This window comes from Vibrio sp. ECSMB14106 (assembly GCF_000972265.1).
Classification (GTDB): Bacteria; Pseudomonadota; Gammaproteobacteria; order Enterobacterales; family Vibrionaceae; genus Vibrio; species Vibrio kanaloae.
The window spans coordinates 55,683-107,504 of sequence record NZ_LAUM01000015.1; the positions used below are offsets into that span (position 1 = coordinate 55,683).

Consider the following 51,822-nt stretch of genomic DNA (forward strand, 5'->3'; position numbering starts at 1 on the left):
TATTAGCGAGTGTCGCACTTCGCAGTTGAATTCGGGACTAAGTTACTTAAAATACAGCTTTCATTCAACGAGCGACTAAACATGCAGTCCAAAAAACAGAATCTAATTAGCAAAGCGTTGAAGCTCAGTATTATTGGGTACGGTTGTGTATTGCTGTTTTGTTCTCTACTTATCCTTTCTTACTTTCTTGAGGTGGAATGGATTTATCGTCCTGTCGCCAATGGCCCCGCGACTCATCCCTTGACCACTATAATACTCCTAGTGTTATCACTTACTGGTATTTTAATAAGAACATTGACTAAATGGGCTGGATTTCTATTAGTATTTGCTGGTGTTTGTTTGGTTACACGCCTTCAGCAAGAGTTGACGGGAAATAACATTATCGATGAAGTACTTAGCCTGAATAATACTTTTTCCCACTTACTAAACGTGCCTTCACCCATGAAAATGGGTAGTAACACCACATATATGCTTAGCTCCATCTTCATTGCATTGGTTTTCATGTTAAAGAAACGGTTTTGCTACCTCACACAAGTGATAGCAATTTTCTCCATTTTTTTACCACTACTATCGGCGGTCGGATACCTTTATAACGTTGATAATTTTCATGGCCAAATGTCACCAACAACGACTGTATTAGGAATGGTGCTGAGTATTTCAACCATATGCTTAGAGTCTAACAAAGGCATTGTACACGCATTGCTTGCTCCTACTTTTGGTGCCCGTATTGTTCGTTGGCAATTGATTGTAGGTGGGGGGATGTTCTTAGTTGGTGGGTACACCATCAATCATATACAAGAACAAGAAAAGGCGATTGCTCTATATGTCGTTTCAGTATGTTTTTGTTTCATTCTCATTATGTTAGTAAGTGCGGTGTCATATGAGCGGTATGACAAGCAACGGAGAACATTGGCTTTGTTGCTTAAATCGATGGAACTAAATCAAGAAGCTACGATCTGATCGGCTACACCCATTAATCGTCGTAGCCTCATGCCTAAACCTCGTTACAAAACAACTAACTGGACGCAGTACAACAAAGCCTTAATAAACCGTGGTTCTCTGACCTTTTGGATTGATGAGGAAGCGATAGCCGAGTGGAAGCAAAACAAACAAGGCAAGCGCGGCAGACCTCGCCAATTCAGCGACTTAGCCATTACTACTGCACTGATGGTGAAACGCATATTCTCTATGCCGTTGAGAGCACTGCAAGGATTTCTAGACTCGGTATTTAAGCTGGCTAACATCCCGCTAGTTTGTCCCCACTACACCTGTATAAGCCGTCGAGCTAAGGAAGTTGAGGTTTCATTTAAAACTAAAACCAGAGGTGCGATACAACACCTAGCCATTGATGCCACTGGCCTCAAGGTTTATGGCGAAGGCGAATGGAAGGTCAAGAAGCATGGTACTGACGGGAAGCGTAGGGTTTGGCGTAAGCTGCATATCGCAGTAGATACTAGCACCCACGAAATAGTCGCAGCAGAGCTGAGCTTATCTAACGTAACCGATGCCGAAGTACTTCCCAACTTGCTTAAGCAGACACGCCGTAAAATCATTGAGATATCAGGCGATGGTGCTTATGACACAAGGAATTGCCATGATGCCATACGGCTCAAGCGAGCTGTTCCGCTCATTCCGCCACGAGAAGGGGCAGCCTTCTGGGAACGAGGACATCCTCGCAACTTAGCAGTGGGTTGCCAGAAGCTCTACGGCTCTAACAAGAAATGGAAAAAGCGGTATGGTTATCATAAGCGCTCGCTCTCAGAGACAGCAATGTATCGGGTAAAACAGTTGTTAGGTGGGAAATTAAGCCTGAGGGACTACAACGCTCAAGTTGGTGAGACTTACGCTATGATCAAAGCGCTGAACAAGCTTACAGGGCTAGGTATGCCTGAAACTCAGTATGTTGTTTAAGAACTGAACAACATGGGGCTACCATGTCTTCTCATCGAATTAAGCAACAAAGCCGGTGAGTAATGAAACTGCCACTCAGACTAGGAATTTATACGTTGACCCCTCGTTTTGTGTACGTCAGAACTCTGATAAAGTCGTCATGTTAAAAATGAGCTCGTTAATGCGAGAAGTGATACTCAAGCTTACTGAAAGCACAGGTTCCCTCGCAAAAGAACGAGCACATAATTTAGGCTTGGTCGCCCTTGATGAACTTGAATCATTGGAAGCATTGGAGCTCTATATTCCATCAGGACATGACCCTCGCCTGCAACGGTTGATCAGTCTTATTGTTAATCAGCCTGACCAATCTCTGTTACTTGAACAGCTGGCAAATCAAGTAGGGGCAAGTGTTCGTACTATCGAAAGGTTGTTTAAGGCAGAAACGGGACTCACATTCCGTCAATGGCGTAGCCGCTTTCGTTTGATGAGTTCACTGGACAAGATTTCTCAGGGGTATAACACAACCTTGGTTGCGCATGAGTTGGGTTATAGCAGTGTGAGCAGCTTTCTCTCTTCTTTTAAAAAATTGTTTGGTTGTACACCGAAGGAATATGCTCAGAGGTAATTATTTTATTACGAAACCCTGAGTTGGTTTTCAACGACTATAGGAATAGGACCTCGTTTATTCGTCAACTGCAATATAAAATCTATGCAATTATTTTTTCCATTATCTGTAGTAATTTGTGATTTGCTAATTTAAACAAAAACTCTAGCAAGGTTTTGTCCAAAAATGAGTTTCGCTCAGTTGATTTGAACTGTTGATTTGAACACACTGAAAGGTGTGAATCTTAGAAGCGGAAATTTTCACCTTTCTATGGTTTTTTCGCCAAATTACCCAAAAATGTGAAAATAGTGAGAAAAGCATTGTTAAGTTGGCTCTCTCATACTAATTTGAAGAATTAAATCGTAAGGGTGCCAGAAGAGGAAAACGCTCAAACCTCATGGATTTAATCTAACAGGTTCAGCGAATATTTCAAACAAGAAAAAAGCGCTCCCTATCGGGAACGCCTTTAATGTGTATACAGCTGGTCTTTTTAATAACCTGGGGCACCTGTATCTGGAAGGATGGAGTCTCCCGCATCTTTTCTTGTTTTATCAAGATCAGACCCCTTCAATCTCTCCTCAGCTCGCTCTTGAGCATTGAGTCGAGTTCCATCAACATCAAACGCACTACCTGATCCTGTAAGACGATCTAATGTCATACCAGCGGGATCATCGAAGTGACCATTAGCTCTCAACAAAGCTAGCCATTCATCTAAGTTCACCTGTGTCCAGTCAATCTCAGCTAAACGCTCCAATGGAATCCCCTCACACTGAGGAGCTTTTGCAGGACCAAAGCTCATTCCTAATTGAGGTCTTACTTGCTCCTGAATGATTCGTGATAGTGGAGAGCTAAAGCAGCAGTATGCTTCGCGTTTTTCAATACATGCTCCTAACACTTTTGATTTGCAATATGAACCAACCTTAGTGCAGCTGTTCAATGCTCTTTTTGCATTTAATTCAAACTCTTCCTCTTCACACTTCCACACTATTTGAATGATCATCATGGCTACAACATAAGCTGTATACGCGGCCATAATACCGCTTAGTACACTCGCAGCCTGTTGCCCTACCATTTGCTCCATCATACCTTCTGATGCACCAGCTGGCACACCAGCGCTTCCTGATGCAGATGCATTCCCTAGAGCTTTACTGGTTATTTTCGTAATTTCATCTTTTAGAGCTTGAATTGCCTCTTTTGCCAAATCAGTGATAGGTTTTGTAAAGTTATCAATAGCACCTGTAATGTTCTCTATATATGAGGTGAACGGTTTGGTTATTTCGGTCCAACCACTAATCGCTGGATCGCGGATGGCTTGATAAGCACCTTTAATTGCACTACCGTTCTCCAGAGACATAATGGCACCATCCAGTTTAGGTACTGACATCATGAGAGTCAGATAGTCCCCCATAGATAGGCCACTTGGTTTCTCACAACAATCCTGAGCTCCCCCAACAGCTTTTTTACATTCACCTGGATCGCCACCAAAAGCCTTACAAATAACGTTTTCTGTACCTGTTGGGTTATCGTTACCATCAGTACCAGTACACGCCATATCTTGTGTCATAAACTGAGCAGCATTCAGCAATGCAGCAGCTCTGGCAAAATCGGTACTTTGTGTTTTATTAACATCTAAACACTCGTCACCCATGCATTTTATTGGCCCACCACATGTAAAGTTTGTTTCTTTGTCTAAAGTCGGCACATCAACATCTGTACCACAATCAAAAGTGTCCTCTTGAACATAACAAACACCAGAATCTCCCTTTGCTCCATCGACACATTGAGAGCTAATGAATCCGCATTGTGGGTTCTCTTCAAGAGCTTGGCATGAATTTACGTTCCCGCCTTCATTTTCTGGACAATGCTCTACACCCTGGGGATCGGTCCAACATTCCATTTGCCCTTTATTAAAATCGTAATCAGCTTTAACTCTCACTTTTTCACAAAGTTTTGGGATTCCTGGCAAAGGAGATTCACTCAACATATCTTCGCAAACTCGATAGCCATTCTTGACTACGCATCCGGTTCCTTGAACGTCTGTGGGTTGTTGTATGCAGGTAAACTCACCTGACGCAAAACCATCTTTAATTCCTACTGCCGCATCCAAGCAGCTCTGAGGGGTCCAAGTATCTTTGAATACAGCTTTAGACCTATCATATTTTATTTTTATGCGGCCATAGCCTTCACCTTTACCTGCCACTGATACCCGGATTTTAAAACTAATAACGTCACCAGCTTTTGCATTTTTAAAATGAGATGTTACGTCAATATTTGGGTTTCTTTGCCAACTAGTACTCAACTCACAAGCACCAGCTGTTTCCGGAGGGAAGTTACTATTTGGCCCTTGCCAAACTTTCTTTTCTGCACCTGGAGGACCAACAAGAACTTGCATGTAGTCATCCCATTTAGCATATTCTAATGTTGCTGAAATTATTGCATCAGGGTTATCAACCCTAACCTGTGTTGACTCTTCATAGACAGAGCACCAACCTGACCAATAGTTATCACCAACTTTACCGATCCAGAGTTGAATACAGTCATCGCCGCACGGCTTAATGTTAAATGGGCCTGAATGGTATTTGATAATTTCTGCATCGTACTCATGTAGCACTTCGCAGTCGGCGCTTTTATCAGTTATGCGCTCGCAGGTTCTGTAGTCCGGAATATGAGCTTTTATAGTGTTATTGTTTATGATAGTCTCAGCAGAACAATCTCCAAAACCTTCTGATATCACATCAATATCTTCATAGGTTTTCTTGCTGAGATTCATCAAGGGGTCATTACTGAAATCAGGTTTTGATTGATTTGTGGCATCCAAGAGAACCTTGTAGGCAGCACCTGATATGGTGGGGTTCCCACTATTAGCATCACTCCACAGAGAGCTTTTTGCATTACCACCAATAGAATCCATGCCGTTGTTATCGTTATAGACACCTTCTAGTTCACCTATGTTTGGGTTTCCATCTGGAAAGTAATAACTTGAAGGGTCACTATTGGAGCTGCTTGTGCCAGGAAACAAATCATTTACATTTATAGTTCCACCACCATTTTGAAATTGACCATTTTCAAGTGTTGGAAAGCTAATATTTCCGTTGTTAACTCCTCCTGGAGCGGACTTGAAAGAAGACACTAAATCATTTGCTAAAACTTGCGCTTCTCGTCCAGCCTCACTAGCACTATTGCCGTTAGCATAGGCATGTATAGGCAAGAAAGGGGTTGTCACTATTAGCAAAGAAGCGACAGCCCTCATCAACCTTGTATAATTTCTCATTACTCTATTCCTGTAACCCGTTCTTATTACCCCTCAACATATACCGCCATGATAGTCGCCCGACCGCTTTTCTTTAGACTGTGGAACTGTCCATTTTGGACAACACTGGGTTCCTTTACCTACGCAGTTCATGCCCTCCATATAAAGAAAAAGCCCCATAATTGGGGCTAGTTATTAGTGATTTTTTCTGGAGCTTTAGTTATTACAGCAATCATTCCAGCGCCATATCGTGTAAATAGGATCTTGACCTATCGCCGGAATTGTTTTCCCTATACCCCACGTTAACGTTGACTCTCCGATAACATGCGAAGAATTTGTTTCTGCAACTGGATGCAATAAAGTGAATTTGTATTGTGTTTTGGGTAATGTTGGGCTTATGACACCGTTACACATCGCGTCAGAACCCATAGTCTTCCATGACAAACCTCGACGATGCAAAGCTGTTAGAACACGGGTTGCAAGTAGACTACTGTCTTTGATCACCCCTTTCCCACCATTTTGGTTTCCACTTAAAGGATAAATTGATCCCCAACTACCTGCACACCAGAACAACTGCTTGAGAGGCTTGCCAATACTCGCAGCCGCTGCATCAGCTGTACATGCTGCCGCTGCTATAGGGTTTGCTACAGCAGCAGCTTCGGGATTAGTAAAAAATGCAAGTTCATCAGAATTCCAAGTAGGGTCTAACTCGGACAGATACATAATATCTAAATCAGAGTAACCATCAGCATTGCAGGTCTTCTTCACGAACAATTCCAACATTGTCATAAGAGGAAAGGCGTAAAAGTGATAATGCATAAATGATCCATCACCACCGTCCATCGTACCTTCTCCATGATGTCCCTGGAACGTTCTATCGAAGGGGAATCTAGTTCCATTAAGCACAGAAGAACACCCAGGAACTCGTTGAAATTCAACCAAACGAGCAGGCTCCCACATTGATGTAGTTACACCTGGTCGTGGTATCCCATTGTTATCTTGGCAAGCACACAAAGGACTCCCAACCGCATCAGACGGATATGAGCCACCACCACCACTAATTGTTGCACCAGCCACTCGAATTGGAAATATGCATGACCAACAGATATCAGTAAAAAGCTTAGGGCCAATGACTTCTGCATTCTGGCATCCTGGATCAGCTTTAGCAGCCCCAGCCAAGGTAAATAGGGTCACTACTAAAATTGTTTTCAATATTTTATTCATGACATAACTCCAGCTCTGATTGGCTCAGATACTTGTGCTTGTTTTAATGATTGGTTCACTTCAAAGTCGAACGTAATGGGCTTACCATGCAAAAAACCTTGCTGCCACTCTAATCCCAGAAGTTTTGCTACTTCTGATTGAGCGACACTTTCAACTCGTTCTGCAATCGGTGTTATGTTGTTAAGACGACAATACTGAACCGCCGCGTTACCTGCCAAACCCTTCAACTGTCCTATTTCAACTTTGCAAAATTGCCAAGAGTAAGATGTTAGGCGACTAACTGATGAATGATCTTCTCCAAAGTCATCCATTGCTAAGGCAACATTAAACTGACTAAGTAAGGGCCATGCGTTATCTAACTGTTCTGGTGTTACCTTTTCCGTGATTTTAATAACTACTTGGAATGAGGCTTTATCTGTAAGCTCTTTCAACAATTTGAACCACTTCATTCGTATGTCTGAAAAGCTCAATGTCTGTGGCGATACGTTAATAAATATACTGGGGTAAAGCCTTTCGATAACAGGGACAAGGTGAATCAGAGATTTCATTATCTCCAAATCCACCATCCCCCAGTTAATAGGTGTTTTGTGGTCTGCTGGGCCATAGACTTGACCTTGATGGTGCCATCTAGAGAGTACTTCCGCTCCAACAGTATTGCTACCATTTGAGGTAATCGTCTGGAACGCAGGGATCAGGTTCATTCCACAGCCTCCTTAACATCAAATTCCCTTACCAAAAAGTTATTCCCTTGAGCCGTAATCACTGTTGGTGTGTACTCGACTTGGAAGCGATTAACTACATCCGGCGTAAGCAGATAAACAGGAGCGTCAACAGTGTCTGTAACATGTTTATATGAATCCCAACCACTATCGCGCTCAAACTGAGTAGCAATATATGTGACTCTTTGAACCCCACGTTCTTGCTGCACTTTAGGGACAAGTTCAGTCAACAGTTCCATTTGCTTTTTATCTAAAGGGTCAAAAATGATAACGGCCTGAGTAAACTGACGAGTCCCCGGCTTACACTCTTCGCCGTGAGCGCAAAGTGGATTTATAACCTCACCTTTACGAGCAAACACAACTCCCTCAGCGGTACTTATGTCCTTCGATAGGTATATGCTTGGGTCAAGCAATCGCTCTCGATATCGTGGTGCCCGTGGTCTTTCGTTGAACTGCTGGTTATGCCAAAACCGCTTTACTGCCTGATCTTTCTTTTCTTCCCAGTCAATACCCGCTAGTTGAGCTTTAGCTCTCTCGATAAAGTCTTGCTCCGCAATTTCAACTGCTGGGCCTCGAACTCCGAAGTCGCCAGACTCACCAGCATCCACCTCTTTTCTTATCCACTCCAGCGTCGATAAACCTGTAACTTTTGCGAGTTCTTTGGGATCGTGTCCAGGCTTAGTTTCTTCTTCAAGCACGACTATCGTTGGTACTGACGTGACATTATGTTTTTGGAACAAAACAGAGTTGATAACGACATTAGGCACTGGCTCCATTTGCTCTGCTAATTTTTGAACAGCTTTGATGCCATCACCAATGCTCATACCATCCGGAATTCCACGGAAAACCACTACCACATCATCTTCACCTGATGCCGTATCAAGTACATCTTTCAGCCCTTCTTTTCCCAATGAGTAAGATGCAAAAATAAGAGTTGAGTGCCCTGTATAGACATTTTTTTCGGCCTGCCTCTCCGCCATTGCTTTCAGCGTGGGGTCTGATTCTTGTAGTTGTTGGAAAAACTGACGCGCCTCTACCTGAGCTTGATCTAAATTTGTATTCTTCGCCCAATCAGGAAGCTCTTCCATTTGTCGAGCCTTCTCTGCCAACTCCCTTCCTTGCTCGATAATAGCCATATCCTCGCTAGTTAGAGGGCTATTACTAGCAACAACAGAACTTGAAATGAGGGCCGCAACTAATACAGATAATTTAGAAGAGCGGATATGCGCGGCCAATGATTTGCTCATCTTCTACAGCTCCCCAATAGCGTGAATCAAAACTCGATATACTTTCCCCGAGAAACCAATAATGTTTCTCTGGAAGAACACCTTTCCCAAAGAAATGACTAGCAGGAACATTCAACTTATTAGCCAGTTGTAACCCCACTTGTTTAACCTCTCCGTTCACTACAACTTCCCAGTTTTTATTGACTTCAACAGTATCGCCTGGCATCCCGGAAAGGACTTTTAACATCCTTGTTCCATCATCATAAAGTGGCTCCATACCCTTTGCAGAAAAGGCGTAAATAGCATCTCTATGGAGTTCTTTATCTTTTAGGTCGATAAGGTAGACAGAATGGTTAGGTAAACACCGCTCTAATTGCGGGTCATAACCGATTCGGTAACGTCCCGCAAAGGACGTCCCAGCAACCCAAAGAAGAGCAAGTACAATTGCAGCCTTTAAAGCAAATCGCTTCCACGATTCTTTTCTGACAATAAGCTTCATTCCAGTATTACCTCCGAAGGTAAATAAATATCCTCTGGAGCACCTAAAGTAGCGGCACCATCAATAATCAAGTACCCCGCTTCTTTGAGTTTGAATATTGCGTTGTTTGTTTTAATCATCAATTGTTCGATCTCGGCTTCATCAGCTCCGGATGGGTATGAGCTCGCTATCTTCGTGAAATCCACAACAACCACTGGAGGTGTTAACGCTAATCGGTCATGAAGCGCAGAGGTTTCTTTGACCATGAAGTAATAAGAACCACCGAATCCACCAGCTGCACCTAACAAAGCCGCAATTAAAATTGATTTAAAGTTCATTATCCTTTCCTTTCTAGTTATGCGGCCATGCCACGTTGATGCATTACTTGACGTATTGCGTCAGTGATATTTAAGCCCTGATCTACATACTTATTGATATCTCGGATGTCATCTGGGTCTGTTGAATAAAGCAGTTTTTGGAAATCACCCACGACCAAACGGCCAACACCAATGCCAGCTTTTGATTTAATGAAGATTTCTGAATAAGCACCTAGAATGGTGTGGACAGTTTTTAGTGTGTGGAAACCACCTTCGGAAAGAGACAGACGACCACTGCGTTTTACGGATTCTACTGACTCTTCTGTCTGACCAAGTAGGTACATGGATGCTGAGTTCTCAGCAATAGCGCGACCCACAGGGTTTTCATACAGGTCGTTGATCGACTGAGTACAAATACCGATACTTCCACCGTACTTCCTTGCCTTACGGTATTGGTGTTCCATAAATGTACTAACTTCACCCTCTTTAAGCAGATCCCATGCTTCATCAATGATGACGACTTTCTTACGGTTACGTTCACCGAGGAACATTTCCTGCTGAATCTGATAAATCATTTGCAGCAAAACAACCTGACGTAAATGTTTGCGGCCTTGTAACTCATCAAGCTCCAGGACTGTAAAACGGTTTTGGAAGTTAACGTTATTCGAACCAGAGAAGTAGCTACCGTAACTACCCTTTGATGTGAATGCATATAGCTGTTGACCAACATCCTTAATCCGCTGCTCATCTGACTCGCGGCATCGCTCAGCAATATGGTCCACTGTCATTTCACGACCTTTTTCATCCCAAAGTTCGTTCATGATCTGCTTTAGACCCGCAAGCTGGAATTCATCGAGCAAACCTTTCTCTGATGCCATTGCTTTGACAATAGAGACAACACCATCCTCTTCTTCTTTCCAGTTCGTGATCAGTTCAAATGGGTTCAAACAAATGTTGGAGCCTTCGGCGAAATGCACAAAGTCCCCTTTCAGCAGTTCACACAGGTCTTTGTATGACTTACCTGCGTCTATAACCCAAACTTGAGCCCCCTCAGACAAGTAACTGAATATCAATTCGTTGGTAAGGAAACTTTTACCCGATCCAGATTCCGCTGCGACCACTAAGTTTTTGTTCGTGTCGCTATCATGCAAAGACAAGCTCATTAGCTGTCCGTTACGAGAAATCAATGCAGAGTGGAAAGTACCAGTCCCTTTCCACTCGCCAAATACCGGTAATAGAACTGATGCCTGCTCAGTGGTCATGGTTTTATAACGAAACAGATCTTTTACGGCTTTTCGGTCGGTACAGAATGGCAAGCAATTGATAAACATTGGTAACGAGATAAATTTGTCTTCCATCATCTCGAAGCGGTTCTCGCGCCAGATGTTACGCGCCGCTGTTGCTGCTGCTTGAGCGCGTTCAGCTGTAGGAGCAAAAAGCACCAATGAATAACTTACACGGACAGGTTTTGAGCCTTCTTTTAATGACTCATACAAAACATCAAAGTCATTCTTCTTGTCTGCAAGTACTGGAACAAATTTCAGCATAGGCCCGTATGCTTGGTTTACTGTAAACTGACGTTTTCTTTCAAGTGCATTCTTGGTGTTTTCAACCTCAGGGAAAAACAGGTTTGTCACGACCATGTAGTTTTCACGAATAGCTGAGTTGCCCCCACTAAGATCCCCAACAAAGGTTATTGCATCACCGAAATAGAAAGAGTCGGGCATTTTCTTCGCAGACATAACCTTAACGTGATAATCGCCTAAACGTAGACCGCTCTTATCAACTTCCAAGTCTGTGCCGTAATCAAAAATTTGCTCACAAATGGGCTTGTCGGTTTCCCAATCGCAACCATCTGTTCGCCATGATGCCTCAGGCCCCCAATTGAGCATGGTATTCATTGTTCTGATGTAACCGAGAGCAGTTAGGGGGACAGGGTGAACACCAATCGTTCTTAGTGACGACTCAACTTTAGTCCGTAGGTTTGCCAGAGAGTCTAGTTCTTCCTGAGACGGTTCATTGGCATGTTTGATGGGCACTTTTACGGTGACGAATAGTTTTAGGTCGTGGATTAGACCAAGATCAAATGTTCCTTTTCTACATTTTGCAACCATTCTTTCGGTCGTATGTTTTTGCAGGAACTCCATTCGCTGCTCGATTGAAGAGGTCAACAAATCATCTCTGTAACCATCACGTAACCCCATCATTCGATACATTTCATGGTTTAAGTCAGGAGATCGAAACAAGATAAACTGCATGGTGGTTTTGGCCGGGTATTCCTGGTTCATAAAACCATTAACACGCTCTTGAATCTTTTCGTCAGCCCCGCACAGAGGATGGCAGTAGAAACCAAAGCCAATACTTTTGTCATCCATCAAGAAGGTATAATCATCTTCTGAGTACGCTAGCACGGGTACAATCCCAGCAGCTCTTAAATGCTCTGGGATAAGCTTTTCTTGGAGCTTTTTTCTTATCGTAATAATGTTCATTTATCACTCTCCAGCCATGTTTTCAGGTCCATATTCTGTGGTCGGCCAGCATTAACTCGCCCATCAGGTGCAATCAAATAAGGAACACCTCGAATATTTAGTAACTGTGCGGTAAGCAGAGTGAGATCATGACGTTTACTGCTGCATGATGTTGGGTATGAGCCAAGCTTTCTTTGGCTAAGCGCTTCAAACGCTTTATCTTGGTCAGTTATGCAAGACAGAGCGCGAGCTAAACGGTTTGACTTATCACCAAGAATAGGTATCACGACAAACTTAAACGTGTATTCGTCTTTGAGAGCTTTCGCCTCTTCCATTAGCTGGTGGCAGGCACCACACTGAGGGTCAACAAAGACCACTACTTCTTTTGGGCCAGTCCCAAGTTTTGCCACATTCATCGCATCTATATCGACATTCATGTCACGTAGCCTAAATCGGTCAGCGACATCGCGCATTTCTGTCAACGTACTGAGAGGCTTCTTTTGCCAGAGATCGTAGATTTGTCCTGAAATAACAAAGCGTCCATTCTCTGACAAAAACACGATTTGACCGTCACTTTCTACTGCATTGATGCCATAAATTGGCAACTCAACCATTCCAGTAATCTTTGCCTCTGCTTTCTGCACATCAGCAGCAGTAAAATCTTTCGCTGTTGCTACAGTACTAAGCAGCATGAGCACTGGTGCTATTGCTTGTTTCAACATACCTATCCTTTAACCGTCAGTTACTTTTTCATCAGTTGGCAGTTTATTCGGGATATGGATACAAGCCTGCATCTGTAGTTGCCCTGTTTGGTCAATTAGAGCGGAGAGACAAAAAAGCCCGGCGAGTGCCGGGCTTGGTTTAGATAGTCATAATTTTATTGAAGAGTCACAGGATCACTGCGACCACCAGCATCATCTATACCAGTCAAAGTAACTTCTGGCATTGCATCATAGCTGCGTTTGCTGATCGTCAATCTTCGTGATGAAGAGGCAACAGATTCACCATTAAGCGTCCATTCAAATCCTTTCACGCGACCATCGACATCATCACATGAGGCATAAACAAGCCATGCGAATGTGCTTTCTCTATGATCAATAGAACAAACCGGAGCTTGGTTTTCGATAACTTTTATCTTCAACTCTTTCTCCACTTCTTTGCCCATATCAGACTTAATCCGGAAGTTAATTGTGTGCTCTCCCGCTTCAAGCGTCATTCGTCCATAACGGCCAGTGTCCTCAAGAGACTTTCCATTAACGGTGTACTGCATCACATTAATTCGGTCTCTTGGGTGTCCACCTTCAATATATGGACGAACCAGAACATCCAGAGGCTCACGATCCAACTTATTCGAGCCTGAGTATTCCAACTCTACCTTATAGCTTTCAGCTTGACCTATCGTTATCGCTAACTGAGCTTCTGCTTCGTTACCACGAGCATCGCGCACAATGACCTTCACAAGGTGCTCGCCCGGCTCTGTGATTTCAAAAGAGCGAGACGTGTCTCGTTGATCTTTAAGCTTTGCACCTTCCGGTAAGCTCCATTCGTAGGTAGGCTCTTCAAGCTTGCCTCGGAATCCAACAGGACGGACAGAAGCGCTAACAATAGCTGGTGCTACATCTGCATTTGCTCTGTAGCTGAGTGCAAACTCAGGCCAGACATATTGCCATACGCGAGCTTTGTATACCGTTTCCGATGTAGAAGACTCTTTGTAACCGTCGATCCATGCTGTGTATTTGATTTCAACACGAGCTTGATCCAAGTCTGCTTGATTTGGAACGTACTCAGCAGTGTTGCCTTCAATAATGGTTCCATCAGGAAGCGTGAAGAAACCTTTAACTTCGGCATCCAAATCTCGATAAGGCAGTCGAGTATCTGCGGTTAGTTTGTAAGTAAAGTCTTTCTCTACTAAACGAGGTCCATCAATACGAATACGCGGAGCTTTAACAGCTTTAAACTCTACGGTTTTCTTGGCCTGGCTATACGCATACGCATCATCTTCTGGAGCCATCGTCGAACGTACACGAGCAATTAACTTAACTCGTTGTGGTTCTTCTCTGGTTAGCGTGATACGTGGAGCCGCAGTAGTGTAAGTCTTACCACCATCTTCTGACCACTCAATCACAGTTTTACTTACATCAAATGCGTTCTCGCCATCCATAATGGTCGCTGAGTATTCAGAAGAACTACCCACCAAGAGCGTATCTGGACCAGGAACATCAACTTCAAGCGCTTCATACGAAACAATTTCTACATTTTCAGTGTACTTTTCTAAGCCCGAGTTTACGTTTACAACTTTAGCTCGAACTAGATATTTACCAACACCGAAACTCTCTACGAAACTGTACTTTCTACGTTCTTCTGTAGCATGTTCAGTCCACGTCTGACCATCATCGTTACTCACTTCCCAGTAAACATCTCCAACTGAGCGGTAATCAAGTCTATCAACAATACCTAACTTAAATGCTGCATTGAAAGGAGCTGCACCGGATAAGCGACGAGTTGTAACCTCACCATCAATTTTGTTACCACGAAGAACCGTAGCAAAAATTGGGCTTGGAGATGCCTCGATACGTTCATATCCTTCAACTGGGCTAACAAGCTTCGCTTCTGCGGTAAATCGAATGTAGCTAGAGTCTACTTTCGACATTTCAACTGCTATTTCAGCTGAACCGTTTTCTGCATCCACCCATTCTGACATTGGTTCAATCTCTCCTGGAGAGATCTGACGAGACAGACGAACCTTCCACTGTCCCATAGTTGCTTCATCATATTCGTCGTTCCCACGGTACAAATCGCGTATATCGACTTTTACGTTCAGCGTTTGGATATCGAGAACAGTATTACCATCCATTGACAGCATTGGACGAATACCTTTGCTTGGCATTGCAATCAGTCGATATTCTTTAGTGCTCTTAATTTCAGGTACTTTTTCATATGAAGAGTCAACTTGGTAGGTTACTTCTTCCCACAGTTTGCGGTCATCTGTTCGAATACGACGATTCACCTTCATCGCTGTACCCATACCGGATGAATGCACTTCTGACTCAAGTGTTTCATTGTTCCTAGAGATAGAAACCCTCAAGTCTGATGGCTTCGCATTCACTTGGACATCACCGAAATAATCACCAGTCATAGGAACGATGTAGATGTTGTCCTTGAAGTGATAATCGGTCATCAGATCAACTTGGGGAACCGCTGGGTCAACAACCTCGATGTTAAAGGTCTCATCCGCTAACGCTACACGAGCTCCACTACGAGAGAAAATGCTAACACGCCAACTTAAAGGAACCGTTGCTTTTTCTGCCAATGAACCAATTAGTGTGGGTGTGTCGTATCGAGTATCTTGTAGCAGCCCTTCTGGAACTTCTTTCCACTCAAATAAGCAGCTTCTGTGCGCCGCTTCGGATACACGTCCACTCTCATCTTGCTTGGCTTTTTCAGCATCCATCGTCAGGATACAGCTTGGACCTGAGGTTTGTCGTAACTGAACATTTAAGTTCTGGATAACACGGTCTACTTGAGCAATATCTGACTCTGGTAAGTAAGTTACTGAACCCAAAGCAGAGACCACATTTAGCTTTCTGTTACCGCCGCCGATTTTTACCTTATCTTCGCCGTTAAACAGATATACACCATAAGTGACATCCTGTTCACCGATCTGCAATGCTTGACCAGATATACCAGCAACTCGATTACTGTTTACCACTTCGGCTTCATCTGGAATCTGCTCCCACTCAACAAAACACACAGGGTCTTTGATAGGATCTGATGATTGAGCTTCTTGCAGGTTCGTCGAATAGCGACATGGTACTCCTGAGTCGGCAGAGACTTGGACATTGAAGTTGTCGATGACTTGTCGAACTTCCCAAGTATTGGCCGTTAAGCTTTCACTCGCTTTCCATGTTTTGATATTGGCTACCAAAACTGGAGAGTTAGGCGCTGTCGTCATAACCAAAAGGCTTGCTGTGCCAGCATCTGCACCATCAACAGCTCGAACTGGAATACTTAATCGTCCTCCAGTAGAAGCAAAGCTATGGTTTTTCATAATGTCAGCTGTTTGGCCTGGTTCAACTCGAATACCGTTTACCACCAAAGGAATTTGAGCATCACTTCGCAATGTCACCATAACGTCGTATGAGCCAGTTACGACCGAACCATCACTTAACGTTAGAGGTTCAGTTTCGATGATGTTCTTACCGTCTGCATAGGTAAACTCATACGGAACTGCCGGAATAGCCATATTGCCGTTAAATCCGCCTGAAAGCGTAATTTCACGAGGTTTATACTCGAACTCAACTTCTTGTTCTACCGTATTATCCTGACTATCCTGAGCTCTCACCGTTAAAGCATAGCTTTCACCTTCCTGCAAGGACGGGAACATCACAGGGTATTCCAACCTAAACCGTCCTTTTGACTCTTCACGCCATGAAAGCTGAACAGATTCATTTGCTGGCCCCCCAGTTAACGACATAGAAGTGATACTAGGATTTGTATCAATGTTGTCTTCTAGCGTTACTACAATTTGGTCCAAACTCTGAATTTGCTTACCATTCCCTGTGTCATAACTAACACCTAACGTAGGAGGCGTTCTATCAGATGAAAATGGAAATAATGGTACTTTAGTTAGAGGACCATGACGCTCTTGAGCTACAGCGTATAAGTTAAATGCTCCCTCAGGTAAAGTTTTTAAGTCCCATTCGTAGGTATAATTAGAGCCATTATCGACATAGCCTACTCGATTTACTGATAGACGGTTTCCATCTTGATCTTCTATCCAAGAGTCCGCTAACCTTAATCGGTCAAAATACGAACCTCTTCCCGGCTGGTTGATGTAAACATCTAGCTTCTTAGAGTTTTCATCATAGCTATGAGTCAAACTTGGATAGTGCTGATCATTCCAGTTAACTTCTGCCCATTTTGGATTTGACTTCAACGTATTTTCTTCATTTCTAACAATAGCATTTGCATGAAGATATCCCGTTGTTCCCTTAGCTAAGGTATAGCTCCAGTCAATGGTACAGCTAGTTTGCCCAGCAGGAATTTCACATGTCCCGTTGTGAGACGCTACCTGTTTGTAAGGTCTCGGTGATACATTAATTTTTACCCCAGATATAGAAATCGGCAACTCATGATTTTTTACATCATAGCGGTAAAAAGAACTCCAACCTTTATCGCTGTAATTATACTCAACGCTGGCTAAGTTAGGACTTTCAGCGACTCCTTGGGCCAATTTAAGGTTGTATGAAACACCACCACCACCACCATACTCACCAAAGTTAACCCAACGCCAGTAGTTACCATTTGTGTTACCAAATGGAGCCGAAGCAATTATGTATACATAATTTTCATCCTCACCAGCTTTTATGTTGTCCCCCAAACCATTGGTCATTCGAATACCACCCTCATGGTATTCATGCCAATTATCTCTATCTACACGAAAAGCAACACGTATAGGGTTGGTTTTAACCTCCATTCCAGGCTCGTATGGAACAAAACCTTCCAACCCAGGGCCTATCGAACTATTAGAGTCTGGGTCATATACCCCAAACAATGAGCTCGGTGCCCCCGCATAGTTATCGAATCGAACTGTCTGACGGTTTGTTTCAGTTGTGTTACCAGCCTGATCGGTAACTTCAAACCAAATGGTGAAATCTTCATCCAGATTAGAAGAAGGAAAGATAGACTCATATGGAATCCTGGCTTGCTTTGAGGCTGCATCGAAACCAATCACTGAATCACGGTATATACTGCCATCTGCTCGACGTAATTTGAAACGGATTTCTTGGATACCACTTTCATCTTCTACTTCCTTGAGGATAAAAGCTGAATTACCACTGCCTTCTCTACCTAGTTTCCAGACATCACCCGAAATAACAGTTCCGTATCCTCCACCATTGGAGGCATAACTACTGTATTCGGGTGCTGTAATATCAACGTTTATCGGATAAGTATCCGACTGGACTGACTCTCCATCAGCAGAGAGAATTTCTGCCTTGAATGAGTACTCTCCCTCTCCTGGAGCGGCTAGTGATAACTCCGCACCATAGTAGGATTTTCCATTAACTGTAATACGGTCTGTGCCTCCAAGCAGGTGACTCGTAGCCGAATTCACCACTGAACCGTCTGGCCTTACGATAGAGATTTTAACCTTACGGTCGATCCCTGCACTCAACGCGAACTTTATGTTCCCTGTTGGGTTGGCGTAAACGGTGCTTGGAGATAATGTGCGTTCTGCACCATCAGGTGTATTAAAGCTGTATTCTAACAATTCCGCTTGAGCTAATGGCGCAGCAATTGCGGCCATCGCACCAAGCAAGACTGGTAGCCTTAGCTTGAACTTATTCATAATGTTTTCTCCAATAGCTATTGAATAGGGTTACAAGAACCCAATACAGGAGGTTACTGGAGTAATCGGCTATACACAGACTGTGTAACTGCCCAATTTGAGCGTTTTTAAAGCGTTTTTCTGGGAGGGAGATCACTTGGCATTTTCTGACGACTGGAACCAAAAATGCCAAGTTTAAAAGGAGGGATTAAAGTGAGTATTGAGACCTTATAGCCCTAAGCCGTTACTGATCTGAATAGCTGCTGGAGCAATTTTTTCAGCTGACTCTAATGTAGCGGTCATAATCGCTTCTACAACCGTAGGGCTGTTGTATAGACCAACACCACCACCGATGCCCATTGCGAATGCCATGATACTTTGACGTGCGATACCACCAACGATACCTACCAAAATCATTGAACCAGCAATAATGCGGCCCAGTGTACCTTGAGTCCAGTCGGTGATGGTGGTCCAAATATCATCGAACTCTGTACCACCAGTACCAGCGTGAGCTTGATTCGCAAACATAAGCCCAACGATCATTACTAAACCGACGTAGAAAAGAAGATTGGCTTTATTGTTAGCCTTATTTGTAATTTCCATGATTGTTTTCCTGATTTTCAGTCTTAAAAAAGGCAGTTGAGATATTCAACTGCCCGTTATATCAAGTACTTACAAAGTACTATTAGGTATGAAATCACATACCTAATCCGTTGCTTAGTTGAATTGCAACTGGGGCAACTTTGTCAGCAGTTTCAAGAGTTGCTGTCATGATAGATTCAACAACGGTAGGGCTGTTGTACAAGCCGACACCGCCGCCGATACCCATCGCAAATGCCATCAAGCTTTGACGAGCGATGCCACCAACGATGCCTACCAAGATCATTGCACCTGCGATGATTCGGCCAAGCGTACCTTGAGTCCAGTCAGTAATGGTGGTCCAGATATCATCAAATTCTGTACCGCCTGTACCAGCGTGGGCTTGATTGGCAAACATAAAACTGATCACCAGAGCCAACGCCACCCAGAACAAAAGGTTGACTTTATTGTTTGATGTGGATGTGACGTTCATTTTGCTAAGTTCTCCTATTTAGTTTCTGAATTAGCTTTGGGTTTTATCGTTTGCAAGGGTTTGAGCATAGGTACATCTTGTTGAGTCCCTTCCCCAATTACCCACTTGCGCGGTTCTATTTCGGTGTAAACGTACCCAGTCACAATCAAGTCACCATTGGTATCCTCCCAAGGGGCTACCCATATGCGCATGACCTGTGCTGGAGTACGAATAGGCACCGGACGATTCGGGAGGCGCGGTGTGACGTAATTGTCTATCACTGAATCTCCCGTCGATGATGAGTTGGCTATCTCTCCTGAAACAGAAACAGGCTCTTCTCCAGGCTTTACTGAGCGTGGGATATTGCCATCGTTTGTCGCCGCATAGACATCTCGCGCTGACATACACTGAACACCATCAGGAATACCTGAACAGCTATACTCATCACTGCCGATTGAGGTACAGCCTGATAGCAATAAAGCGCTGCCCAAAATCATCGACACTGTAGATTTTATGGGCTTAACCATTGGAAAGCCCCCTGTGAAACTGCCCTTTCTGGTCGGCTTTTGTGTTTTTTTCGTCATTATTTTGTCCCCTGCGATTTAAGTTTTAGTTGCTGTCCCTTGGTGATAATTACGTCAATTTGACGACCTGCATCGACCTCTATTACAGGGAACATTCCCTCAGCCATATCAAGATAAAACTGAGCAACCTTCTCCATCGCACTTGATGCGCCTTTTGATATACCACTCTGCAAAGTGTTTTCATTGAACACTTGTTGATATACAGGTGTGTCTGTTGGATTAGTGTTGATAACTGGAACTGGGTTTGTATCAAGCGCTTGAGCAAAGCCACTCAAGAAACCTGCCGTCAAAGATTTGGCTATCATTGCACCTTGTTTAGATACTAAGCGGCCACGTACACCAGCTTTTCCATCTTCACCAACTGCATATCCGTCCAAGCGAGACTCAATTACGCCACCGTCTTCACGAACACAGGAAATAACCTCGCCTCGTAGATATGCCCTTTCTGAGCTCAGATCACCGTAACCGGATACAATCAAGAAACACTCACGAACATCAGCTCTGAATCGGTTAGGTAAAATAGCTTCCTTCTGGAGGCGAATTGTTGCTGGGAAAGGGTCTTTTCTTGCTCCCTTTGCGGTAGGAGCATCCATACCAGTGATCGTTACACCAGTTAGAATTGAACCCGCTGGTAAGTAGATAGAGTTGTCTTTGTCCTCCTGCTCTTCTGCCGCTTTCTCTTCTGCTTCGTTGTACTCTGTGTAGTTAACAATTCGAATACCCGGTTGAGCGGTAGGTTTACCTGATCTATCCGATTCCTTACCCGTTGGTTTGCTGTGAGAGTTAGCTGGTAGTGGTGCTTTCTTAAAGAACTCATTAGGGTCCTTGTAATCAAGCTTTTCGGTAGAGGTGTATCCAGCTTGTTGAGCGCCCTGTTCCTCTGTCGAACCAGTTTCAGCGCCACCAGCTGTTGGCTTCCCTGAACGCTTTTCAGCGTCTTTCTGGGCTCTCTCTAAATCTCGCGCTAAGTTTCTATTTTCTTGAGAAAGCTCCTTAACATCGCGCTTTAACTTATCAAGCTCTTTGCCAATATCTACTGACGCACCAGCTTTTGATTTTGTGTCTTCCAACTCACGCTTTACTCTGTCCAGCTCACGACGTAACTGCTCTTGTTCAGCCTTTGTTGTTTTAAGATTGCCAACCAACGCATCCATACCCGCTTCACGAGTACCTTTGTCAGTTAATACGTGACGGATGGTTTCTTTACGACTTTTATTGCTGGAGTCACTTGTGCCTTCATCAGAAAAAAGACTCACAGCCACAAACAGAACGAAAACACCACCAGCAACAGCAACCCAGCGTTTTTTGTTTGGATCGAGCTCATTCCACCAGTTCATATTAATCATCGTTTACATTCCTCCGCTCAACAGTGAAGGACGACGAGTAGCCGATTCGGTTTTCTCGCGCTGTTTTACTGCCACGTACACTTCTGTTTTCTGACCTGGAGCAAGAACCTTATGGGGCCATGAAGTCACACCAGCAACGCTCCAGTTTCCGCAAGATTGCTCTTTGAACTCAAGAGGTTCACTTGTGACGTTTCGAGCAATACCTACAAATACCGTCAAATGATGCCCCATCATCATTTGTCCATTAGCAAAATTGACTGAAATACCAGGTTGCGCACACTGAGGTAATTGAACATTGCTTGGAGTTCGATTCATGGAGTAGCCATTAGGGATTTCACCAAGAGCCAGTTTTCTGAATACTGTTCGAAGTGTTTCGATATATGGCTGACTTTGCTCCCAGCTTTTAGCTTTGTTGTTTGCAAACATGCCAGGTATTAAGCTGTTATTGTCGAGCTTCAAAAACACTTCACGAGGTGGGATTCTTTGAGGAACCATTGTTAAACTCAGCGCACGAGCTTCTGAGCCCTTTTCTGTAATGAACATGGTTACTGGGTATTCTTTGGCCGTAGCCACATAGATAACATTCTCTTTGATGCATATTTCCCCACATTCACCTTTATTTTGCCCCGGCTGTAAGGATGTTGACGTCACTTCCGGCTTACCAAATGGAGTAACGATTCGGTTGGGATGACCGATAGCAATAGGGATGATCTGATTAACCCCAGGCTCCATAACCAGTTGTGAGTTTTCAGTGTAACCACCAGCCAAATTCGAGCTATTGGCCTGAGTCGTTGTAGCTCTTTGTTTTGCTACTGAATCAGGGATTACGGGGGCTGGAACGTTGTTCTTCATAACACTGACAGGAACAACTGGTATTTCATCATCTGATGCATTCACTGCACTTGAAACACCAAGCGCAATTGAAAGCGCCAAAACAATCGAATTAACCTTCATTACGCTTTCTCCGGCTCTCTTCTTTACGTTCTAATTTGTCTAAAACACTCTTCGTTCGAGGGCGACCTTCATACGTGGTCATATAATCAAGGACAGGCATATAGTTCGAAACGCGGAGCTCAAACTCGTATGTTCTGTCTGTACGTTGCTCTTTTGCGTCAAAAGCAGCCCCCTTAACAAAGGAGTGCCCATACACAAAAACCTTGTCAGTCGTTTCTTCGTATTCGACGAAACGAGGTTCGAATCGCATAGTGATTCGGTCTGCTTGAATCTCTTGCGCTTGGATTTCAAGTGCATCAATAAACTCTTGATAAATAGTCGGTGCTAGAATTGGCTCCATACGTTCTTTGATGAAGTTAACGTTGCCGGGAGTTACGTTACCCATCAGCGTTCCAAGAGCCCATCCCCACGCCTCTTTGTATGACTGAGAGGCATTTTTTTGTGATACCCAAGCTTCTTCATTCAAAGTCCAAGGCTGAACGGTCACAATGGTCTCTTTGCTAAACAACTTCACAGCTAGCAGCAAGACGGTGAAGATCAGACCGAGGACGAAGACTCGCCCCCATTTATTTTCAGCCTGAGTGCCCTCCCAGGTTTTTAAATACACCTTTAAATTCAAGGGAAATACCTCCGGATAAATGGGTTTTTCAAAGATTTTGCTTTTGTTGCGATGAATCCCCCCCAATACAGCATGTGAAGCATGTAGCCATCAGGGTGGTTATCACGAAATCGACGATATAAATTGGTCACGGCCAAGCCGATTAAGAAAAAAATCAAGGCTTTGCCCATCATCACTCCGATGACAAGGCCAAGAAGCATAGGAGCCAGCTCATCTGCACTCCAGAGCAGCATGTGCGGCGGTTCGTCTATACGACGTGGGATTTTGACGGGCTTCATTCCATATCTCTTCCAATTTCCAATGTCGCCAATTCTGGAAGATTTTTTCAACAAACACGCCACGGGCTAACGCCCTTTTTGGGCAACTTGGGCGAAAAGTGGTCTTATAAAGAGAGAAACGGCATAAAGCCGTTTTAGAGCAGGTAATGTGAAAGGTTAAAACAAGCGAACAAGATCGCCATACTGAATACCAAAAAAGAAACCTATGGCAAAGATTAACTGCCAAAGGATAATTTGCCCTACGCCCCATGATGCTCCAGAGCGTTCAGAGCTATTTGCTGTATGCGTATGAGAAGACATATAACCTCCAACTGATTGCTATTTAATTTTTCTTTATTCTCACCTGATCTCGTGCTCATTTCACAGCGCTGTATTTGTCCATTTGGGAAGCATTAAGACTTTCACATGTGAAAGTGAGTGACACAAAAAAGCGGCCAACGAATGGCCGCCTTTGAAATGAAATGTAACTTATCCGTTTTGCGCTTGCTTCTTCTGCTCTTGGTATGCCGCTTTCATCGCGCTTTGGGTCTGTTCTACCCACTTCATTCCATCGTTACAGTCCACATTGTCAGCGGCAGACTGAAAGCTAAGAGGTTTTCCATCTGGGTTCATGTTCCCCATAGCCAGAAGAAATGCATAGAGAGGATGGGTTTTCGTTACATTCTGAATATTTTCTATGGTTATCGGTTGATCGCACTTCTCTTCGAGTGTCTGAACCATAAACTCCGAAACTTCGGCGCAACTTTCACACATCAGTTCGAAGGTCTCAAAGAAAGTTTCCACTTCCTCCGTATAGGGTTTATCTGTCTTCGCCACTGCTGGACCTGCAAGCATGAATGCGGCAATGATTGTTAGCGCAGTCTTTTTCATATTGAATATCCTTTGGTTAAACTCGTTTTTGTAAATTGCCGAATGCAAGTCCCAACAACACACAACAGAGCATCATCACAGCGGGGATCACAATTGGATTTAGAGCTATGGGAGCAAAAAAGGTAATAAACAGCCCCATGCTTAGGAAGAACGTTCCTCGAATGCTATATCGGTGGACAACAGGGCTCGCATAGTCAAAGTTGGTTCGTTTGATCTTCCAACTCATCAAACCGTCATAAACCGCCGGGATGAACAAGATGAGCAGATACGGTGCCCAGGAGGACAAAAGTGCTAACCGCGTGTAGAACTGGTAAATTACATTGGTAAAGGCTTCAATTCGCCCCTCCACCCAAACGAACCATGCTTGGCCCATATTCTCCATTCCTTTCGACTTTCTACGTTCCTCTTCTGTTGGAATTAACGTGTGATACATAGCAGCATAAAAGCCAGAATCAAGCACACTAGTTTTGTACCAGTCCCCAGCTGTATCACTAATCCACTGTCTAGCTTCATAGCCTAAGTTCTGCTCCACCAGCTCTGATTCACGCTGAATTGTTTTATCTGTCCAATCACCAGGTACTAGCAAAAGAATCACCAAAACTTCAATGACTAGCAACCAAGCGACCAGCCACAACGGCTTCTTCATAATTGGTTCTCCTTAATACTGTTTTTACACTTTCGCTAGCGACTAACTGATACAAAGCCTTGCGAAGTTTGCATTCATTCTGATGTTGATGTGGAACAATGAATAATTCACCTTTATGGTCTGCAAGCCAGTGAGAAAAAGGCTCACCTTTCTCCACAGACCACTTGTTACCTAGTGAATCTTCAATCTCAATTTCTAGCGCTTTGGCTGTTTCAGTGATGATGGTTTCCAAGAAAACCCCTAGTCTTACCGGGTCCTCGTACTTACGTTTGTTCGCATGGAACACTACACCGCTATATTTATCTAATGCCTCTTCCAAAATCGGATAAATCACTGGCTCCTTATCCGATTTGATCCCATCAGTGATGAAACAACATAGTTGCTCAATCACATCATTGGTTGCAGGCCAATCAAAAAACAGCAGTGCCAGTGTGTGTGCATTTTTTCGATCACGCTTTCGGATCACGCTTAGTACTTTCTTGTGCGGATTCACATCAACCACTCTAGTAACCTCATAATTTTTATACTTATTCGCACTCATATTTCGCCATTAAGATGTCAAGATAGGTAGCCGTCCCTTGACTATCTTCCCCCCAGAGATTTTGGCTATGTACTCAAGGTTGGGCAGCATCCCCAGGAGTTGCGTAGAGAACAATTCAGCTTCTTCTTCCATAAGCCGTTCCCCTTGGTTGCCCCCATGCATAATCGGCTGCTCACCGTCCGTATTTTGGCCCTGCGTTCTCATGACGTAGTTCAAACGTGTTTTCGGTAAGTTGTCTGTAATGAACTTTTGTGTTTCAGGATCAATTACACGCAATGAGAATGTGTTGTTAATGTTTCCCAGAACCTGTAGTGCTTTATCTTTACTCCCCATCCGAGCGGCAAAGTCAGCGAATGTTTGTGTTGCAACAAATAGTCGAAGTTTCGCGCCACGACCTTTGTTGAGAAGCTGAATGAATGGGTCATTGATCACCTCTGCGGCTTCGTCCACAAAGATATTGACGGGCTTATTGTTGACACCAAAGTTGTATCTATCACCAGCAACAGCTGTTAAGTCAGATAAGAAAAGAGAGCCGATTGCAGAACCAACCATACTGTCGGTCAAACTATCCAGACCAATGTATGCAACCATGCCATTGTTTATTATTTTGGCTGAGTCACTTATTGGCCTGGTATCATCGACATCGCTTGAATCGGGAGACAGCATCTTTCCTAAATCACCCGAGGTAAGCATGTTCATGATAGGAAGCAGTGAAGCAACCATTTTCCCGAAGTGTGCCGAGTCATGTTGGAACATCGACAATAAGCCTTCCAAATCTGAGTGAGGGAACTCTGGTTGAATAACATCTTGGTAGAACTTCATCATGGCAAAGGCTTGCTTTTCTCTATTGCCATTTTTCACTTTTTCCAAATATGGTGCTGCTTTTGATTCCCAGTCTTCCATAACTCGTGCTGAATAAGCCTGTACGGCTTTGATAACCAGACCTGCGGCACCACCTTCCAAAAATCGTTTCAACAGAACAATGCTAGGACGTTCATAAGTCAGTACAAGACCTTGAGCGATATTGTTCAGTGCTTGCCAACCAAATGATTTGAATGGATCTGCACCTGCCTCCGAAGGTATCAACGCGGCCAAACGGCTCGCAATCTCCGTCACACGGCTAAAGTTACGTAAAGGGTCCAATCGCACGGATTCATCTGGGAACGCAGGGTGAAAGGAAACAAATCGCTCTGGATGGCCCATAGCTTCGCAAGCTCTCCTTGCATTGTCCCTCATTTCTTTATCACCCTTAGGGTCGATAATGATCACTGCTTCATTGCGCAAGACAGCTTGCGTGATCATAATGTCGAACATACGAGTCTTGCCTGAACCTGTTGTACCTACAATAAGCGTGTGGCCTTCTGTATGCTTCAACGGTTGCATCAACTTCTCTTCTTTTGGTTCAACACCGTGAATCCATGTTTGCCCCATTGGATCTTCTTTCTTTTTGCCTTTAAGGACGCGAACCGTCTTCTTGATTAAAGGCTCTTGAGCAGTAAAGGTGTGCCAGTCACGTTTGATGATTTCAAATACACGCTGAGCATGACGCTTTTCCCATACAAAACCATGACCAAGCCACATATCATCTTCTGAGCCAGCCATCATTTTTTCTAGCTCTTTTAAAGAGATAAATTCCAGTTCACGACCAAATAGATGCTTCTGGAGACGATGTAACATCATGGCTTTTGGGATTCGGGACATTGCCATAACACCACAAATACCAGTCATCCAATAAAACGGTTCCGGAGGCATTGACTCTGCCATTTGATTAACCGTCAAGGCCACACCGCTGGCAGCTGCCCACCCTAGCGCTGCACGACCTTCAAAATTTGGCCTCCACGGCATTTCATACCCAAGTGGGTCATAATCCATGCTCATCTATCTTTACTCCACCTCTAACCTTAAATTCCCCTGGCGAATAGTCATTCTTGGGCGTCGTTGCCCACTAGCGAGTAATGCTCTCAGCATAGATTTGCTAAGATTCGTACACTCACCAGTTACTTTCTCCAGAGCCTTATCGCTTGTTACCAAACACCCATCCTCCTTAATGACCGGACCGACTAACCATCGTCCTTTTTGGTTTTTTATCATTTCTTTCAGAAGCCTAATGGCCTCCTCTGCATCAATGTCAGACTGAGGAGGTAAAAAGTCCTCATCACTAATTTCTTTCGCCTTCTGAGGCTTTTTAGGTTCCTCGTCTTCTAGATCTATTTGCCCGACCACTTTTGTCATTGGCAGTTCTAAATCAGAATCGAAATCCAGACTCACTGGCCGCGTTTCTTTTGGTGGTTTATTTACCGTTGTCTTTGGTTTTTGGCGCTTAGGTAAACGTGACACATTTTGCTTTTCCTCATTAGAAGCACTGTTTTCACTCTCATTTTTGTGCTGTTCGGTTTGAGTTTTAGCTGCTGTGCCCTTCTTACCTTGTGCCGTTTGTTGTGCGATTCTTTTATTCTCAGATGAGCGGCCACCTGTTTGCTCTCCGGGCAGTAATGCTGAAATATCCATTGCAGGTTTAGGCTTTTTCGGCGTAGATTGGTTGGTTTTCTGGCTCTTAACTTTCTTTTCTGAGTGTGCCTTTTCAGCTTTCTTGCCAGATTGGCGTTTATCATTTAGCGCACTAACTTCACGAATTGGGTCAAAGTCTTTCTCAGCTTGTTCTATCGCAGCTTTGATAACATCTGAGATATCAGAAGAAAGTAACAACCCTTTAATGCCACTAAAATCATGAACCTTCCGGTTTGGATGAACTGGGTCAGGCACGATAGCGCCAGCGTCAAATAACGTGTTCAAGACTTCGGCTGGAGCCCCAAGCGCTCGGGCACCTTCTGGATAAAGGATCACTGCTTTTTTCTTCATAAAGCAAAGCACTTCACCTAATGTTTTGTGTCCATCCAGCACAGGAATAATGGCTTCTTTTAAAATACTTTCTGCCGCGCCGTATCCACTTAGAACATTCTCCAAATGACCACGCACATCAACATCACTCGATTTATCCTGCTGGCTGAAAGAATATGTCTCTGCATCTTGGAAATGTTCTGTTGGAACAAACTCTTCACGCTCTTCCATCTCATGGGAGTAGTCATAGGCATCCAAAGGGACAGCATCTATTGGTGCAAACATATCCTCTGGCGGCATTGGTGGGGCATCAAATATTGCGCTCGGTTCAGGGCCAAAAAACTCATTCGGTGACAAGGATGCTGCCGTGTTTGCGGATGCTTTAGGCTGACGCTTCTTGCCCGAGCGAATGTTGTCTATGCCGGGTAAAGATGTGTCTTCTTCGCTTTGTTCTGTTGGAACATTTGGCGTTTCAGCTTTGTCTTTTTGTGTTGTATCAGGCTCGGTATTGAGCCCAAATGCATCGAATGGAAAATCGCAAACTCCTAATGCCCCACCAGCATCTTTCAGCCCTTTCAATGGATCGTCTAATGCTAATGGTGCTGCGGTTTGAGCGATTTCTTGTGCTGATGGTTCTTTTGGGGCATCAGCTTTATCGTCATTCTTGCTTGTTTTGGTATCGGTGGAAGTGCCACCTTTCGGTTCCGATGATTGAGAGTCCGTTGAGGGCGGTGCTGCCATAAAATCTGGAATTTCGAATCCATCATCAAGAGAACCAATAGGCTCTGGTGTAGCGGTGAGCGAATCAGAGTTCTCATCTCCATCTTCCGGTGCATCGTCATCAAGCTCACTGGCATCAAGTTCCTGTTCGTCCTCATCGCCAATAACTTCACCCGCGATGGCCGCAGGCGGTTCAGTGGTAAAAACCAACTCCGACGATTCAAGACGCAGCATCTGCATTTTGATTTTCCCTGTGACTTCTTCCCCTTCTTGAGGTAATTCAGGGATAACTTCCCAATAACGATAGAAAACATCTTTGCCATGCTCTGGTAATACGTTTTTCAGAGCAAAACCACGCTCAATTAAAATATCAGCCAAGGTATCTGGATCACGAGGAATGCCAGGAATTTTATCTTCCGTTAACAAGTCATAAATATCACTGGCTCCCTGCTTCCATGTAATGAACACACCCTGATGTAAATGCCACACCTTCGCGCCAGGCTCATTGACTTTCCATTTGCCCGTTTTAACCAATCGACGTAAAGCATCAAATACATAACGCTCAACAGGAACACCGTAAGCAAACTCATCGACATCTAGGCGATTCTGTTTGAGGTCACGAGAAACACTTTCACCATCAGCTTTAAGCATTAACTTTGTTACCGGGTCATTGATTCTAAGACCTGATATTGCCTGTAGCATGGATTCAACAATGTCTTTACCGGGATCAGCTAGAAACTCCAAAGCCTCTGGAGTCAAAATTCGTTCGACGGTCAGCAGCGAAAATTGCTCGTGCCGTTTGTGTTCTCTATCTCTCCAACGAAGAAAATAACGACTCACATTATGGCGCTTAGCCCAGTCAACCAGAGTTTCTGAATATGGGTTCCACGTTTTACTACCATCGCTGTTTGTGATCACAACATCAGACAATGGCTTACCAACGTCATGCAATAACCCTGAGAAACAACATGCCAAACGCCATCGCGGCTCATTGTTTCTTCGTTCACGAGGGGAGCCTGAAATTGAGAAAATAACTGACTCAGATGCCTGTGTCGCCCAAAAGGCAACCTCCAGCCCATGACGAAACAATCCACCAGCTCCCCGATGATGATGAGCTTCGGATGCTGGTAATAAATGAACAAACGCCGCGTAACGGCCAATTACAGGCATGACTAAACGGTCGTACTCTTCTTGAGTAAAACCTAAAGTGCTCCTGATTTTTTGAATAAGTTCGTTCTGTGTCTGCAACACTTTATCGACTGGGGCCATTGGTAGCCCTTTGGCAAACGGCGGGTATCGAGGTATCTCTTCGTCAGCTAAATCCCTAACCTGGGAAGCTACTACATCTACTTTTTTCTCACCGCGCCCACCAAATAATTTTTTAAAGGCACTACTTATCATCTGGTTCTTATTTACCTGCGCTTTTTCCGTGCGTATATGCTCGCAGACCCTTTTGTCTTCTCATATCTCCCCTCCTGTCCATTTTGGGCAGTTTGAGGCGTCAGAGATGATTGAGTGACCAGATAAAATACACAGCATCATTATTTGGTATCAGGAGAGTTGTATGGAAAGAACATTGCCCGATGCTGCCTATTTGGCACTTGATGCTTTAAAGCGCCAAGCACAGGCAGTAACCGCTAACAACATGCAGGGAGACAAAGAGGCTTTGCATCAGGCTCAGTCTGACATGTCTCTTGTTAATAACTGGACAACAGTCATTACTCGTAAGCTTTTAAGCAACAGTGATGGCCGGACAATCGACACCATTGATGAACAATGGTTGGAGCAACAATTCAATGGGTAAGCAGATGATTAAAAAGCAATTAGTAGTACTTGTAGGGTTAGCTATTTTGGCTGGGTGTTCCTCAACCAAAGATATCCCACCAACAAACGCAGAATTGCACCAACGCTACGGCATTCCTCAGCAGCCGACAGATCAATGGATTCAAGAGAACCTTCCTATCTACGAAGCGAAGGCTGACAAACTGCTTGCGTCTGATGATGATGTCGATGCCTATTACTTCCTTTTGAATATTGCTGAAAATCGTGGCAGTGCTGATATCGAAGCACATAAGAAGCAAGATCGTGTAGATCGTGGTCTCAATGTTTCTTATGAAGATTTAGGACTGGGTGGAGCAGCATTTCGCAAACCCGATTACATCCATGTATTAGGTCCAACAAGTAGTCTCGGCGCGAATAATGAAAGCGCATTGATAAAACAGCAGAAGGATAAAAATGGTTCCAACATGGAAGATGCCATTTCCGCATACAAAAAACTTTCTTCTGGTGTGAAAGGCAAAGGGTACTCCTTATACGAACTATCACGCTGGGAGCGTTTCTGTGATAGCGGTAATGGCATGGATGAACGCGATTGGCAGTTCATCGAGAAAGAAAAAGGCGAAACAGGCAGTATCCCAAGCGATCTGGTTGGTCAGTGCAATCCGCCACAACACACTTACCAAGATTATCTCACCGCTTGGACGCAATTTTGCACATCACAAAAAATGACGAATGAACAGCGCAAGATCGTTCGCAGTTCTACTCGCCCATTTACAGTGGTAAACCCATGCAAAGCCATAAAGTAACCACCAGCTCATCACATACTCAGTTGACGGAAGAAGAGCTTCTCGTTCTTCAAGCTAAAGCTGAGCTCTTTGATGAGCTGAACATCATGCTGGTTGAGGCCGGACAAAGTGGCACTCCGGAAGAAGCAGCAGTCGTTATCTCTGCCAACCTAGCTTTTATTGCTGGCACAGAGAAATCCCCCTTAATAGCCGATGCCTCCGAAAACTGGAAACAGCTGACCAACCTTTCTACGCAGCAAAACGGTATTCAAGACATCGCGCTCAAACCAAAGGAGTGCGCTTAAATGGATCTGTACATTTGTGAGAAGCCATCCCAAGCAAAAGACCTCGCAGCTGTGATGGGAGTAACTCAGCACGGCGACGGTTTTATTCATGATGGAAGTGGCCGGGCAATAACCTGGGCTCTTGGTCATCTATTAGAACTCTATATGCCCGATGACTATGACGAGAAATATAAAGCATGGTCCCTTGAAACACTGCCTATTTCTCCTGAATCATGGCGTAGCAAGGTGAGGCGTAGCTCTTCCAAGCAATATAAAGTGATCGAGCAGCTGGTGAAAAAAGCCAGCACAGTTTATATCTCGACTGACTATGACAGAGAAGGCGAAGCGATCGCTCGTTCCCTACTCGATAGATTCCGATACCAAGGCCCCGTAAAACGAGTTTGTTTAACTGCTCTTGATGAAAGCAGTATCAGAAAAGCACTTCGAAACATCAAAGATGGCAAGGAGACGATACCCCTTTATTACGCATCCCTATCTCGCCAGCGAGCTGACTGGGTAGTGGGTATGAACATGTCTCGCTGTTATACAGTACTTGCAAGAGAGGTTGGCTTCGGGCAAACGCTCCATATAGGACGAGTAATCACCCCCACGGTCGCCCTTGTGTGCCAGCGAGACAGTGAAATAGCCAACTTCAAACCATCACCGTTCTGGACGATGGACGTCGGTGTATCTGTTCAAAACGGTCAATTCCTTGCTCACTGGGTGCCGCCAGAAGAGTGCTCTGACGATCAAGGGCGATGTACAAACAAAGCCTATGCAGAGCAAGTAGCCGCTCAAGTAAAAGGAGCGCAAGCACTTATAAGTAAGGCTGAAACAAAAGCTGGCAAGGAATCAGCCCCTCTTCCATTTGATTTGACTAGTTTACAGCAATACGCGGCCAAACGTTGGGGGTACAGTGCGCAAGAAACACTTGATGCAGCACAAGCTTTGTACGAAAAGCACAAAGCAACCACCTACCCCCGTACAGATTGCAGATACCTGCCAGAATCACAGAAAGAGGATATCCCCGATATTCTTCAAGCTCTGATTCTTTCGGATCAGCGTGTTTCAGGGCTGGTGGCTGGAGCAGACCAATCGAGATCATCAAGAGCGTTCAATGACAAAAAAATCACCGCTCACCATGCCATCATTCCAACTCCGGCCAAAACCAACATAAGTGCCATGAGCGAAAAAGAGTTCAATCTGTACGATGCAATTCGTCGTTTCTACATCGCCCAGTTCTACAGTCCTTTTGAATTCAACAAAACTACAATTGATGTTCAATGCGGCAATCATTCGTTCACGGCCAACGGCAAAACACATTTACGTCAAGGTTGGAAAGTACTATTCAACAATGATGCAGAATCATCCCCTCAAGATGAAGGCGATGATCTTGATGGACCAAAAGAGCAAGAGAAATTACCGAAAGTTAGCCAGGGTGAACCAGCCTTGATCAATGATTCGGTAATCACTGACAAAATGACTCGGCCATCACCTCATTTCACCGAAGCCACACTACTAAGCGCGATGGAAAACATTGCTCGCTTTGTCACAGAAGAAAAGTTTAAGCAAGTCCTAAAAGACACCGCTGGCCTCGGCACCCCAGCTACCCGTGCAGGCATTATTCAGGGTGCGGTCGATAAAGGGTACTTGCAGAGAAAGAAAAAGCTCCTTATCGCCACGGATAAAGCTCACGCACTTATTGCTGTCGTACCAGCAGCGATCAAAAGCCCAGGCATGACGGCGGCTTGGGAACAGGAACTGGAGAAGATAGCGACAGGGAACGGAAACATGTCCGTCTTTATGCAGCAAGTCTCAGGTTGGATTGTTCAAATGATCCAACAACTCAAGCAGAATGCTCCAACCCTAACTCAACCAGAAGGCATCTTAGCTAAGGCTTTCAAAAATGCGGAAGGTCCTACTCATGATTGTTTCAATTGTGGTGGTAAGTTGAAGCGACTAAAAGGGAAAAATGGCTTTTTTTGGGGGTGTCAGAACGAGACATGTAAAAAGACTTTTCCTGACAATCGTGGGAAACCAGAAAAGCGTATTGCTGCTGAGGATTGTCCTGATTGTCCTGACTGTGGCAAGCCAATGCGCCTACGTAAAGGCAAGGCTCCAGGTAAAAAGCGAGCTAGCTCTTTTTGGGGTTGTACTGGGTATCCTGATTGTAAATCGACGATGCCATACTCTCGGAAGAAAAAATCTCTGGAAGAGTTATTTGACTAACGTCTCGGGGCTTAGGCCCCGGTATATAACTGATAATCAAATAGGCTCACTGACACTAGAACATCCATTAAACAGAGTGATATTTAGCATTTTAAATTTTTAAGGGTCCATTATGTATCATAACCGAGAACACGCCAAAGCTGCTTTCAAACACCACACCCTGTATCTTAATCTAGGCTGGATGGATAATGATAGGCAAAGAGTGATTAATAGCCTTTATTTATATAGCTTAGCTAAATTCAAACAGGAAAAGTGTAGAGAAATAACCACTCCAACGACAGATTTCATGAATAGCGTAGATAGATACAAAAAACCAAGAATCGACAACAATTTCCCTGTGAACGCACTATCAAATAAGAGTTCTTTAGGGGTCGCTGTAGCACTGCCATTGTACAAACAATGTAAAGTAAAACGAGTAGAAAAGTTATTTTTAGGAATATTAAATAAATCTACAAGGTGTTACCTAGATCTATATGAATTCGAAATTAAGAAGCTCCTAAAGACTGAATGTAAAAAATTACACTCATTAGGCTATGATAATTTTGAAGTTCGAAGCCTAATATATAACACGCATTTTTTACCCAAAAGAGTAGTGAATTCAATTGTTAGACATAGTGGAAAAACTAAATACAGCGTTAACGTCCCTAAGTTTATACTATATAGGGATTTTATAGACTCCCCCTCCATTAGTTATGTCTTAGAAAATAATGCTGTAAGTGATTTCTTCTATCATAGTTCCGTTTTCAGTAGAGGAATGCCGACTAAAAAAAATAAAACAACACTTTCTAATCAGCTCGATATATCTCGCCTTCAAGGGGCTTTGTTGCGTAATTAAATTTAGAGATAGAGCAACCCCGTTTCGCGTATTTCTTAGTCAATACGACAAGTTTCAGGCATACCTAACCTAGTAAGCTTGTTCAACGCTTTTATCATCGCGTAAGATTCACCCACCTGGGCATTGTAATTCCTTAAGCTCAGTTTCCCTCCTAGCAACTGTTTAACTCGATACATCGCTGTTTCTGAGAGTGAACGTTTGTGGTATCCATACCGCTCTTTCCAATACTTATTTGAGCCGTATAACTTCTGGCAACCCACGGCGAGATTTCGAGGATGACCACGCTCCCAGAAGGCTGCCCCTTCTCGTGGGGGAACAAGCGCAATGGCTCCCTTAATCTTAATAGCAGTGTGACACGCTCTTGTGTCATAAGCGCCATCACCAGACACCTCAAGGATACTTCGGCGTGTTTGTTTCAGTAAGTTCGGGAGTACTTCGCCATCTGTAACCGTTGATAAACTTAGTTCGGCGGCAATGATCTCATGAGTGTTTGTGTCGACGGCAATATGAAGCTTTCGCCAGACTCTCCGCTTGCCATCCGTCCCGTGTTTTTTGACTTTCCATTCACCTTCGCCATAAACCTTGCCAGTTGCATCAATGGCTAGGTGTTGTATCGCTCCTCTCGTTTTAGTCTTAAATGAGACCTCTACTTGTTTGGCTCTACGACTGATGCAGGTGTAATGCGGACAACTTAGCGGTACATGGGTTAACCTAAATATCGAGTCGATAAATCCTTGCAGCGCTCTCAGCGGCATAGAAAAAACTCGTTTCACCATGAGTGCTGTCGTAATAGCTAAATCACTGAACCGACGTGGCCTCCCGCGCTTATTCTGTTTGCTTTGCGCCCAACCGCTTATCGCCTCTTCATCAATCCAAAAGGTCAGAGAGCCACGGTTAATGAGTGATTGATTGTATTGCTTCCAGTTGGTTGTTTTATAACGAGGTTTAGGCATAGGGCTACGAGAGGAAGTGAATGTAGCTAATCAGATCGTAGGTTCTGGATTTAGTTCCGCTGAATTACGCAACAAAGCCTACCAAAATACCTAAAAACTCAATCAAGATACCTGTTTCTGGAGGTTACTCCTATTCACCTGACTTTGCTTATGTAGTTAAAACTGACTCGGGTGATTACCTAAACTTCATCATTGAGACGAAAATGTTGATGGAAAAGATAATCTTCGCAAAGAAGAAGAACGAAAAATTGAACACGCTAAAGAGCTGTTCAACCAAATTAGTAAAGATATAAAAGTTGAGTTTAAAACCCAATATGCTGGTGATAAGATCATTGAACTAGTAAAACAATCTTTTGCTGTTTAGATTTTGTAATTTCAAGGGGGGCTAAACAGCCTCCCTAGTTTTTATATATATTAGACATTAGAAAAAATATTTTTTTTAACAACAAGCTTTTCAAAGTACTTATTTTCAAATCCCTGCAAAATCCAACATACTAACCCCACTAGGTATTATTATTGGTCATTCTGTTCTAAGTTGTCAGCGATTTCACGAAGCACCTTAGCCCAGCCTTTTTGAGATTCATTTTTGAAAGGCACGTTTTCAAAACATTGTTTGAGCGAAAAAACTGCTGGTGGGATCTCTGGTGATAAGCACACATTAACTGTACCTGCATGCAACCAAATCATCAATCAACAACAATTGACGGTTTAATAGGCCACGTTAGCCCTTTTGGATCTACTTCCTGGTGCATGATTTTTCCTCTTAGTTGTTTAACTGTTCTGGCACAGCTTCAACAGCAATACTTAATAACGTTCTCTTTAGCTCCCAGAGAGATTGTACGGGCCATGATGCCCAATCTAATGGGTTGCATTCAATTTCTTCACTAAACGTAATTAGACCCGTTCTGGCTCTATTTGGAATGCTGACCTGCGTCGATTTGTACTTTTCAGCAGTCATTCTAGCTGTTTGCCCGTAATAGTAGTAATCAAGTGCAATTTGGGCATTAGCGTTATTCTCAAGGAACAGTTCTAACCTTTCCTGCTGTTCTAACATAACCATTGCACACCCAATAAACAGTTCCTTGTTATCTAACACATCCTGTCTATTGAACTTTGGCTGTCTCGCAGAGGACTCATGCACCTTCCTAGAAACCTTCTTTGCCATTTTTGGTTTAACTTTAGGCTTCTTTTTCTTAGTTGGCCGCAATTGATATCTTGTCATTCCCAGCGAATTTAAACAGTCTTTGCATACTGGCTGAGCTCCGTTCTTCGCAGCGGTGATGTTCCTATAATGAGCTCCGTTACCAGATACAACTTTTCCACAAAGTGATATCTGACGAGATGACTCAATCCGTTTAGACCTTAAAATGCACACCATAATGACTACCTAGACTTTTTCACCGTGCTTGCGCATAAAGCAATATGCAGTTTCTAAATCAGCCTCAGAATGGGTAATTCCTTTATTCATCTGAATGTAAAAGCGACATGCCTCAATATCAGAATCAAACTGGTAGATGTTCACGATCAAATTCAACCTTGGGAAAATACCTCCAGATTTTAAGTCTTCCCAATACAGTTCATCAAATACAGCGAATTCACCAGAATGAAACGCCGCAATAGCGGTAAGCCTCTGTAACCCATCTAAGATAAGGGAATCATCCAGCTCTCCCCCCCTGCCTTTCACATCATAAAGCTGTACTTTCGTTTCACATCCACATGCCGGTTTTCAACGAAACATTGCTGCATGTTTTTCGTCCACTTCTGATTGGAACGCTGAAACTCAGGGGTTAACTTTTCAAGTATCTCATAAGGAGATAAAGCTATCTCCTCTGTTAGCTCTTGCACCAAGCTATTGTAGGCAAGCAAACCACCAACGGGTTTGAATAAGTCTTTAAAGCTAACGTTTACGGAATAATTCGGAGAACGATAAAACGCACTTTGTGTCACTATTTCCTTCAACCGTTCAAGACCTGATTTCATCGTGCGGTCTCCTTCTTTAGTTCTGAAAGTTTGATTTGATAAGCATCATAGAAAAAACACGCCCAGAGATAATTCGCATAGATACGCTTCGCAAAGTTTTTCCCTGGCCTGTCCTTTACGATCTCTTTTGGAAGTGATATTGCGAGACTGTTGTACTCAACCATATCGGAAAGACGACGCTTTACTTCATCGAGGAAAGGTCCAAGCTCAGTAGAGAATGATTTTCTGGAAAGGTCCCACATATATGTCTTAGAAAAATCAAAGTTTTTCAGGTTACGTTTCTGCCACTCAATCACTAATTCATGAAGTTCGGCTTCATATTCCCTTTCACCGGATACCGCTTCGTCTAAATGGTTGGGGCACTGGATTGCTCCAAACCAGACCCCATCTTTTTTGCGCATGGTTTTATTCGGAACATGGCCGCAATGACGGCATCTTGCCATAAACACTTGATCAGGTTTGGGGGTTTGCAAAGAACTCATGTTAACTAAGGGGTAGAATTTCTTTGAGGATACATAGAGCTGATCCCGGAGTTGTTCAAATCGCTCAATTGAATCATGAGAAATATGGCTGTACTTATCTTTCAATTTATCAACGGGTGTAATTCCGATACCACTTTTCGACAGTTGACGACGAACAAAGCCTTCTTCTAGGTTATGCTCAATTTTTGCCACCAGCACCAATAGTTGAAGTTTACGCAACGTCGCGTTGTTGCTTCGGGGCATAAAGCACTGCCATTGCCCCATCTGGACAGCAGTTCCAAACTGATCGTCGTAGACGTCACAGACATCAACGTCATGCCACAGATTTAATCGTTCTTCGCACTTACCCATCGAGTTCAGTGCCTTCCGTCCCATTTGTAATAGAAGCGCTTGGTAGATAGAGTCAATTGCAGAATTCAGCATCTTTTCACTGATTTCGAACACAGGAAATTCTAGTTCTATATTCTCATCCGATTGCAACATACGCTGCTTTTGCATGTAGCCCATAAACATAAATGAAGCTGTCGCTAAAAGACTTGCAGCCTGAATGATCCCATTATGACTGGCTAGATTAACGATTGTTTTGGATGGGTTTAAAGGAAGTCCATCCCAGTACGCTGGTATGGCAAAATCGAGGAACGATGATTTAAGCTTTGTCTCAATAGAAAATGGAGCACAAATCGCACCCTTTACATTACGGTTTGGCTTAATCTTGCGTAACTTCTCACGCATAGCTTTGTAGCTACATTTTACTTCTGGCATTAGTTTTAATGCAGCATGGTTATCAACATGTAGGATATCGTATACCGGGTCCAATAGTTCATGGAGAACTTCGGAAGACTGGTATGGCTCCAATTGATCAGATACATTAACAGCGAAATGGTGGCTAAGGTCGATATCCTTCTCACCACTGTCACTATAAGCCTCTACCTGGACATGATCAGAGATTGTATTAGGAACAGGCATCACTCCTTCATATTCGGCCACACACTCGTTCCAAAGCTTCGCATCAAACTTAATGCCATCACTTAGGATTGATATTTTTTGTTCTTTCTCTTTCTGGGCCGAGATGAACAGAATCTCATTGCGCTTTTGGTTATACAGCTTAGCTATTGCATTGTGCTCTCTACACCATTTGCTGTATTCGCGCTTCAAAAAGGAATGCGCTTCGGCTAGGTTTTTGAACTTTGACCAATATGCCTCTATGTGTGTGGGCTTCCGATCTGTCTTTGTTCGGATGGTGCAACGTGAACGTTTCTGCTTATCCTGATCAATAATCTTGATAGCATTGGGCTCAAAATAACCAACATTCCAATTAGCGGGTAAGACCCCCTGTTTATACATATCCAGGCGAAAGGATAACGCTGAATTAAGCGCGTTATCACTAGATACTCCGGCATTGAAAGACTTTGTTTTTTTACCAATACGTACTTGATATCCAGTAGGCAACTGGAAAACATTTAGGAACTTTTTCATAAAATAACGCTTTATTAAGGTGCCGACGAACACTGTCAGGCACTGGTTTATCAAATTAAACTTATTGCACGGTTCGAGTGGTAGACATCCGTTCATGAAATGCTGCGAGTTGCCAGCCTTCAATCCATGCTGCTTTCGACTCGTGATCATTGTGCGGGTTTTCTGCGTATGGCGTTCCACTTTGATAAGCAAAAGCGCCTTGCTGGAGAACTCGGTGGTAGTCAGCTTCACTCATCGAACTATACACCCTTAGTTCTTTACCCCACACCTCATCACTGTTTGGGTTATATGCCATAACATTGACCTCTCAGCCAGATTACAGAATCATATATTAACCCTGTAAAAAAGTTTTGTCTATCGCTTATACAACGGTCTGTGATCGACTGGCCTCCAATTTTTTCTGGCAGATTTGACTTCGCCTCGAAGAGCCATAAGCTTTTTAAAAAGTGTCTTATCATAGTCCAGCTTCAATACTCGCCCACAACCATAGGCTATGACACCCTGTGCTTGAGGTAGCCAGAATCGCTGAATTAACCCGGTATAAAGTGTGAGCTGGTACTTTTCACGGATTGTTATTCGCCCATTGAACGCTCTGCTTTTAAATTCTCCTGCAATGTATCTAAAACGCAATGGATCAAAAAATACTGCATCAGGGGCTCCGCAGACTCCTCGGCGTTTAATAAACCAAGGCTTTTTCCAACCGCCTATATCAGCCCCCAGCACGATACAGTACCAAGGCATATGGAACTGCCTCTTTATGGACAGCCCTCTGAGAATAACCATCAATAGGCCGATTGACGCCACCAGCAAAAACACTAGTTCCCCAGTCATAACAAATCCCAGTTAATAGCAACCAATATGGCTACAACAATAATCACTAACCACGGTAAAAGACTGTTACCACTTCCTGCTTGGGCGTGAGCCTTTAATCCAGCGTTTGCAGCCTCGGAGTTGTATGCTTGTCCTCTGTGCTGGCAAAATTTAGATGGATCAGCGGCATAGGCGCTTAAATGACTTACGGATACCCAGTTTGAACGCTTTCTTCTCACCCAGCAATTCCTTGTAGTTCTTCAATTGCCTGTTCAGCTGCGTTGATGACAGATAGTGCGTTTTGGGTGTACTCATTGCTAATTTCGCCATCGAGCCCTTCACACCACAAGCCAAATTCCTCCTGGGCAACTTCATCGCTTATACCCGCAGCTCTGAACACCATTAACCAATCTTCAATATATTGATCTACGTGAGCCATACTCGGTTCCTTATTATTGTTTCTTCAATTTAATCGCTTGCATTAGTGTGGTTAGGGCAACCCAAAGCATCGTAACAATGCATACAAACCAAATGATTCCAACAAATATGAGCCATGCTGACTCACTACTTTCTGGTCCATTTGGCATCGTTATTCCTCCCAACGCGGCAGCAGCGATCATAGCTATAAGGCTTAACGCCCAGCGCTTTGAAAAATCTTTAGCGAGTGACTCCCATTCCTCATTTGGGGCTTTAAACCAACAAACCAAACCAATGACTAATGGGCCTATAAAGAAAAAATCCAGCATTACTCCCCCCCCCCTATTTTAGAAACGTACTACCGTTACATCACCGAGCAATACGTCATCAATTCTATCCGGATATAGCTCTCTGGTTTTTTCAACAATTTCAAACGCAGATGAAGTAGGAAAACTCGCTGTCAACTCCAGCTCTGTCAAACTTACCGCCACTCGCTTGCGTCTAATGCTTTGTGAAGGGATGTTTTCTTGGATCAGACTTTTACTATGAACAGCACTCTGGTAATCATCCCAATCAACCACGCTGTAAGACAAACCGCGTTCTATTGGTCTTGTCCAACCAGGTAACACTGATTCCCAAGCGAGTTCTCTTTGTCTCCATTCTGAATCAGTCACATCGTTAGGTTTATCTGTCGAGTTTTGGTAATGATAATCTTGAAATCCAACGTCGATTAAGGATTGGCGATACCCAATATCGTTTTCAACGTAGTACAAACCTAATGTATGTTGTCCCCAGGGAATTAAGCAGACATTAAAAGTGAAGTCCCAATCCGTACTACGAATACCGTCCACCAAAACTTTATGCTTTTCCTCGATAAACATAGTTCTCAGATCTGACAGAGTTTGGCAGCTTCTATCCTTTTGGAGCATGGTTACGTTTGCCGAGATATCTGCATCAAATGCAAGCTTTCTAGCTCCCAGTTTTGCGATGGCTTTTTTGGCCGTATCAACGCAACCAGAGCGCAAGGAGCATAATTTGGTTAGTGCCTGCTCTAACGTTGTATTGCGCAGAATTAACCCATTGTATATCTTAGTGCTCACTTCGAGTTCCCTCACTTCGATCCGGATTTCTCACATTAACCAGTTCAGCTAAGGCAACTCCCGAGGATGCACACCCCCACATAAACATAAGGTCGATAAAGGCAGGATTATCCCCCAGATGAAAAAGGCCACCGGACAAAACCATGAAAAGCCCTATTCCAGAGATCGTTACGATTCGTTCTAACGGGCGAGAATCTTGATTGAGAGGCTGGTGGATGAGAAACCATCGAAGAGCAAAACCAATACTCATACCACCAACAATGAACCCAGGCCATTTCAATTTTGCACTGACTAATGCCAACGAACCCAAGAACGCTATCAAAAAATACAGTCTACGTCGATTCACTGGCCTTCCCCATCACTGCTTGTTTTTTCCCACAAGTGGGCCTTATCAATAACGCTCAAAACAGCACAAATTAATGCGAATCCATTTGCGATAATTAAGAGCTTTTCTGGTAAGTAAAAATTGGTAATCAACTGAATAAAGTTCAGGGCAGCCATAGCTATAAACACGTAAATAAAAAAGCGCTTTACTTTGGAATGCAATTTATAGCCATCTAATGCCACCATTTCGTTTTGTTCCGTCACGACATTTCTCCTGTAGTAAGTGAAAGCTTCTTATCATCGCTAAAGAACATCCATTCTCCGTTAAATCGTTCGGCCAACTCTTTCGCAGTGATATCTCCAGGCATGAACATACAACCAGAAACAGAACCGCTATTCTTTGACAAGTATCGGTTTAAAGCAGACATACCTGCCGAAAGTAATGTGTCGTAGTGGCTATCGTCGTACTGTGAGATCTCCAGAGCTAACTTAACAACGGACTCATTGTGACTAGAATTCAACAAGGCTACGGTTTTTTTCTTGTTTCCCAACAAGTCGCGTACTTTCTCAACTGTTGGTTCATAACCTAAAACCAATTCAATAGATTCAACTATCCGAGCTGTAAACTCTAAGAACGCGGGATCAGACTCTTTTGAAAGTTGTTTTGTAATAACTCTCAGTGCATTGCTCATAGCCAACTCCTGTAATTTTTAGTGTTTTATCAGTATTTCATTTGGTTGGACTTCTAAAGAACCAAGATCGCACTCAAACTGTAATGAGATTCCCTGATCGTGTGCGATGGCTATCATGTACCTAGCCATACAAGAGTGCCTCTTGTGTCCCAAGCTCTACCGTTGCCGCAGCCATCTGCTCACAGAATGCCCGGTTCTTTTGCTCATTCATTATCGGAGCCTCGCTACTTTTTTAGATACAAGGGCAATCATGCCCCTACCTACGCTATATACCAATGGGAGTAATTGCCCTTTTCTGTACAAACTAGCGGGTATTTTCAGGATTGATCAAAGCCAATCGCGCAGACAGACTTGAACTCATTTTTTGAATAGTGTTGTTCAATGTAACAATCAGATTTGAACTCGTAACGTTTATTAGCGACTTGCTAACCCCATAAAATTCTGGATATTTTTCAGGGTTTAGGTTTTCTAAATGAGCAACCAGTCGCATTGCTTCACCTTTGCTCATACAGCTCAGGTTTATCACATGGGCTTTTGCTATAACGTGTAGCAACTTATCTTCAAAGTCCCGGTAAAATTTGCTTTCTTGCTTCAATTCTGAATCCATTATCAGTACATCTCCTATTACTCATTGACCTTGATTGCGAACACGCTAACGGGAGCATCACCAAAATGAGGGTGAGTAATAACCATCTCCTCAAAACCTTTCCACGGTCGAACTAAAATCTTCTCGGTATCCCCAGATTTTGGATAGCCAAGCTTGATATGCACCTCATCATACTCGCGACCCTCCAGACGTTTCCGCCAGTAATCCGTTTGAAGACGATATTCATACTTCTTTTCCCCGGTTTGCATTTGTCTGAAATACAGAGCTTTCACAGGGAGATGAAGAACTTTCATTTGAGACCTCCAAAAAACTAAAGGAGCTACCTCCTCAATATTACAGCATCACTTTATAATGCTTATAAAATTTTAAAAGTCTACAGGCATAAAAAAGCCCCGGCGCAATGCCAGGGCTAATTTGAGGTTGGATATTACAATCAGAGCTTTCCGTGCCGCAAGATGAACTTCTCACGGTCCAAAATACCCCAGTCCGTTATCATATAGTAGCCTGTAGCTCCTCGCTCTCCCCTCGATTCACGGATGAATATAATTTTCATATCAAACTCATCACGAAGCATCGCCAGTTGGCGTTTAATAGTGGACTCAGGAATCTTGGTCTCTGAATGGAGATCGTGCAAGCTGGGCTTATCTAACTTAGACAGCGCATTTACCAGTTCAAACTTGCGACTCATATCCTGAGATAACTTCATTCCATACTTACCTTACTCAACGCTTACGAGCTCGATGTCAGTCACCGCTACTTTTATTGGCTTTACTTCCTTTTTCTCACCAACAAGAGTCTTAACCCAAACCACATTTGGTTCAGTAGCAATACGATCTGTCATCAGTACACCACGCTTATTTTCACTCTCACCGATAATATTCACGGTGATGACTAACTTACGTGGGTCAGCCCCTTTCCAGTCTTTACCTTTTGCAAGAGGAGGTTCAATGCCTTCTTCTTCGGCATCATCGGTTGCATCATCACTTTCATCAACCTGCTTATCACCCGGCGCGTTTGTATCGCCTTGAGATGAAGCATCATCAGAAGTAAATTCCTCTCCCGTAGCTTGATGAACAACATTATCGCCCGTTGTATCATCAGAACTTTCCACATCACTTTGTGTAAAGTTGCCACCCTTCTCTTCACCCAATTCTGAGTCAGAATTCGAATTATTATCCTGCTCAGAGTTATTGGTTACTGCACCATCTTCATTTGAAGTTGGTTCATCACCATTCTTGATACGTTTTGCATCATTCAACAACTCACGACTTTGCTTACGTGTCATGCCATCACTCATAGCAACGGCACAGACAGCCCGGCATCGCTCTTCATTCAGTTCGAATAGCAAACGTAAGTTATTGAGTGTTTCCGTATCAGCTGTAATGTCATTATCGTATAATTCTCGAACGCAGTCAGGCATTTTTAATAATGAAAGGTGCGTTGAAACAAAAATTGTGTTCTTACCGATACGTTTTGCAACGTCTTTTTGCTGCCACCCATTATCAATGAATACTTGTAAAGCATTAGCAATTTCAAGTGCAGCCAAATCATCGCGCTGAATATTCTCTATCAATTCTCCCGCTGTTTCGTCCAAGTCCGTTTGTTCTTTTTCGTTAACAACGATGTCAATTGTTGGAATATCTTTGGCTTTACATGCTCTCCAGCGACGTTCGCCTTTTTGAATGACATATTTGCCGTCTTCATTTTTCGGGTAGACCACAATCGCGGATTGCTGGCCTTCTTCCAAAATTGAATCACCCAGTTCCTCGATATTACGGAACCGTTTACGAACCTGTTCTTTTGAAATAACTTCATCAACAGGAACCGTCAGAATTACCTTACCATCTGGCTGCTTTTTTTGGGCGGCTTGAGCTAACTGGTTGAGGTTTTTTAGGTTATTTAGTTTCATCTTAACCTACCTTCTCTACAATCTCGTCCAGCACCGCTCGCACTTCTTTTGCTGCTACATGACCATAGCGAAGAGACCATACTGGAACTCCATCTGTAGTTGCAGAATCAAGCGGTGGACGGTGTTGAATAATGTTACTAAAGATCAACTCTGGGATAGCTTTTTTCAGCTCAGTAAACGATTTGTTGTGGTTCACTGAACGATCCATATCATTGATGACAATGCCCAGGATTTCTAAGTTTTGATTGTGCTGTTGCTGAACACCGATAATGGTCGTCAGCAAGCCCTCTACACCATCAACCGCAAAGCCAGATAGTTTTACAGGACATACAACATGCGTCGCAATCATCAGTGCAGCAACCAGCTTACGGCCAAGACTCGGTGGGCAATCAATCAACACGTAATCATAGTCTTTGATTAGTTCTTTTAAGTGTCGAGCTGGGTTCATTGCTTGTTCCAATGGCACTGCCTCCATCTCAAACAAATCCGGATCGTTTTTGGGCGTGTAAATCAAATCAACACCACATGGACACTCCGTTACTTGAATGCTTGAGCAGTTATCAAGGAACAATTCAGCTACTTTAGTACCGCTATATACTGGCTCGTAGCTGCCATCTTCCAACTCCACACGAGGAGCCAAACGTGAAGATGTATTACCCTGACCATCGAAATCCAGTACCAGGACTTTTTTCTTTTTTTCTGCCAAATCGAAGGCTTGCTGGATACAGATAGTACTTTTACCCACGCCTCCCTTCTGATTGGCATAGGCGATAGCTTTTGCCATGTTTACCTCGCTCTCCGATTGCAAATGAGATTCCTAGTGACGAAACATCGCCACTTTCACATGTGAAAGATTCTAACACTCACTTTATGATACTGCAATGTCATATCGTGGTACTAACATAACAATTACAGATAAAAAAACGGCCTCAAAGGGCCGCGAGAAAAATCATCAATGTTTAGGTGAACTGTATCGACAGAACAATGTGCATCCTGTCTCAATCCAATATTACCTTGCGCTTGTTTTTTTCGGTTAGCAAGTCTTCTTTAGTTTCTTGGTTCTGGATTGGATTATTGTCAGCCAAATCCTCAATAGCTACTGGGCTCTCTGAAATTACTGGGCGTCTAGACCTGACGTAATACTCCCTTGCTAGTTCAATATCAGCGACAGGATGCAAAAGTTAAAGTTTGATCATTTTTAAGGTGCATTGTTACCAGAAGCACTGTGGAAATGACAAAGTTTGTTCAATCTCTAGCAAACTTTTGGACAATTATTGGTTAGTTCAATTACTCTAACTTATTTTGCCTTATGCATTGATTTTGAATTTTTATGGGAATAGAGCCGAGATAGCCAATTACTCAGCTATCTCGTTTTATACTGAACTGAAGCGCTTACTTTTCTATCTGAGCAGCAAAGCTATCATAAGAGTCAGCCTTGATAAACTCAGCAGGATTAACTAAAGGATGCTGATCCTTATCTTTAGATAATGCTTCAAAATGAGCTTTACCGCAGTCGATTTTAGCTCTTTCAGCTTCTCTCAAGTCATCTGAGAACATACTAGATTTAGTTTCAACAACGAAATACAGTTGTTCACCAACACCATCATCTTTGTCAATGAGGATCGCCCAATCGGGATTGTAGCTACCTAATGGAGTATCAATTTTGAACCAATCTGGTAATTTTGCGTATAGTTTCACGTCATCATTACCTTCAAGTCGTTTTGCAAATAGAAACTCTGTTTCTGAATCGAAAACGATGTGATCATAAACTGACTTACCTACAACAACCATATTGTTATGTTTGATAAAATCCTTTACGTCATCTTTCGGTATATTCACACCTAAACTAGCGTATTTATCCTGTAGATAACCTTTGATGTCCTCTTCTTGGAACAGCTTTTGAGCATAAAACTCATCATCACCGATACGGTGGTAGGTAATACCTTTTACAATTGCTAAACGCATTTGTTTGCGGATTGCCTCACCTGCAAGTTCAATGAACCGTTGTGGGTTATTCTTGAATGCTTCAAGCTTGTCCCCTAAACCAAGTAAGATTCGAACCACTGTCTTACGAGTTAGGTTTGTGTGTGACTCAAGGTAAGTCACCACATCAGGCAATTGGAAGTTTCTGTTTCGGTAATACTGGATTTTTGATTTTTCATCGTAAGTTTCAAGCTCTGCTTCTGTAACTGCTACTTTGACTTTTTTATACTCAAACTTAGCACTTGCTACGGCAACAGACGCTTTAATTTCATCTATACACTTATCGACTAACTCACCCACACTGAAATTCACACGGTAAGTCGTTTTGTATTTAATACGATTCCACAGTGCTTTGAAATCATCACCCAGAACAACCTGTTTACCATTATCTTCACGAAGCTGTGAAGTTTTTCTACCATCGGCTTTCTTGACACTCAAGCCTCTTGAAACCTTGTTAATCGTTGCAAGAATAGCATCAGAGTGCGCTTTAACACTGTCTGGTAAACTAACGGTATTAGTCGCTAAGTCTGATTTCAGTGAGTCCTGAATTTTGCCTTTCTTATCAATATAACCTTTATCTGATAGATGCTTGTATATCTGTTCAGATCTTTCAGCACCAAGGTATTCTTTAGGCTCATTCTCACCAGATATAACGATATTCGAAAATTGGTGTTTCTCGATTGAACCGAACTTGATACCTTCCTCTTCTTCTATCTCTTTTTGAAGAGCTGCAACAAACTGTTCATATGATTCATTCGCCATAACGGTAAGCGTATTAACCTCAAAGCCATAAGGAACACGTTTGCCAGATTGATCAACAGCTAGACGTAAGCCACGACCAATCTCTTGACGTTTTTTCATTACAGAACTTGTTTCGTTGAGCGTACAGATCTGGAATACGTTAGGGTTATCCCAACCCTCTTTCAATGCAGAGTGAGAGAAAATGAAACGAAGCTTTTCATCCATTGATAAAAGCTTTTCTTTATCTTTCATAATCAAGTTATATGCAGATTCATCAGCAGCAGTTTTACCACCTTCACCTTTTGCTGATAGTTTAGATTCTGCAAATTGAGGATTACCAGAAGCATCTTTCTTCTTGTCTTGAGCAAAGTAGCCATTATGAACAGATCTTGCCAATTCCTTGAGAGCAAGCTCATTAAGCATTGGTTTACCTTGGTCGTCTTCGTCCCAAATAGCAGGGTAAAGCACTCGATATTTTTTCTTCCCTGCAAGTTTGATAAATTCTTCTTCAAACCATTGAGCGAACTTGCCCTGTACAGGGACACCATCACTAGAGTAACCACGGTAATTTGCTACTTTGTCGATAAAGAACAAACTTAGGACTTTAATACCTTTTTGGCTCAGGACTTTAGAATGATCTAACTTACCCACACCGTTAGTTACTAAGCTATGGAATTTCAATTCCTTTTCAAAATGCTCTTCAATAGTTTTGGCAATTTGTAGACGCTTATAAATATCTTCATCAACTTTACCAATGGCTTGACCTAGCTCTATCTCACCGTCACGGCTTGTAAAGTCAATGTACTCATAACCTTCTTCACAATGAATATCATTGATTACATAACCTTCATAAACGGAACGTCCACCAGACTCTTCAAACAAGTCTGTCCCACTCTTGACTGTTACAGTCTTACGGGGTTGAAGTTTGCCTGTTTTACTTTGAGCATCAATCTCAATCTTTGCTGTGATAGGTGATTTTTTATTATCAACACTAATAAGCTTTATATACGCTTGGTTGTGGTTGTCTTGAACGTCCAGTGAAGCAACTTCAATCTGTTTAACAAGTTTTCGAGCATAAGCATCAATCGAGTCAAGTTTGTAGAGCAGATTATGCTTCTCAGTCAATGTTGCTGAGTAACGGAAAGTACATAATGGCTTTAAGTTTGCGATTGCTTTCTTACGGTTAGCTGTAGATGCCACTGACTGAGGCTCATCAATAAGAACAACTGGATTAGTCTGTTGAATAAACTCAATAGGCTTCATACCGTTCAGTCGATCATCAGTACGGTGAATTAGGTTAGCTTTCGTCTCTTTCTCAGGATCGGTGAAAGACTTACTGAAAGCATCAATGTTGATAACCATTATTTGTATATAATCATTCGTAGCAAAGTTTCTGACTTGCTCACGCTTCGATGAATCATAGACAAAGTAATCATACTGAACGTTCTTGTATTCTTTTCTGAAATGCTCTTCTGTCATTTGAAGGGATTTATAAACACCCTCTTTGATTGCGACAGACGGTACAACGATGATGAACTTAGTGAGTCCATATCGTTGATTTAGCTCAAAAGCACTTCTCAGGTATACGTATGTTTTACCCGTACCTGTTTCCATCTCAATAGTAAAATCGAGACTAGGAAGCTTGCCACTTGTCGTTTCTGTTTGAGGTAAGCCATTGACTAACTGAACGTTACGTGTGTTCTCATACAGCTCTTCATCAAGAAGTTTGATCGCATTACCTACACCAATACCATCATTTTTCTCAAACATATCTGCTTGTACAGAATTAGATACTGAGAAATTGGATTGGAACGTTTCTTGCCCTTCAAATACACCAACAACTGCATTGATTGCTTCATTCTGATGAACTAAATCAGGGTTAAAATGTATCTTCATTTTAGACATAATTTACCCTTAAATGCTCTTAACATCTTCAATATCAGCTTGTTTCAAGATCTGGAAAGCATTGGTCTTAACTCGATCATCTGCAAAGCCCTCATCTTTGAACACTACCTGAATAGCATCATCTTCTGGGTCATAGTCTTCTTTAAGCTTAACAATCCCTTCTACTGTTTCTGTAGTAATGTCATCATCTAGACAAACGAACAATGCACCTGCACCAACAACAAAAACAGTCTTTCCATTAACGATTTCTGTTTCAACTGGTGTAGTAAGGTCATATCCATATTTTAGGAAAATCTCATACAACACATCTTCGCTTGAACGATCAGCCTTGATTGATTTTTCAGCTTGTTGAAGAACAAGTTCTAGGTTTTCGAAATCAGCGTCCCAAGGGCGAATGTTGGTTTCATCGAGTGTGAACGTTTTAAAACCAAAATCCTTAGCAGGGTAGTTTTGAGAAAGTGTTTCTAACCTAAGTTGAGTTAGCTTTGAAATGTATAGCTCTTTGTTATTAGATTTGAGAAATTCTTTACTCTTTACATCACTCACAGGTTCTGGTAGCTGAACCAAAATAAACTTCCTATTTTGTTTATCATCAGTATTCTTCTTCAAAACAGCTTCTGCTGTTGTCCCTGAACCACCAAAGAAATCTAATATTATGTCGTCTTCATTTGTCATAAACCCAATCAAATAGCTTATTAAACTAACAGGCTTGGGATAATCAAAATAATCCCCTCCTAGTAACTCTTTAAGGTATGTAGATGCTTTTTCATTAGTTTCAACTCCTTGCAAAGGTTTGCTTATAACTGGTGTATGAATTGCTTCTTTTATAAAGTTAGTTGGTCTTTTAAAACCCTCTTCCTGTCTTAAAAACCTGACAGATAATTTATCTGATTTAACTACAAACGTAGTCCCTTTTAATACTTCTTGTTCTAAAAATTCCTGTGTCCATTTGAACTCACCGAACATTTCTACGTCAGACTGTGGTTTACCATCTATTATTTTAATTTCATTTATTAGTTCAACCCGATCTGGTTTAGAAGGACTATAAATCCCATCTTTAAACTTATTTGTATTGAACGTTATTTTATCTTTCGGAAACTTTAGTTTTCTTGGTGTATTCCCCGAATTTAATAATGGTTGATCTCCACCATCAAGTGACTCCCCATTGTATTTTATAGAGTTTTTATTCTTCTCATAGCAAATTATATATTCATTAGTCTTTCTAGACTTAGTGGACAAAGCAGGAGGAGTAGATGTTTTAACCCAAGAAAATATTTCTACAAAATTATCTTCCCCAAATATTTCATTCATAATATGTTTAAGATTACTTAGCTCTTCCACACCAATAGAAATGAATATAGCACCGTCATCTTTCAGTAAGTTTCTAGCTAATTTTAATCTAGGGTAAAGCATATTAAGCCAATCTGAATGAAATCTGCCTGACGTTTCAGTATTGGTATTTAGCTTGTTCCCATCACTATCAATCTGACCTGTCAATTCTAAGTAGTTTGAAAGGTTATCGTGAAAGTTATCTTTATATACGAAGTCTTTACCCGTGTTGTATGGCGGGTCGATGTAGA

Annotated in this window: 52 protein-coding genes; 9 read left to right on the forward strand and 43 right to left on the reverse strand. The window is 42.9% G+C overall.

Annotated features, from left to right (window positions below; all coding sequences use genetic code 11):
- The first annotated feature begins 81 nt into the window (after window positions 1–81).
- From WR49_RS12235 to WR49_RS12245, 3 genes are all read left to right on the forward strand, one after another.
- Window positions 82–960: a hypothetical protein gene (locus WR49_RS12235; RefSeq protein ID WP_052715030.1), complete on the forward strand. Its 879-nt coding sequence runs from the start codon at window positions 82–84 to the stop codon at window positions 958–960.
- Between the two features lie 30 nt (window positions 961–990).
- Window positions 991–1,911: an IS5 family transposase gene (locus WR49_RS12240; RefSeq protein WP_012196880.1), complete on the forward strand. Its 921-nt coding sequence runs from the start codon at window positions 991–993 to the stop codon at window positions 1,909–1,911.
- Between the two features lie 160 nt (window positions 1,912–2,071).
- Complete coding sequence (locus WR49_RS12245; protein WP_231574702.1) at window positions 2,072–2,515, forward strand: helix-turn-helix domain-containing protein; 444 nt, start codon at window positions 2,072–2,074, stop codon at window positions 2,513–2,515.
- 469 nt (window positions 2,516–2,984) lie between these two features.
- On the opposite strand, the gene traN is transcribed toward WR49_RS12245, so the two are convergent.
- The 22 genes from traN to mobH all read right to left on the reverse strand — a co-directional run bounded on the left by traN (window position 2,985) and on the right by mobH (window position 30,352).
- A complete protein-coding gene (traN, locus tag WR49_RS12250) occupies window positions 2,985–5,765 on the reverse strand; it encodes a conjugal transfer mating pair stabilization protein TraN (protein ID WP_046224196.1) in 2,781 nt (926 codons plus the stop codon).
- 195 nt (window positions 5,766–5,960) lie between these two features.
- The gene (locus tag WR49_RS12255; RefSeq protein WP_046224197.1) at window positions 5,961–6,968 is read right to left on the reverse strand and encodes a TraU family protein; all 1,008 of its coding nucleotides are present in this window, start codon (window positions 6,966–6,968) and stop codon (window positions 5,961–5,963) included.
- Window positions 6,965–7,669: an EAL domain-containing protein gene (locus WR49_RS12260; RefSeq protein ID WP_046224198.1), complete on the reverse strand. Its 705-nt coding sequence runs from the start codon at window positions 7,667–7,669 to the stop codon at window positions 6,965–6,967. The genes WR49_RS12255 and WR49_RS12260 overlap by 4 nt, the downstream gene beginning before the upstream one ends.
- A complete protein-coding gene (locus tag WR49_RS12265; protein ID WP_046224199.1) occupies window positions 7,666–8,934 on the reverse strand; it encodes a TrbC family F-type conjugative pilus assembly protein in 1,269 nt (422 codons plus the stop codon). The genes WR49_RS12260 and WR49_RS12265 overlap by 4 nt, the downstream gene beginning before the upstream one ends.
- Window positions 8,897–9,412 (reverse strand): S26 family signal peptidase, encoded by a 516-nt coding sequence (locus WR49_RS12270; RefSeq protein ID WP_046224200.1) that lies wholly within the window; start codon window positions 9,410–9,412, stop codon window positions 8,897–8,899. Before WR49_RS12270 ends, WR49_RS12265 begins: the two co-directional genes overlap by 38 nt.
- Window positions 9,409–9,729 (reverse strand): hypothetical protein, encoded by a 321-nt coding sequence (locus tag WR49_RS12275; RefSeq protein ID WP_017085232.1) that lies wholly within the window; start codon window positions 9,727–9,729, stop codon window positions 9,409–9,411. Before WR49_RS12275 ends, WR49_RS12270 begins: the two co-directional genes overlap by 4 nt.
- A gap of 17 nt (window positions 9,730–9,746) precedes the next feature.
- Window positions 9,747–12,197: a type IV secretion system protein TraC gene (gene traC, locus WR49_RS12280; RefSeq protein ID WP_046224201.1), complete on the reverse strand. Its 2,451-nt coding sequence runs from the start codon at window positions 12,195–12,197 to the stop codon at window positions 9,747–9,749.
- Window positions 12,194–12,898: a DsbC family protein gene (locus WR49_RS12285; protein WP_014386716.1), complete on the reverse strand. Its 705-nt coding sequence runs from the start codon at window positions 12,896–12,898 to the stop codon at window positions 12,194–12,196. The genes traC and WR49_RS12285 overlap by 4 nt, the downstream gene beginning before the upstream one ends.
- A 155-nt stretch (window positions 12,899–13,053) precedes the next feature.
- Window positions 13,054–18,525: an Ig-like domain-containing protein gene (locus WR49_RS12290; protein WP_046224202.1), complete on the reverse strand. Its 5,472-nt coding sequence runs from the start codon at window positions 18,523–18,525 to the stop codon at window positions 13,054–13,056.
- Between the two features lie 207 nt (window positions 18,526–18,732).
- On the reverse strand, window positions 18,733–19,107 hold the full coding sequence (gene traA / locus WR49_RS12295) for a TraA family conjugative transfer protein (RefSeq protein ID WP_089204935.1): 375 nt from the start codon (window positions 19,105–19,107) through the stop codon (window positions 18,733–18,735).
- Between the two features lie 94 nt (window positions 19,108–19,201).
- Entirely contained in the window at window positions 19,202–19,576 is a 375-nt protein-coding gene (traA, locus tag WR49_RS12300; protein ID WP_014386714.1) for a TrbC/VirB2 family protein, read from the reverse strand.
- Between the two features lie 14 nt (window positions 19,577–19,590).
- Window positions 19,591–20,139, reverse strand: a complete 549-nt coding sequence (traV, locus tag WR49_RS12305) for a type IV conjugative transfer system lipoprotein TraV (protein WP_082082770.1) — start codon at window positions 20,137–20,139, stop codon at window positions 19,591–19,593.
- A complete protein-coding gene (locus tag WR49_RS12310; protein WP_052715031.1) occupies window positions 20,139–21,485 on the reverse strand; it encodes a TraB/VirB10 family protein in 1,347 nt (448 codons plus the stop codon). Before WR49_RS12310 ends, traV begins: the two co-directional genes overlap by 1 nt.
- Window positions 21,486–21,488: 3 nt before the next feature.
- Window positions 21,489–22,439 carry a TraK domain-containing protein gene (locus WR49_RS12315; RefSeq protein ID WP_046224203.1) on the reverse strand — a complete coding sequence of 317 codons (951 nt, stop codon included), beginning with the start codon at window positions 22,437–22,439 and terminating at the stop codon, window positions 21,489–21,491.
- Complete coding sequence (locus tag WR49_RS12320; protein ID WP_041154814.1) at window positions 22,429–23,046, reverse strand: TraE/TraK family type IV conjugative transfer system protein; 618 nt, start codon at window positions 23,044–23,046, stop codon at window positions 22,429–22,431. The genes WR49_RS12315 and WR49_RS12320 overlap by 11 nt, the downstream gene beginning before the upstream one ends.
- A gap of 8 nt (window positions 23,047–23,054) precedes the next feature.
- Window positions 23,055–23,336: a type IV conjugative transfer system protein TraL gene (gene traL / locus WR49_RS12325; protein ID WP_014386709.1), complete on the reverse strand. Its 282-nt coding sequence runs from the start codon at window positions 23,334–23,336 to the stop codon at window positions 23,055–23,057.
- A gap of 156 nt (window positions 23,337–23,492) precedes the next feature.
- Window positions 23,493–23,636: a hypothetical protein gene (locus WR49_RS21325; RefSeq protein WP_156155672.1), complete on the reverse strand. Its 144-nt coding sequence runs from the start codon at window positions 23,634–23,636 to the stop codon at window positions 23,493–23,495.
- A gap of 168 nt (window positions 23,637–23,804) precedes the next feature.
- Window positions 23,805–24,206, reverse strand: a complete 402-nt coding sequence (locus WR49_RS12330; protein ID WP_046224204.1) for a hypothetical protein — start codon at window positions 24,204–24,206, stop codon at window positions 23,805–23,807.
- Window positions 24,207–24,222: 16 nt separating this feature from the next.
- The gene (locus tag WR49_RS12335) at window positions 24,223–24,852 is read right to left on the reverse strand and encodes a DUF4400 domain-containing protein (protein WP_014386707.1); all 630 of its coding nucleotides are present in this window, start codon (window positions 24,850–24,852) and stop codon (window positions 24,223–24,225) included.
- Complete coding sequence (locus WR49_RS12340; RefSeq protein ID WP_046224205.1) at window positions 24,809–25,393, reverse strand: hypothetical protein; 585 nt, start codon at window positions 25,391–25,393, stop codon at window positions 24,809–24,811. Before WR49_RS12340 ends, WR49_RS12335 begins: the two co-directional genes overlap by 44 nt.
- A gap of 9 nt (window positions 25,394–25,402) precedes the next feature.
- Complete coding sequence (traD, locus tag WR49_RS12345) at window positions 25,403–27,265, reverse strand: conjugative transfer system coupling protein TraD (protein ID WP_046224206.1); 1,863 nt, start codon at window positions 27,263–27,265, stop codon at window positions 25,403–25,405.
- A gap of 12 nt (window positions 27,266–27,277) precedes the next feature.
- Window positions 27,278–30,352: a MobH family relaxase gene (mobH, locus tag WR49_RS12350; protein WP_046224207.1), complete on the reverse strand. Its 3,075-nt coding sequence runs from the start codon at window positions 30,350–30,352 to the stop codon at window positions 27,278–27,280.
- Window positions 30,353–30,515: 163 nt separating this feature from the next.
- Between mobH and WR49_RS12355 the strand changes: the two genes are divergently transcribed.
- The 5 genes from WR49_RS12355 to WR49_RS21330 all read left to right on the forward strand — a co-directional run bounded on the left by WR49_RS12355 (window position 30,516) and on the right by WR49_RS21330 (window position 34,863).
- On the forward strand, window positions 30,516–30,755 hold the full coding sequence (locus WR49_RS12355; RefSeq protein WP_014386703.1) for a hypothetical protein: 240 nt from the start codon (window positions 30,516–30,518) through the stop codon (window positions 30,753–30,755).
- 4 nt (window positions 30,756–30,759) lie between these two features.
- Window positions 30,760–31,536, forward strand: coding sequence for a hypothetical protein (locus WR49_RS12360; RefSeq protein ID WP_128740496.1), 777 nt, complete (start codon window positions 30,760–30,762; stop codon window positions 31,534–31,536).
- On the forward strand, window positions 31,518–31,820 hold the full coding sequence (locus tag WR49_RS12365; RefSeq protein ID WP_014386701.1) for a hypothetical protein: 303 nt from the start codon (window positions 31,518–31,520) through the stop codon (window positions 31,818–31,820). Before WR49_RS12360 ends, WR49_RS12365 begins: the two co-directional genes overlap by 19 nt.
- On the forward strand, window positions 31,821–34,028 hold the full coding sequence (locus WR49_RS12370; protein ID WP_046224208.1) for a DNA topoisomerase 3: 2,208 nt from the start codon (window positions 31,821–31,823) through the stop codon (window positions 34,026–34,028).
- A 112-nt stretch (window positions 34,029–34,140) separates the two neighbouring features.
- The gene (locus tag WR49_RS21330; protein WP_014386699.1) at window positions 34,141–34,863 is read left to right on the forward strand and encodes a hypothetical protein; all 723 of its coding nucleotides are present in this window, start codon (window positions 34,141–34,143) and stop codon (window positions 34,861–34,863) included.
- Window positions 34,864–34,898: 35 nt separating this feature from the next.
- Here the strand turns inward: WR49_RS21330 and WR49_RS12380 are convergent, their stop codons facing one another.
- A complete protein-coding gene (locus WR49_RS12380) occupies window positions 34,899–35,816 on the reverse strand; it encodes an IS5 family transposase (RefSeq protein ID WP_046224209.1) in 918 nt (305 codons plus the stop codon).
- Window positions 35,817–35,923: 107 nt separating this feature from the next.
- Here WR49_RS12380 and WR49_RS21630 point away from each other — a divergent pair, with 107 nt between their 5' ends.
- Window positions 35,924–36,109, forward strand: coding sequence for a restriction endonuclease (locus tag WR49_RS21630; RefSeq protein WP_231574706.1), 186 nt, complete (start codon window positions 35,924–35,926; stop codon window positions 36,107–36,109).
- A 220-nt stretch (window positions 36,110–36,329) separates the two neighbouring features.
- Here the strand turns inward: WR49_RS21630 and WR49_RS12385 are convergent, their stop codons facing one another.
- The 20 genes from WR49_RS12385 to WR49_RS12485 form a co-directional block, all read right to left on the reverse strand.
- On the reverse strand, window positions 36,330–36,503 hold the full coding sequence (locus WR49_RS12385; RefSeq protein ID WP_014386697.1) for a hypothetical protein: 174 nt from the start codon (window positions 36,501–36,503) through the stop codon (window positions 36,330–36,332).
- A 76-nt stretch (window positions 36,504–36,579) separates the two neighbouring features.
- On the reverse strand, window positions 36,580–36,912 hold the full coding sequence (locus WR49_RS21335; RefSeq protein ID WP_128740498.1) for a hypothetical protein: 333 nt from the start codon (window positions 36,910–36,912) through the stop codon (window positions 36,580–36,582).
- 291 nt (window positions 36,913–37,203) lie between these two features.
- The gene (locus WR49_RS12395; protein WP_046224211.1) at window positions 37,204–37,500 is read right to left on the reverse strand and encodes a hypothetical protein; all 297 of its coding nucleotides are present in this window, start codon (window positions 37,498–37,500) and stop codon (window positions 37,204–37,206) included.
- Entirely contained in the window at window positions 37,497–37,796 is a 300-nt protein-coding gene (locus tag WR49_RS12400) for a hypothetical protein (RefSeq protein WP_046224212.1), read from the reverse strand. The genes WR49_RS12395 and WR49_RS12400 overlap by 4 nt, the downstream gene beginning before the upstream one ends.
- On the reverse strand, window positions 37,793–39,754 hold the full coding sequence (locus WR49_RS12405) for a hypothetical protein (protein ID WP_014386694.1): 1,962 nt from the start codon (window positions 39,752–39,754) through the stop codon (window positions 37,793–37,795). The genes WR49_RS12400 and WR49_RS12405 overlap by 4 nt, the downstream gene beginning before the upstream one ends.
- Window positions 39,755–39,815: 61 nt before the next feature.
- On the reverse strand, window positions 39,816–40,049 hold the full coding sequence (locus WR49_RS12410; RefSeq protein WP_014386693.1) for a hypothetical protein: 234 nt from the start codon (window positions 40,047–40,049) through the stop codon (window positions 39,816–39,818).
- A 59-nt stretch (window positions 40,050–40,108) separates the two neighbouring features.
- Complete coding sequence (locus WR49_RS12415) at window positions 40,109–40,585, reverse strand: hypothetical protein (RefSeq protein ID WP_046224213.1); 477 nt, start codon at window positions 40,583–40,585, stop codon at window positions 40,109–40,111.
- A gap of 214 nt (window positions 40,586–40,799) precedes the next feature.
- Window positions 40,800–41,003, reverse strand: coding sequence for a hypothetical protein (locus WR49_RS12425; RefSeq protein ID WP_014386690.1), 204 nt, complete (start codon window positions 41,001–41,003; stop codon window positions 40,800–40,802).
- A 13-nt stretch (window positions 41,004–41,016) separates the two neighbouring features.
- Window positions 41,017–41,310 (reverse strand): hypothetical protein, encoded by a 294-nt coding sequence (locus WR49_RS12430; protein ID WP_032073016.1) that lies wholly within the window; start codon window positions 41,308–41,310, stop codon window positions 41,017–41,019.
- A gap of 18 nt (window positions 41,311–41,328) precedes the next feature.
- Window positions 41,329–42,081 carry a hypothetical protein gene (locus WR49_RS12435; protein ID WP_046224215.1) on the reverse strand — a complete coding sequence of 251 codons (753 nt, stop codon included), beginning with the start codon at window positions 42,079–42,081 and terminating at the stop codon, window positions 41,329–41,331.
- On the reverse strand, window positions 42,071–42,427 hold the full coding sequence (locus WR49_RS12440) for a hypothetical protein (protein ID WP_014386687.1): 357 nt from the start codon (window positions 42,425–42,427) through the stop codon (window positions 42,071–42,073). The genes WR49_RS12435 and WR49_RS12440 overlap by 11 nt, the downstream gene beginning before the upstream one ends.
- Window positions 42,424–42,669, reverse strand: coding sequence for a hypothetical protein (locus WR49_RS12445; protein ID WP_014386686.1), 246 nt, complete (start codon window positions 42,667–42,669; stop codon window positions 42,424–42,426). Before WR49_RS12445 ends, WR49_RS12440 begins: the two co-directional genes overlap by 4 nt.
- A complete protein-coding gene (locus WR49_RS12450; protein ID WP_046224216.1) occupies window positions 42,666–43,097 on the reverse strand; it encodes a hypothetical protein in 432 nt (143 codons plus the stop codon). The genes WR49_RS12445 and WR49_RS12450 overlap by 4 nt, the downstream gene beginning before the upstream one ends.
- 304 nt (window positions 43,098–43,401) lie before the next feature.
- Complete coding sequence (locus WR49_RS12455) at window positions 43,402–43,704, reverse strand: hypothetical protein (RefSeq protein WP_014386683.1); 303 nt, start codon at window positions 43,702–43,704, stop codon at window positions 43,402–43,404.
- A gap of 17 nt (window positions 43,705–43,721) precedes the next feature.
- Window positions 43,722–43,997, reverse strand: coding sequence for a hypothetical protein (locus tag WR49_RS12460; protein WP_014386682.1), 276 nt, complete (start codon window positions 43,995–43,997; stop codon window positions 43,722–43,724).
- A 140-nt stretch (window positions 43,998–44,137) separates the two neighbouring features.
- On the reverse strand, window positions 44,138–44,410 hold the full coding sequence (locus WR49_RS12465; protein ID WP_014386681.1) for a helix-turn-helix domain-containing protein: 273 nt from the start codon (window positions 44,408–44,410) through the stop codon (window positions 44,138–44,140).
- A gap of 12 nt (window positions 44,411–44,422) precedes the next feature.
- Window positions 44,423–45,613, reverse strand: coding sequence for a ParB/RepB/Spo0J family partition protein (locus tag WR49_RS12470; protein ID WP_014386680.1), 1,191 nt, complete (start codon window positions 45,611–45,613; stop codon window positions 44,423–44,425).
- 1 nt (window position 45,614) lies between these two features.
- Window positions 45,615–46,397 (reverse strand): ParA family protein, encoded by a 783-nt coding sequence (locus WR49_RS12475; RefSeq protein ID WP_041154764.1) that lies wholly within the window; start codon window positions 46,395–46,397, stop codon window positions 45,615–45,617.
- Between the two features lie 608 nt (window positions 46,398–47,005).
- Complete coding sequence (locus WR49_RS12480) at window positions 47,006–50,242, reverse strand: type III restriction-modification system endonuclease (RefSeq protein WP_046224217.1); 3,237 nt, start codon at window positions 50,240–50,242, stop codon at window positions 47,006–47,008.
- A gap of 9 nt (window positions 50,243–50,251) precedes the next feature.
- Window positions 50,252–51,822 (reverse strand): site-specific DNA-methyltransferase (locus tag WR49_RS12485; protein WP_046224218.1); only part of this gene is annotated, 1,571 nt, incomplete at its 5' end.

Bases quoted from the DNA above. Each gene is read 5' to 3' on its own strand.
- WR49_RS12335 (WP_014386707.1), bottom strand. From the start codon at position 24,852: ATGAAGAAGCCGTTGTGGCTGGTCGCTTGGTTGCTAGTCATTGAAGTT.
- WR49_RS12285 (WP_014386716.1), bottom strand. From the start codon at position 12,898: ATGTTGAAACAAGCAATAGCACCAGTGCTCATGCTGCTTAGTACTGTA.
- WR49_RS12475 (WP_041154764.1), bottom strand. From the start codon at position 46,397: ATGGCAAAAGCTATCGCCTATGCCAATCAGAAGGGAGGCGTGGGTAAA.
- WR49_RS12480 (WP_046224217.1), bottom strand. From the start codon at position 50,242: ATGTCTAAAATGAAGATACATTTTAACCCTGATTTAGTTCATCAGAAT.
- WR49_RS12360 (WP_128740496.1), top strand. From the start codon at position 30,760: ATGATTAAAAAGCAATTAGTAGTACTTGTAGGGTTAGCTATTTTGGCT.
- WR49_RS12235 (WP_052715030.1), top strand. From the start codon at position 82: ATGCAGTCCAAAAAACAGAATCTAATTAGCAAAGCGTTGAAGCTCAGT.
- WR49_RS12255 (WP_046224197.1), bottom strand. From the start codon at position 6,968: ATGAATAAAATATTGAAAACAATTTTAGTAGTGACCCTATTTACCTTG.
- traD (WP_046224206.1), bottom strand. From the start codon at position 27,265: ATGGATTATGACCCACTTGGGTATGAAATGCCGTGGAGGCCAAATTTT.
- traL (WP_014386709.1), bottom strand. From the start codon at position 23,336: ATGAAGCCCGTCAAAATCCCACGTCGTATAGACGAACCGCCGCACATG.
- traN (WP_046224196.1), bottom strand. From the start codon at position 5,765: ATGAGAAATTATACAAGGTTGATGAGGGCTGTCGCTTCTTTGCTAATA.
- WR49_RS12265 (WP_046224199.1), bottom strand. From the start codon at position 8,934: ATGAGCAAATCATTGGCCGCGCATATCCGCTCTTCTAAATTATCTGTA.
- traA (WP_014386714.1), bottom strand. From the start codon at position 19,576: ATGAACGTCACATCCACATCAAACAATAAAGTCAACCTTTTGTTCTGG.
- WR49_RS12470 (WP_014386680.1), bottom strand. From the start codon at position 45,613: ATGAAACTAAATAACCTAAAAAACCTCAACCAGTTAGCTCAAGCCGCC.
- traC (WP_046224201.1), bottom strand. From the start codon at position 12,197: ATGAACATTATTACGATAAGAAAAAAGCTCCAAGAAAAGCTTATCCCA.
- WR49_RS12245 (WP_231574702.1), top strand. From the start codon at position 2,072: ATGCGAGAAGTGATACTCAAGCTTACTGAAAGCACAGGTTCCCTCGCA.
- mobH (WP_046224207.1), bottom strand. From the start codon at position 30,352: ATGATAAGTAGTGCCTTTAAAAAATTATTTGGTGGGCGCGGTGAGAAA.
- WR49_RS12415 (WP_046224213.1), bottom strand. From the start codon at position 40,585: ATGACTGGGGAACTAGTGTTTTTGCTGGTGGCGTCAATCGGCCTATTG.
- WR49_RS12260 (WP_046224198.1), bottom strand. From the start codon at position 7,669: ATGAACCTGATCCCTGCGTTCCAGACGATTACCTCAAATGGTAGCAAT.
- WR49_RS12355 (WP_014386703.1), top strand. From the start codon at position 30,516: ATGGAAAGAACATTGCCCGATGCTGCCTATTTGGCACTTGATGCTTTA.
- WR49_RS12425 (WP_014386690.1), bottom strand. From the start codon at position 41,003: ATGGCTCACGTAGATCAATATATTGAAGATTGGTTAATGGTGTTCAGA.
- WR49_RS12400 (WP_046224212.1), bottom strand. From the start codon at position 37,796: ATGAAATCAGGTCTTGAACGGTTGAAGGAAATAGTGACACAAAGTGCG.
- traA (WP_089204935.1), bottom strand. From the start codon at position 19,107: ATGGAAATTACAAATAAGGCTAACAATAAAGCCAATCTTCTTTTCTAC.
- traV (WP_082082770.1), bottom strand. From the start codon at position 20,139: ATGACGAAAAAAACACAAAAGCCGACCAGAAAGGGCAGTTTCACAGGG.
- WR49_RS12410 (WP_014386693.1), bottom strand. From the start codon at position 40,049: ATGGCATATAACCCAAACAGTGATGAGGTGTGGGGTAAAGAACTAAGG.
- WR49_RS12240 (WP_012196880.1), top strand. From the start codon at position 991: ATGCCTAAACCTCGTTACAAAACAACTAACTGGACGCAGTACAACAAA.
- WR49_RS12460 (WP_014386682.1), bottom strand. From the start codon at position 43,997: ATGAAAGTTCTTCATCTCCCTGTGAAAGCTCTGTATTTCAGACAAATG.
- WR49_RS12380 (WP_046224209.1), bottom strand. From the start codon at position 35,816: ATGCCTAAACCTCGTTATAAAACAACCAACTGGAAGCAATACAATCAA.
- WR49_RS21325 (WP_156155672.1), bottom strand. From the start codon at position 23,636: ATGTCTTCTCATACGCATACAGCAAATAGCTCTGAACGCTCTGGAGCA.
- WR49_RS12270 (WP_046224200.1), bottom strand. From the start codon at position 9,412: ATGAAGCTTATTGTCAGAAAAGAATCGTGGAAGCGATTTGCTTTAAAG.
- WR49_RS12465 (WP_014386681.1), bottom strand. From the start codon at position 44,410: ATGAAGTTATCTCAGGATATGAGTCGCAAGTTTGAACTGGTAAATGCG.
- WR49_RS21330 (WP_014386699.1), top strand. From the start codon at position 34,141: ATGTATCATAACCGAGAACACGCCAAAGCTGCTTTCAAACACCACACC.
- WR49_RS12385 (WP_014386697.1), bottom strand. From the start codon at position 36,503: ATGATTTGGTTGCATGCAGGTACAGTTAATGTGTGCTTATCACCAGAG.
- WR49_RS12310 (WP_052715031.1), bottom strand. From the start codon at position 21,485: ATGATTAATATGAACTGGTGGAATGAGCTCGATCCAAACAAAAAACGC.
- WR49_RS12275 (WP_017085232.1), bottom strand. From the start codon at position 9,729: ATGAACTTTAAATCAATTTTAATTGCGGCTTTGTTAGGTGCAGCTGGT.
- WR49_RS12450 (WP_046224216.1), bottom strand. From the start codon at position 43,097: ATGAGCAATGCACTGAGAGTTATTACAAAACAACTTTCAAAAGAGTCT.
- WR49_RS12370 (WP_046224208.1), top strand. From the start codon at position 31,821: ATGGATCTGTACATTTGTGAGAAGCCATCCCAAGCAAAAGACCTCGCA.
- WR49_RS12340 (WP_046224205.1), bottom strand. From the start codon at position 25,393: ATGAGTGCGAATAAGTATAAAAATTATGAGGTTACTAGAGTGGTTGAT.
- WR49_RS12315 (WP_046224203.1), bottom strand. From the start codon at position 22,439: ATGAAGGTTAATTCGATTGTTTTGGCGCTTTCAATTGCGCTTGGTGTT.
- WR49_RS12330 (WP_046224204.1), bottom strand. From the start codon at position 24,206: ATGAAAAAGACTGCGCTAACAATCATTGCCGCATTCATGCTTGCAGGT.
- WR49_RS12290 (WP_046224202.1), bottom strand. From the start codon at position 18,525: ATGAATAAGTTCAAGCTAAGGCTACCAGTCTTGCTTGGTGCGATGGCC.
- WR49_RS12405 (WP_014386694.1), bottom strand. From the start codon at position 39,754: ATGAAAAAGTTCCTAAATGTTTTCCAGTTGCCTACTGGATATCAAGTA.
- WR49_RS12455 (WP_014386683.1), bottom strand. From the start codon at position 43,704: ATGGATTCAGAATTGAAGCAAGAAAGCAAATTTTACCGGGACTTTGAA.
- WR49_RS12430 (WP_032073016.1), bottom strand. From the start codon at position 41,310: ATGCTGGATTTTTTCTTTATAGGCCCATTAGTCATTGGTTTGGTTTGT.
- WR49_RS12365 (WP_014386701.1), top strand. From the start codon at position 31,518: ATGCAAAGCCATAAAGTAACCACCAGCTCATCACATACTCAGTTGACG.